This is a genomic window from Streptomyces sp. NPDC101151 (genome assembly GCF_044768335.1).
Taxonomy (GTDB): Bacteria; Actinomycetota; Actinomycetes; order Streptomycetales; family Streptomycetaceae; genus Streptomyces.
Map to the genome: position 1 here is coordinate 57,102 of NZ_JBIWPP010000011.1, position 56,506 is coordinate 113,607.

The following is a 56,506-nucleotide window of genomic DNA, read 5'->3' on the forward strand; positions in this document are numbered from 1 at the left end:
CCGGTGACATCGCGGAGGTGGGTGAGCACGGGGCCCGCCGTGGCGAGCAGGCGGTCCTCGCCGGCCGCCGCGGCCAGTTCCGAGAGGCGCGGGCCGAGAATGAACCGGCCCTGCATGTCGCGTGCCACCATGCGGTGGTGTTCCAGGGCCACGGCCAGGCGGTGGGCCGTGGGTCGTGCCAGTCCGGTGGCCCCGACCAGACCCGCGAGGGTGGCCGGACCGGACTCCAGAGCGCTCAGGACGAGGGCCGCCTTGTCCAGAACGCCGACGCCGCTACTGTTGTCCATGCAACGATACTCACGTCTCACTCTGTGAAACGCAAGTTCAATTTTCCGTGGAACGCGCCACCCTGGAATCACACAGCGGCCCGTGGACCAAAGGGCCTGGTGGCGGAGGCCCGGAACAGGGGCACGGGCGCTGCCTGCTGAAGATCTCTAGTTGAGCCGGTGGACACTTGCCGGCCGGAGGGAAAGCGATGGGTAGGACACTCGCGGAGAAGGTCTGGGACGACCACGTCGTCCGGCGCGCCGAGGGCGAGCCCGACCTCCTCTACATCGATCTGCACCTGCTGCACGAGGTGACCAGCCCGCAGGCCTTCGACGGCCTCCGGCAGAACGGTCGCCCGGTGCGCCGCCTCGACCTCACCATCGCGACCGAGGACCACAACACCCCGACCCTCGACATCGACAAGCCCATCGCCGACCCGGTCTCCCGCGCCCAGCTGGAGACGCTGCGCAAGAACTGCGCCGAGTTCGGGGTGCGCCTGCACCCGCTGGGCGACATCGAGCAGGGCGTCGTGCACGTCGTGGGCCCGCAGCTGGGCCTGACCCAGCCCGGCACCACCGTCGTCTGCGGCGACTCGCACACCTCCACGCACGGCGCCTTCGGTGCGCTGGCGTTCGGCATCGGCACCTCCCAGGTGGAGCACGTGCTGGCCACCCAGACGCTGCCGCTGGCCCGCCCCAGGACCATGGCCATCACCGTCGAGGGCGAGCTGCCCGACGGCGTCACCGCCAAGGACCTGATCCTGGCGATCATCGCCAGGATCGGTACGGGCGGCGGCCAGGGCTACATCCTGGAGTACCGCGGCTCCGCCATCGAGAAGCTCTCGATGGAGGCCCGGATGACCATCTGCAACATGTCGATCGAGGCTGGTGCCCGCGCGGGCATGATCGCCCCCGACGAGACGACCTTCGAGTACCTCAAGGGCCGCCCGCACGCCCCCGAGGGCGCCGACTGGGACGCCGCGGTCGAGTACTGGAAGACCCTGCGCACCGACGAGGACGCCGTCTTCGACGCCGAGGTCGTCATCAACGCCGCCGAGCTGTCGCCGTTCGTCACCTGGGGCACCAACCCCGGGCAGGGCGCGCCGCTTTCGGCCGCCGTCCCCGACCCGGCTTCGTACGAAGACGCTTCGGAGCGCCTGGCCGCCGAAAAGGCCCTGGAATACATGGGGTTGGAGGCCGGCCGGCCGCTGCGCTCCATCAACGTGGACACCGTCTTCGTAGGCTCCTGCACCAACGGCCGCATCGAGGACCTGCGTGCCGCCGCCGCGATCCTCCAGGACCGCAAAGTCGCCGACGGCGTACGGATGCTGGTGGTCCCGGGCTCCGCGCGGGTCGGTCTGCAGGCCGTCTCCGAGGGCCTGGACGTGGTCTTCAAGGAGGCCGGCGCCGAATGGCGGCACGCGGGCTGCTCGATGTGCCTCGGCATGAACCCCGACCAGCTGGCGCCGGGTGAGCGCTCCGCGTCCACCTCGAACCGCAACTTCGAGGGCCGGCAGGGCAAGGGCGGCCGTACGCACCTGGTGTCGCCGCAGGTCGCGGCCGCGACCGCGGTCCTGGGCCACCTGGCCTCGCCCGCCGACCTGTCCGACGCCCCTGCGCCCGCTGGAGTCTGAGAATCATGGAAGCCTTCACCACCCACACCGGCCGGGCCGTCCCGCTGCGCCGCAGCAACGTCGACACCGACCAGATCATCCCTGCTCACTGGCTCAAGAAGGTCACCCGGGACGGGTTCGAGGACGGGCTGTTCGAGGCCTGGCGCAAGGACGGGTCCTTCATCCTCAACCGGCCCGAGCGGCAGGGCGCCACCGTCCTGGTCGCGGGTCCCGACTTCGGCACCGGCTCCTCCCGTGAGCACGCCGTCTGGGCGCTGCAGAACTACGGCTTCAAGGCCGTGATCTCCTCCCGCTTCGCGGACATTTTCCGGGGTAACTCGCTGAAGAACGGCCTGCTCACGGTGGTTCTCGACCAGAAGGTCGTGGACGCGCTGTGCGAGCTGACCGAGCAGGACCCGCAGGCCGAGATCACCGTCGACCTCGAGGCCCGCGAGGTGCGCGCCGAGGGCATCACCGCCTCCTTCGAGCTGGACGAGAACTCCCGCTGGCGGCTGCTGAACGGCCTGGACGACATCTCCATCACCCTCCAGAACGAGGGCGACATCGCCACCTACGAGGGCAAGCGGCCCGCGTACAAGCCGCGCACGCTCCAGAGCTGATCCGGAGCGGCCGAACCAGCCGGATTTCGGCCACCGCAGCACCCCTTCTGTACCCCCGATCGCCACGATTGGGGGTACAGCCATGTCTGGACCCGAACGGCCCCGAGCGTTCCCGCACGTCGGCCCAACTGCCCACGTTACAACGGCTGTTGGCAGGGTACGTGAGTGCCGGGGCCGCGACCTTGGCAAGTGCCTGGAAAGCCAATTGAGGCGGCAGTTGCACCCTGGGCAGGCGACAACTCGCCCCAGATGGCACAATCTGTGCATGGGACACGACGGCCAACTCGAGCTCTATGCGGCGGTCGCGGACCGACTGAAGGAAGCGCACACAAGAGTGCGCGCACTGCAAGTCCCGGAGGGCGTACGGATGGCGCTGACCCGGAAACTGCTGGTCATTACGGCCGCGGCCAAGCACGATCTCGCCGGAGCGGCAAGGCGGCTCGAGCGGTTCACCAAGGACCTCGACGAGGGGCGGATCCCCGAAGAGGACGGCTGAACAGCCCGGGGCAACCGAGTCCGTTGCGGCACAAGGGTGATAAGCCCGTTTCGTGTTTGATTTGCGGTATATATCTGCCTAACGTGCGAAAAAGCTTGAACACTTTCGTTCTGGCGATGTCTCCGAAGGGGAAGACGTGAACAAGGCGCAGCTCGTTGAAGCGATTGCCGACAAGATGGGTGGCCGCCAGCAGGCCGCCGAAGCTGTCGATCATGTCCTGGACGCCATCGTCCGCGCGGTCGTCGCGGGCGAGCGGGTCTCGGTCACCGGCTTCGGGTCCTTCGAGAAGGTGGACCGCCCCGCCCGTTACGCCCGCAACCCGCAGACGGGCGAGCGGGTTCGGGTCAAGAAGACCTCCGTGCCGCGCTTCCGCGCCGGTCAGGGCTTCAAGGACCTGGTCAGCGGCTCGAAGAAGCTCCCCCGGGGCGGCGAGGTCGCCGTCAAGAAGGCGCCCAAGGGCAGCCTGACCGGTGGCGCTGCCGCGACGGTCAAGAAGGCCGCGGCCAAGAAGACCACCAAGGCCGCCGCGAAGAAGGTCACGGCCAAGAAGGCAGCGCCGGCGAAGAAGACCACGGCCGCCGCGAAGAAGGTCACGGCGAAGAAGACCACGGCCAAGAAGACCACGGCCGCCGCGAAGAAGGTCACCGCGAAGAAGGTCACCGCCAAGAAGGCGGCGGCCAAGAAGGCCCCGGCGAAGAAGGTCACCGCCAAGAAGGCCCCGGCCAAGAAGTCGACGGCTCGCAAGACCACTGCCAAGAAGGTCACCGCCCGCAAGGCGTCGTAGGGCCGACAGGGCACTCACGCGCCGGGCCGGACTCCCCTGGGGAGCCCGGCCCGCGGCGTTTTTCCGGGGTAACTCAGAGCGTCTGCAGGGTCACCAGCGTGATCCGCAGGCCGTCCCCGGCACCCTCCGTCTCGATCCGCACCCGCTGCCCGGGCCGCAGCAGCCGCAGCCCGCCCGCGTCGAACGCCGCCGTGCCGAAGGGCACCGGGGTGCCGTCGTCGAGCAGCACCTGCCCGCTGCGGGTCTCGGAGTCGTACGTGTATGCGGTCGCCTGCATGACGGCAGCCTACTGCTCCGCCGGTGACCCCACCGCCCGACTACTGTCCGGGAATCAGCAGCCGCGCGCTCACCGCCGCCGTGTGCGGGCCGACGCCCAGCGCCAGCGCCGTCCGCAGGTCCTCGCCGGTGTCCACGTCCTGCCGTACCGAATCGACGTCGGTGAGTCCGAGTTCCGCCGCGCCCGAGGTGCGGTGCCTGGCCCGGGAATCGGTACCGAAAGCCGGACGCAATTCCCGGCCGGGGGCCGCGGCCAGCAGGGTGGTGCCGAGCGCGGCCGCGTCCGCGAGAAAGGCACGCGGGAATTCGGCCGCCGCATCCAGCACCCGGGACAATTCCAGCGGGCGCAGGGCCGGGAGATCCGCGTTCAGGGCCGCGACCGCACCACGGGGGCGCATTTCCCGTACGGCGGCGACACCGTGCGTGAGAGCGGCGTTCAGGCCGCTTCCCGGGGTGTCCGGGACGATCCGGGCGCCCAGCGCCGCCAGTTCCCGGCCGGCCAGCGTGTCGTTCGTGACGACCGCCACATCCGCGACCGCCGGACAGGCCAGCACGGCGGCCACCGTGTCCTGCGCGAACGCGAGGGCCAGCCCCGGGCGCACTCCGTCGGCGGCGGTGTCCGAGAGCCTGCTCTTGGCCCGCGCCAGAGGCTTCAGGGGGATGACCAAGGTCCACTGCACCGGCGTACCGTCCCTCTCTTGTCCCGCTCATTGTCACCCGGGGCATCCGGCACACCGGGGGAGGGGAGGGGCGCGAAGCCCCGTCCGAGGGCGGTGGCCGGTGACGGGCGGGCGTACGGTGTTCTCGACAGACCGGCGGCCTGGGGCGACACTTGTGCGGCCCCCGGGCCCGGAGCAAGTCCTAGAGGAAGGTGTCCGCGTGTCCCGCCGCAGAATCGGGTTCTGGTACCGCTTCGCAGCGGTCCTCTGCAAACCGCCGCTGGTGGTTCTGATCAAGCGGGACTGGCGTGGAATGGAGCACATTCCGGCCGACGGTGGATTTATCACCGCGGTGAACCATAATTCCCACGTGGATCCCTTCGCGTACGCGCACTATCAGTACAACACCGGACGGGTTCCGCGATTCCTGGCGAAGAGCGGACTTTTCAAGAAGGGATTCGTCGGCGCCGCGATGCGGGGCACCGGCCAGATCCCCGTCTACCGCGAGAGCACGGACGCGCTCAGCGCCTTCCGGGCCGCGATCGACGCCGTGGACCGCGGTGAGTGCGTCGCGTTCTACCCCGAGGGCACCCTCACCCGCGACCCGGACGGCTGGCCGATGACCGCCAAGACCGGCGCCGCGCGGGTGGCCCTGCAGACCAAGTGCCCGGTGATCCCGGTCGCCCAGTGGGGCTGCAACGAACTGCTGCCGCCCTACGCCAAGAAGCCCCACCTCTTCCCGCGCAAGACCCACCGCGTCCTCGCGGGCCCGCCCGTGGACCTCTCCCGCTTCTACGACAAGGAGATGACCGCCGACCTCCTGAGGGAGGCCACCGAGGTCATCATGGCGGCCGTCACCCGCCAGCTGGAGGAGATCCGCGGCGAGAAGGCGCCCGAGACGCCCTACGACCCGCGCCGCGAGCGGATCGAGCAGCGGCGCAAGACCCGCGCACAGACCGGCCGGGGGGCCTCGCAGACGGACGGGGAGCCCGTGCCGGCGGGCGGCGCCGGGGCACCGGCCGGCCCGGAGGCCGGACAGACCGGCACGGAAGTCTCCCGGAGCGGCACGGAAGAGGAGAGCGGCAAGTGAGCAAGCCTGTCCGGGCGGCCGTCATGGGCACCGGCTCGTGGGGCACGGCCTTCGGCATGGTCCTGGCCGACGCGGGCTGCGAGGTGACCCTGTGGGCCCGCCGCCCCGAGCTGGCCGAGGCGGTCAACTCCACGCGGACCAACCCCGACTACCTGCCCGGTGTCGAACTCCCGGAGAACCTGCGCGCCACCGCGGACGCCGCCGAGGCCCTGCGCGACGCGGACTTCACCGTCCTCGCCATCCCCTCCCAGACCCTGCGCGCCAACCTCGCCGAGTGGACCCCGCTGCTCGCGCCCGGCACCGTGCTCGTCTCCCTGATGAAGGGCGTCGAACTCGGCTCCACCATGCGCATGAGCGAGGTCGTCGACGACGTCGCCAAGGTCGGCGCCGACCGCATCGCCGTCGTCACCGGGCCCAACCTGGCCCGCGAGATCGCCGCCCGCATGCCGGCCGCGGCCGTGGTCGCCTGCACCGACGAGACGGTCGCCCAGCGGCTCCAGGCCGCCTGCCACACGCCGTACTTCCGGCCGTACACCAACACCGACGTGGTCGGCTGCGAACTCGGCGGCGCGGTCAAGAACGTCATCGGCCTCGCGGTCGGCATCGCCGACGGCATGGGTCTCGGCGACAACGCCAAGGGCTCGCTCATCACCCGGGGCCTCGCCGAGACCACCCGGCTCGGCATGGCGCTCGGCGCCGACCCGCTGACCTTCTCCGGACTCGCGGGCCTCGGCGACCTGGTGGCCACCTGCTCCTCGCCGCTGTCCCGCAACCACACCTTCGGCACCAACCTCGGCAAGGGCATGACCCTGGAGGAGACCATCGCGGTCACCCGGCAGACCGCCGAGGGTGTCAAGTCCTGCGAGTCCGTGGCCGATCTGGCCCGACGGCACGGCGTGGAGATGCCGATCACCGAGACGGTCGTCGACATCGTGCACGAGGGCAAGCCGCCGGTGGTCGCCCTCAAGGAGCTGATGTCGCGCAGCGCGAAGCCCGAGCGACGCTGAGCCAACCCCCTGCGTCGACGCTGTATCGGGGCTCTACCAACGGGTACTCTCAACGCGATATGAGCAGCGAGAACCTCCCCCAGAGCCCTGAGCAGCCGTCCCGCAAGCCGCGCGTGGCCGTCGTGTTCGGCGGGCGCAGCTCCGAACACGGGATCTCCGTGGTCACCGCCGGCGCCGTCCTCAAGGCCATCGACCGGACGAAGTACGACGTCCTGCCGATCGGCATCACCGCGGAGGGCCGCTGGGCCCTGACGGCGGACGAGCCGGAGCGCATGGCCATCACCGACCGCCGTACCCCGACCGTGGAGGCGCTCGCGGAGTCCACCGAGGGCGGCGTGGTGCTCCCGGTCGACCCCGCCGACCGCGAGGTCGTCTACAGCGAGCCCGGCTCGGTGCCCAAGGCCCTCGGCGAGGTCGACGTGGTCTTCCCGGTGCTGCACGGCCCCTACGGGGAGGACGGCACCCTCCAGGGCCTCCTGGAGCTGTCCGGGGTGCCGTACGTGGGCGCGGGCGTGCTCGCCTCGGCCGTCGGCCAGGACAAGGAGTACATGAAGCGGGTGTTCACCTCCTTCGGGCTCAAGGTCGGCCCGTACGTGGTGATCCGCCCGCGCGAGTGGGCGCAGGACGAGTCCGCGGCCCGCAAGAAGATCGTCGACTTCGCCGGCGAGCACGGCTGGCCGCTGTTCGTGAAGCCCGCGCGCGCGGGTTCGTCGATCGGCATCACCAAGGTCGAGGACCTCTCCGGCCTGGACGAGGCGATCGCCGAGGCCCAGCGCCACGACCCGAAGATCCTGGTGGAGGCCGCGCTGCGCGGCCGCGAGATCGAGTGCGGCGTCCTGGAGTTCGAGGACGGGCCGCGCGCCTCCGTGCCGGCCGAGATCCCGCCGCCGGACGCGCACGCGTACTACGACTTCGAGGCCAAGTACATCGACTCCACGCCCGGCATCGTCCCGGCCCCGCTCACCGACGAGGAGACCGCCGAGGTGCGGCGGCTCGCGGTGGAGGCGTTCGACGCGGCCTCCTGCGAGGGACTGGTCCGCGCGGACTTCTTCCTCACCGAGGACGGCGAGTTCGTGATCAACGAGATCAACACCATGCCCGGTTTCACGCCCATCTCGATGTACCCGCAGATGTGGCAGGCCACCGGCATCGGCTACCCGGAGCTGGTGGACCGCCTGGTGCAGGCCGCGCTGCGCCGCTCGACCGGGCTGCGCTAGCGCTCCGCCGGGAGGCCGGTGCCGAGCTGCGGGTCCGTTGTGGCTGGTCGCGCCCGCGCGACGGAGCCGCACATCTGTACAGCTCGCGCCCCCTTAGCGGCACTGCCGGACCATCGTCCGGCTCCCACCGTCACCGCATGGAGGCGATCCCCTTCGGGATCGCCTTCTTGACGACGCCCGCCAGTTCCGTGAGCACCGGGGTGCCGTCCTGTCCGGACATCCCCTCGGGCAGGCTCACCTGCACATAGGCCACGCGGCTCGCCGTGGTGAACCGCCAGGTGCCGTCGCTCTCCTTCTCCATCAGCCAGTCGACGCCGTCGACCCCGCCCGCGATGGCGTCGGCGTCCCGGCCCTCGGCCACCTCGGGGTCGACCATCTTCGGCGGCCGTGCGACACCGCAGCGCAGTATGATCGCCGGGCTTCCCCAGCCCGCCGTGTAGGCGGACCGGGGCTCGGGGTCGTCACGGCCCCGTCCGTCCAGTTTCTCGGGCAGCACCCGGTGCAGATCCCGGCACACCGTCGCCGTTTTCGCGTCAGGTCTGGGAACCGCCACCGTGCCGCTGTCGTCTGCTGTGGAGCAGCCTGCTACCGCAATCAGCAGCACGGGCGCGAGCAGGCCGAGGGGCCGGTGACGGAAGATGTTCACCGGCCAAGGGTAGACGGGGGCTACAGATGCACGACCGGACAGGTCAGGGTGCGGGTGATGCCGTCCACTTGCTGGACCTTCGCAACCACCATCCGGCCGAGGTCGTCGACCGTGTCGGCCTGGGCGCGCACGATGACGTCGTACGGTCCGGTCACGTCCTCGGCCTGGATCACTCCAGGAATCTTGCTGATCGTTTCGGCGACGGTCGACGCTTTGCCGACTTCCGTCTGGATCAGGATGTACGCCTGTACCACGGAACCTCCAGGGCGGCCACGAGGATCATGTGGGGAAAAGGAACGCCACGGTATCGCGTCGCCGCTCCCCGCGGGGAGACCTGCGGGAACCGGGCTTGCGCGCCAGGGTGCAGGCACGACAGAAGTTGACGGTCACCTCGACCGTATCGGGGACACTGATGACGCGCGACCGGGCACAGCAAGGGACAGAAGGGGAGCAAGGGTCATGAAGGGCACTGTTGGTGAGCTGGGGGAGTTCGGGCTCATCAGGGAGCTCACCTCCCGTCTCACCACCACCCCGGCGGTCCGGATCGGCCCCGGCGACGACGCCGCGGTGGTCGCCGCGCCCGACCGGCGGGTGGTGGCGAGCACCGACATCCTGCTGGAGGGGCGGCACTTCCGCCGCGACTGGTCCACGGCCTACGACGTCGGGCGCAAGGCGGCCGCGCAGAACCTCGCGGACATCGCCGCGATGGGCGCCGTACCGACCGCGCTGCTGCTCGGCCTGGTCGTCCCGGCCGAACTCCCGGTCACCTGGCCGAGCGAGCTGATGGACGGACTGCGTGACGAGTGCCAGGTGGCGGGCGCCTCGGTGGTGGGCGGGGACGTCGTACGCGGGGACACGATCATGGTGTCGATCACCGCGCTCGGCGATCTGCGCAACCAGGAGCCGGTGACCCGGGGAGGCGCCCAGCCCGGCGATCTCGTGGCCGTCACCGGCTGGCTGGGCTGGTCCGCGGCCGGCTACGCGGTGCTCTCCCGCGGCTTCCGCTCCCCGCGCGCCTTCGTCGAGGCCCACCGGCGCCCCGAGCCGCCCTACCACGCCGGCCCGGCCGCCGCCGCGCTCGGCGCCACCGCGATGTGCGACGTGAGCGACGGGCTGATCGCCGACCTCGGGCACATCGCCGAGGCCAGCAAGGTGCGCATCGACATCCGCTCCGGCGCGATCGACATCCCCACGCAGATGAACGACATCGGGCAGGCCGTCGGCGTCGACCCCCTGCAGTGGGTGCTGACCGGGGGAGAGGACCACGCGATCGTGGCGACCTTCCCGCCGGACGCCAAGCTGCCGGCCCGCTGGAAGGTCATCGGCGAGGTCCTCAACCCCTCGGCGCTGCCCCAGGTGACGGTCGACGGGGCGCCCTGGACCAGCAAGGGTGGCTGGGACCACTTCGGGGACATCGAGTCATGAGCGCCTCCCGTGTGCCACCACGCGTGCTCACGGTGGCGGGCTCGGACTCCGGCGGAGGCGCGGGCATCCAGGCCGACCTGAAGACGATGCTGGCGCTCGGTGTGCACGGGATGAGCGTGATCACGGCCGTGACCGCGCAGAACTCCCTGGGCGTGCAGGGGGCCTGGGAACTGCCCGTGGAGGCGGTGCGGGCGCAGTACCGCAGTGTCGTGGACGACATCGGCGTCCAGGCCGTGAAGACCGGGATGCTGGCCTCGGCCGAACTGGTCGAGGCGGTCGCCGAGTTGATCTCCGGCACGGACGCGCCGGCCGTGGTGGACCCGGTGGGCGTCTCCAAGCACGGCGACCCGCTGCTGGCCGCCTCCGCGCTGGGCTCGGTCCGTACGAGGCTGCTGCCGGCGGCGACCGTGGCGACCCCGAACCTGGACGAGGTGGCGCAGCTCACGGGAGTGCGGGTCGAGTCCGAGGACGATCTGCGGCGGGCCGCGCAGGCCGTGCTGGAGTACGGTCCGCGCTGGGTGCTGATCAAGGGCGGGCATCTGCCCGGGGACGCAGGGCGGGCGGGCGGGAACCAGGCCGTGGACCTGCTCACGGACGGCCACGACGAGTACTTCCTGCGCGCGCCACGCCACGACAACCGGCACACCCACGGCACGGGCTGCACGCTGGCCTCGGCGATCGCGTCGGGGCTGGCGAAGGGGCTGACCGTGCCGGAGGCGGTCACGGAGGCCAAGGCGTACGTCACCGGGGCGATCGCGGCCGGGTTCGCGCTGGGCGGGGGGATCGGGCCGGTGGACCACGGGTGGCGGTTCAGGAACTGACCCGGTGGGTCAGGAACCGAACCGGCGGGTCAAGAACCGAACCGTCGCGGGACGGGACGGCAAAAAGCCGGTCCACCCTCAGGTGGACCGGCTCTGTGCAGCGAACCAGACAGCGGCCGCGCGCTCAGCTGTAGCGTCAGCGCGAGACCTTGCCGGCCTTGATGCACGAGGTGCAAGCGTTCACGCGCTTCGGCGTCCCGCCGACCACGGTACGCACACGCTGGATGTTCGGGTTCCAGCGACGGGACGTACGGCGGTGCGAAAACGAGATGTTGTTGCCGAAGCCCGGCCCCTTGCCGCAGACGTCGCAGTTGGCAGCCACGGGTCACTCCAAAGACTTCAGATGCACTTACGGGATAATCCCGGCTTGCCGGGATCGAGATCGCAGGATCAGAGATCTGAGTGGCGTTGCCAGGGGAACGGCCCGATCTGCATCGGGCAACCGGAGCAGCATACAACGACTGCGCCAGCACAACGAAACTACCATGGCAGCTCAGGGGCCCGCTCCCGGCCCTCTTCCGGAGCACACCACTCCGGGGTCTACGCTGCGTCCACGTCCAGCCAGTCAGGGAGGCGCAGGTGGCGCAGGTGCCGCAGACATTCTTCGATGCTCTCGCGGTGCGCACCTGGTGCGGTCTGGCGCTGGGTGCGCTCGGACGGGCGCGCGAGGAGATCGACGCGATCAACGTCTATCCCGTGGCCGACGGCGACACCGGGACGAATCTCTACCTGACCCTGGAATCGGCGGCGACCGCCGTGGAGGCCGTCTTCGCCGGCCATGACACGGGTGCGCGGGAACCCTCTCTCGCGGACGCCCTGCGCGCGATGGCCCACGGGGCGCTCATCGGGGCCCGGGGCAACTCCGGGACGATCCTCGCCCAGCTGCTGCGGGGTATGGCCCAGGTGCTCGCCGACGGAGAGGCGGGGGCGGCGTCGCACGTCGACGGCGCGGGGCTGCGGCTGGCCCTGCGGCACGCCGCCGACTCCGCCCGCGAGGCCGTGGCCCACCCGGTGGAGGGCACCGTGCTGACGGTCGCCTCGGCCGCGGCGGACGCCGCCGAGGGAGCCGAGGGCGACTGCGGGACGGTCGCGCGGGCCGCCTACGAGGGCGCCAGGACGGCCCTGGCGGCGACTCCGCGGCAGCTGGCCGCGCTGGAGCGGGCCGGAGTGGTGGACGCGGGCGGCAGGGGACTCGTGGCGGTCCTCGGGGCGCTGGTGGAGGCGTTCACGGGGGAGGCGGTGCGCGAGGCTCCGAAGGCGCCGGAAGCCGTCCCCCGGGCGGACCTGTGCGCCGAGGGCACGGACCTGTGCGCCGACGGTGCCGAGGCCGGCGCTCCCGCCTACGAGGTGATCTATCTGCTGGAAGCCGGTGACGAGGCCGTGGCCCGGCTGCGGGAGCGGCTCGACGCCCTCGGGGACTCCCTCGTCGTGGTCGGCGGCGACGGGCTGTGGAACGTCCACGTGCACGTGGACGACGCGGGGGCCGCCGTGGAGGCGGGCGTCGAGGCCGGGCGGCCGTACCGGATCCGGATCACGCACTTCGGGCTCGGCGACGTGCACACCGGCGGCGAGCGGCCGCCGCGCGAGCGCGCCCAGCGGGCCGTCGTCGCCGTCGTGCCCGGCGAGGGCCTGGCCGGGCTGTACACCGAGGCCGGCGCGACCGCCGTCCTCGCGCGCCCCGGGGAGCCGCCCGCCAGCGGGGAGCTGGTCCAGGCCGTACGGCGCGCCCACGCACGCGAGGTCGTGCTGCTGCCCAACGACGCCGAACTGCGCCACACGGCCGCCGCGGCCGCCGAGCAGGCCCGCACCGAGGGCATCCGGGTGGCCCTGATCCCCACCCGCTCGGCGGTCCAGGGCATCGCCGCGCTCGCCGTGCACGAGCCGGAGCGCCGGTTCGACGAGGACGTCGTCCAGATGACCTCGGCGGCGGGCGCCACCCGCTACGCCGAGGTCCTCGTCGCCGAGCACCAGTCCTGGACGACGGCCGGCATCTGCCAGGCCGGGGACGTCCTCGGCCTGATCGACGGCGACGTGGCGGTGATCGGCGCGGACGTCACCGCCATCGCCGTGACCGTTCTGGACCGCATGCTCCAGGCCGGCGGCGAGCTGGTCACCCTCGTCGTCGGCGACGAGGCGCCCGGGAGCGTCGCCGACCGCCTGGAGACGCGTGTGCGCGAGTCCTACCTCGCGGTGGACACGGTGGTGTACCGGGGCGGCCGGCAGGGGGCCTTGCTGCTCATCGGCGTGGAGTGAACCGGCGCCGGGTCACTCCCGGCCCGGTCCGCTCATTCCGCTCGTCCCCTCATGGCCCGGCCTGGTCCAGCCCGAGCATCTGGCCCGCCTCCGCCCGCCGTGCCCGGACGGTCTCGTCCGTCTCGCCGGCGTCCTCGTAGGCCGCGAGCACGGCACGCGCGCGTGCCGCCGCCTCGACGGGGCGGCCGAGGTCGGCCGCCAGCCAGCCCGCCGCGAGTTCGGCGCCGGTACGGCTGTGCAGCTCCTCCCCGCCGAGCGTGCCGAACAGCTCGGCCGCGCGGTCCATCTGGGTCAGCGCGGCTTCGAACGCGCCCCTGATCAGCCGATCCTCGTCCTCGGCCCGCTCGTCCCCGGCCTCCTCGGCCGCCGAGCGGGCCAGCAGATCGCCGAACTGGCGGTGTGTGCCCGCGAGTTCGGAGGTGAGCTGTTCCCGGGCCACCGGGTCCCCGGCGCTCTCCAGCGCGCGCTCGCACTCCCGCACCGCGTCCGCCATCAGCTCCCGCCCGTCCTCGGCTCCGCCCTCCGCGCGCAGCGCCAGCCAGGCGCGGGCGCGCAGCGAGCGGACCAGGAAGTGCGGGTTGCCGAGCGAGCGCCACAGCTCGCCCGCGCGCGCATAGGCCTGGTCGGCCTCCTCCAGCAGCCCGGCGCTGCTCAGGGACTCGGCCGCGAGGTGGGCGAGGGTGGCATGGTCCTGCTGCTCGGGCCAGTGCCGGGCGGTCTCGGCCGCCTGCAGCCGTCGTTCGGCGGCCGCCCGGTGCTCGCCCAGCTCGCTCAGACAGTCCCCGAGCCACCACTGCGCCTGTACGACGGCCCCGTCGCCGTGCGTCTCGGCGGACAGGTCGGGCAGCGCGGACTCCAGTACCTCGGCGGCCTCCGCGCACCGGCCCTCACGCAGCAGGAAGCCGCCCAGCTGGTGCCGTGCCCAGGCACCCAGGGTGGCGCTCTCGCCCGCCTCGTCGGCCCAGTGCGCGGCCTCCAGAGCGTGCTCCGCCGCCTCCCCGGCCTCACCCCGGCCGCCGATCACCTCGGCGAGCTGGAGGTGCAGCTGGGCCCGTCCGGCCGGCTCCACGTACGGCCCGCCGTGCTCCAGGGCGGCCCGCAGCGCCCGCTCGGCCTCGGCCAGGTCGCCGAGCCGATGCGCCAGTCCCGCGACCTGCACCTCGTACTCCACCACGTACCACGGCAGCCCGGCGGCCACATACTCCGCCGCCGCCCGCCGGAACAGCTCCGCCGCGCGCTGCACCTCCCCGGCCAGCTCGGCCAGCTCGGCCAGCATCGCCCGCGCCTCGGCGGCCCGCGCCGCAAGCCGCACGCCGTCCCCGGCCCGCCCGCCGACGAGCGCCAGCACCTCACGCACCGCGTGCTCGGCCTCCGCCCGCGCTTCCCGGCCCGCCGCGCCCTCGGCGCCCTCGTGCACCCGCCGCATCAGGATCCGGGCCCGGCTCATCACCACCGAAGCCGTCTGCCGCACTCCCGTGGCCTCCTCGGCGTACAGCGCGAGTGCCTCGTCGTACAGCCCGGTGACCGTCGTGAGTGCCGTGTCCACCTCGCCCGTCAGCGCGCGTATGTACGCCCCCCGCGCGCGTGCCGCCAGCGCCTCCCCGGGGTCGCCCGCCTCCGCGTACAGCGCGGCGGCCCGCTCGAACAGGGCGCTGCCCTCGGGGCCGCGGGCCATCGCCTCGTGGTCGGCGATCTCCGCGCGGTCGCGCGCGTCCAGTTCCTCGCCCTCGGCGGCCCGCGCGACCGCCGCCCACGCCTCCAGGGCGTGCGGCTGCAGGGTGTCGGACAGCCGGCGCGCCTCTATGAGCAGGGCGGACAGGTCCGGCTGCCCGGGAGCCTCGGGGGCGGGGGGCACGGGGGGCGCGGCCACGGGCGCCGGCGCCGGTCGCACCGTACGGACGCCCAGCGGCAGCCGGTCCACCAGCGGGCGCTGCGCCATCCGCGCGCGGACGCGGTCGCCCACGTACGACGTGCCGTTGCGCCCGTCGAACCGCTCGGCCAGTTCCAGGGCCTCCGCGCGCGCGTGGGCGGCCAGTTCCCGGGCGGTCCACGACCGCCCGGCGGGCCCCGGCACCCGCCGCTCGCCGAGGCCCAGCTCGGTCAGCCGGTCCATCAGCAGCGTCACCACGGCCATGAAGTCCAGCCGGCTGCGCGGATGCCCGGTGTCCGTGAAGTACGCCGGGCGCTCGGCGAGCAGCTCCAGACCGCGCGCCTCGTTGCCGGTGAGCACGCAGAACTCCACGTGGTCCGCGTAGGCGCCCCGCATGCTCTCCATGGGGCGTACGAGGCGGAAGCCGCGCAGATGGTGGGCGCGGGCCTCGTCCGGACGGCCCAGGCGCAGCAGGGGAGCCAGCGAGGAGGCGAGGACCGTGTGCGGCTCGTGGGCGCAGCTGTACTCGCCCTCCAGCACCGGCCGCCACAGCTGCAGCGCCTCCGCGTCGCTGCCGCGCCTGACCTGCCAGCTGCCCTGCCCGTGCAGCTCACAGGCGTGGCAGTCGGCCATCCGGTCCCGGTCCGCGGCCAGCCAGGCGGTGTACGCCCGCTCCGCGCGCCCCAGGTCCCCCATGTGCGCGGCCACGCTGAACTCGGCGCTGCGCACGGCCCGTTCGGAGTGTCCGGCGAGCCGGTAGCGGTGCTCCATCTCGCCGAGCCACTTCTCGATCGAGGCGAGCGGGATGTGCGGCTGGTCCAGCATGCCCGCCGACACCCACTTGAAGACCCAGTGCAGCGAGTGCGCCTCGTACTCGTCGAAGTCCTCCGGCCGTTCGTCCCACAGGCGCAACAGCCGCGCGAACGGGACGAACATCCGGTCCTTCTCGGAGCTGTAGTTGTAGACCTTCAGCTGGTGCCCGAGCGCCTCGATCACGGCGAGCGGGACGTTCAGCTTCTCGGCCTCGGCGAGCAGCTGCTCCGCGCGCGCGTTGCGTGCGGGACCCTCCGGCCGATCGGAGTTGTCCGCCATCGCCCGGCGCAGCGCGTCGAAGTCCGTGATCCCGCCGATCCCGCCGACTTCGCCGATCCCGTCGATACCGTCCATCAGCGATCGTTCTCCCCGTGTGTGGCCCACTCCAGGAGGCCGATGAACGCCCGGTTGAGCAGCGCCGAATCGGCCGGCCGGAGCGGGCGCTGCGCCATCAGCAGGGCCTGCCCGTACAGCGACTCGGTGGCGGTGCCGATCAGCTCCGGATCCCGCAGCGAACTGATCCTGCGGATCATCGGGTTGAGATGGTTGAGCACCAGACGCGCGCGCGGGGCGCTGCCGCGCAGCGAGCCCAGGATGCCCGCCCACAGGTCGTCGGCCCGCTCCTCGGCCTCGGCCCGTGCCTGCTCGTGCCGGGCGGCCCGGTCGTCCAGGTGCAGCGCGGGCACGGACAGGGGGTGGTAGGCGCGCAGTACGACGTCACAGCCCAGCGGGTCGAGCTTCGCGCGCGCGGCCGCCAGGAAGCCGGACAGCGCCAGCTCCTCGGCCGGGTCCACCGCGTCCAGGTGCGCGGTCACGGTGTCCGCGTCCAGCTCGGCGACGACCGTCCCCGGCCGCACCGACGGCAGCGCCTCGACCAGCTCGCTGTCGTACGTGTAACCGCCGTTGACCACCCCGACGCCCTGCGCCGAGGCGATCGGTGCCACCTGCCGGTACTCCTCGACCGTCCGCGTGAAGTGCACCACCGGGTGCCGCTGTGCGAACTCCTCCAGGGACAGCTGCCCGTCGGTCGTCTCGAACGGCAGCCACGGCAGCATCGTGCGCAGCATGTCGCCGTCGTGCCGGGCCAGCGACTTCACACCCAGGTGGTGCACGGCGAGGAACGCGGCAAGCCGCTCCGGATCGCCGGCCGCGAGACCCGTCAGCCAGGACCGGATCCGCTCGCCGAGCGCCTCTCGTACCGCCGCCAGGGTCTCGTCCTCGTACAGCGACTCGCGCGAGGCCGTGGGCCGCAGACTGTCGGTGTCCAGGACGCAGCGCACGAAGAACGCCCAGTCGGGCAGCAGCTGTTCGGCCCGCTCGGTCAGCAGCATGCCCTTCAGGTGCACCCGGTGCGTCGCCCGCTGCGCCGGGCTGACCGACGCCGGCAGCACATACGCCACCCCGCGGATCCCGGCCAGCGGCACGGCCAGGTCGATCGAGTCCAGCGGGGTGAAACCGAAGAGGTCGCGGCAGTGCCGGGCCAGCGCCACCCTGCGTGTGGCGGGGCTCGGATAGGAGCGGTCCCAGGGCGCCGGGAGGTCGGTGACCGCCTCCGCGCCCACCCGGACGTCGTACGGCAGCAGCGAGCCGAAGTCCCGGGCCAGGGCGAGGACCCGCTCGGGCGACAGCCACTCGGCCGCACCGGCCCGCGCCTGAAGGTGCACGGTGGTGCCCGGCTCGGGCCGCTCGGCGTCCGGCAGCGTCCGCACGGTGTACGAGCCGTCGTCGCGGGCCGTCCACTCCACCGGCGGCGCCTCGGGCGTCCGGGCGCTGCGGCTGACCACCCGGATCCGCTCGGCGACCACGAAACAGGCCAGCAGGCCGATGCCGAACTGGCCCAGGAAGTCGGAGCGGACCTCCTGCAGGCCGTCCGCCCGCTTGGAACTGCGGCCGATGGTCGCCAGCAGACTGTGCACGTCCGACTCGGTGAGCCCGACGCCGCTGTCCTCCACCCGCAGGGCACCGTCCGCGGCATGCAGCCGCACCCGAGCCGGGGCACCGGGCTCCTCGGCCCGGCGGGCGGTGATGGCGTCCACCGCGTTCTGCAGCAGCTCGCGCAGATAGACCTTCGGGCTCGAGTAGAGGTGATGGGAGAGCAGGTCCACCAATCCACGCAGGTCGACCTGGAACGTATGAGGTGACTGGGATGCCTGGGATGACTGTGAGGTCTGGGAGTCCATCGTCGCAGCGCCGGTGGGGGGAGCTCGCGTTCGGCGCGGGGTCGGGCGGTCCCGGATGGGGCGGTGACCGCGGGGGATGGCCGGAGCGCGCCATCCTAGAGCCGGAACGGGCCACCTGACCAGCACTTTCCCAGACCTGTACGGCACGCGGGGGCGAATCCGCAGCGCAGCGTCTACGGCATTGTCAGTGTGGTGGTGTGCAATGGATCTCGTGCCCGCACTGGAAGAACCACTGAAACAACCACTGAAGACAGTGCTCGGCCCCGCCACCGCGAAGGTGATGGCCGAGCATCTCGGCCTGCACTCCGTCGGCGACCTCCTGCACCACTACCCGCGCAGATACGAGGAGCGCGGGCAGCTCACCCACCTCGCCGACCTCCCCATGGACGAGCACGTCACGGTGGTCGCCCAGGTCGCCGACGCCCGGCTGCACACCTTCGCCTCCACCAAGGCCCCGCGCGGCAAGGGCCAGCGGCTGGAGGTGACCATCACGGACGGCAGCGGCCGGCTCCAACTGGTCTTCTTCGGCAACGGCGTGCACAAGCCCCACAAGGAGCTGCTGCCGGGCACGCGCGCGATGTTCGCGGGCAAGGTCTCCGTCTTCAACCGCCGCCTCCAACTCGCCCACCCTGCCTACGAATTGCTGCGCGGCGACAGCGAGGAAGCCGTCGAGACCTGGGCCGGCGCCCTGATCCCCATCTATCCCGCCACCGCCAAGCTGGAGTCCTGGAAGATCGGCAAGGCCGTCCAGACGGTGCTGCCCAGCGCCCAGGAGGCCCTCGACCCGCTGCCGCCCTCCCTCCGTGAGGGCCGGGGCCTGGTGCCCCTGCCCGAGGCCCTGCTCAAGATCCACCGCCCGCACACCAAGGCCGACATCGCCGACGCCCGCGCCCGGCTCAAGTGGGACGAGGCCTTCGTCCTCCAGGTCGCCCTGGCCCGCCGCCGGCACGCCGACGCCCAACTCCCGGCCGTGGCCCGCGAACCGAAGGCCGACGGACTCCTGGCGGCCTTCGACGACCGCCTGCCCTTCACCCTCACCGAGGGCCAGCAGAAGGTCTCCAAGGAGATCTTCGACGACCTCGCCACCGAGCACCCCATGCACCGCCTGCTGCAGGGCGAAGTGGGGTCGGGCAAGACCATGGTGGCGCTCCGCGCCATGCTCGCCGTGGTCGACGCCGGTGGCCAGGCCGCCATGCTCGCGCCCACCGAGGTCCTCGCCCAGCAGCACCACCGGTCGGTCACCGAGATGATGGGCGAGCTGGCCGAGGGCGGCATGCTGGGCGGTGCCGAGCACGCCACCAAGGTGGTCGTGCTCACCGGCTCGATGGGCGCGGCCGCCCGCCGCCACGCCCTGCTGGACCTGGCCACCGGAGAGGCCGGCATCGTCATCGGCACCCACGCCCTGATCGAGGACAAGGTGCAGTTCCACGACCTCGGCCTGGTGGTCGTGGACGAACAGCACCGCTTCGGCGTCGAGCAGCGCGACGCGCTGCGCGGCAAGGGAAAGCAGCCCCCGCACCTGCTGGTCATGACGGCGACCCCCATCCCGCGCACGGTCGCGATGACGGTCTTCGGCGACCTGGAGACCTCCGTTCTGGACCAGCTCCCGGCCGGCCGCTCGCCGATCACCAGCCATGTCGTCCCCGCCGCCGACAAGCCGCACTTCCTGGCCCGCGCCTGGGAGCGGGTGCGCGAGGAGGTGGCGAACGGCCACCAGGCGTACGTCGTCTGCCCCCGCATCGGCGACGACATCGACGAGGCGGCCGATCCGAAGAAGGCCGGCAAGCAGAAGTCGCCCGAGGACGAGGCCGAGAAGCGCCCCCCGCTGGCCGTCCTCGACATGGCCGACCAGCTGGGCCGCGGCCCGCTCCAGGGCCTCGGAGTGGAGGTCCTCCACGGTCGTATGCACCCCGACGACAAGGACGCCGTCATGCGCCGCTTCGCGGCAGGCGAAACGGACGTCCTGGTGGCCACCACGGTCATCGAGGTCGGCGTCAACGTCCCCAACGCCACCGCCATGGTGATCATGGACGCGGACCGCTTCGGCGTCTCCCAGCTCCACCAGCTCCGCGGCCGTGTGGGCCGGGGCTCGGCCCCCGGCCTCTGCCTCCTGGTCACCGAGATGCCCGAGGCCAGCGCCGCCCGCCAGCGACTGAACTCGGTCGCCTCCACCCTCGACGGCTTCGAACTCTCCCGCATCGACCTCGAACAGCGCCGCGAGGGCGACGTCCTCGGCCAGGCCCAGTCAGGCGCCCGCTCCAGCCTGCGCGTCCTCGCCGTCATCGAGGACGAGGAGGTCATCGCCGAGGCGAGGGAGGAGGCGGCGGCGGTGGTGGCAGGGGACCCGGACCTCGAACACCTCCCAGGCCTGCGCACGGCCCTGGACGCTCTTTTGGACGAGGAAAGGGAGCAGTACCTGGAAAAGGGCTAGAGGTGAGGGCTCCAAGGGGCGTGGGGAACTGCGCGATCGGCCCCCGCGGACCGCGGCGGCCCAAGGCGGCCAGGCACCCACTCCGGTCCGCCTGCCAGACTGAACCGCAAAGAAGCCCACAGAGAAGGACCCCCGATGACCCGCGTGATCGCCGGCCGAGCTGGCGGACGGCGCCTGTCGGTACCGCCCGGCACTGGAACCCGGCCCACGTCCGACCGTGCACGCGAGGGCCTCTTCTCCACGTGGCAGTCCCTCCTCGGCGGCCCCCTGGACGGCGAACGAGTCCTCGACCTCTACGCCGGCTCCGGCGCCGTGGGCCTCGAGGCCCTGTCAAGAGGCGCGGGCCACGCCCTGCTGGTGGAGGCCGACGCCCGCGCAGCGAAGATCGTCCGGGAGAACGTGAAAAACCTGGGCCTACCGGGTGCCGAGGTGAGAGCGGGCAAAGCGGAACAGATCATCAGGACACCGCCCCCGGCGCAGCCGTACGACCTCGTCTTCCTGGACCCCCCGTACGCCGTCGGAGACGACGATCTTCGGGAGATTCTGCTCACACTCCGCTCGGAGGGCTGGCTTGCCGCAGAAGCCCTCGTCACCGTGGAGCGCAGCACCAGAGGCGGCGAATTCCACTGGCCGGGCGGGTTCGAGGCCCTCCGGTCCCGTCGTTACGGCGAGGGAACGTTTTGGTACGGTCGCGCCGCCTCTACGTGCGAAGACGCACGATGACCGGACCGGAGAGCGAGGGATCACAAGTGCGCCGCGCCGTCTGTCCCGGGTCGTTCGACCCGATCACCAACGGACATCTCGACATCATTGCCCGCGCCTCCCGTCTGTACGACGAGGTATACGTCGCGGTGATGATCAACAAGTCCAAGAAGGGCCTGTTCGACATCGAGGAGCGGATCGAGCTGATCCGCGAGGTCACCGCCGACTACGCCAACGTCCGGGTCGAGGCCTTCCACGGTCTCCTCGTCGACTTCTGCAAGCAGCGCGACATCCCCGCCATCGTCAAGGGCCTGCGTGCGGTCAGCGACTTCGACTACGAACTCCAGATGGCCCAGATGAACATCGGCCTCACCGGCGTCGAGACGCTGTTCGTGCCCACCAACCCCACCTACAGCTTCCTCTCCTCCTCCCTGGTCAAGGAGGTCGCGGCCTGGGGCGGCGACGTCTCCCACCTGGTGCCGCCCGCGGTCCTGACCGTCCTCACCGACCGCCTGAAGCAGGGCTGAGCAGGCCGCCGCGGCCGCACCGACAGGTGACCGGCCGTCATCCGGTGTCGTACGGCCACCCCATGGCCGTACAGTCGTCCCGTCCGTCTCCAACACAGCTGTAGAGAGTGGCGAGCACAGGTGGACGTCCAGAACAAGCTCGACGAGATCGTCTCCGCGGTGTCCGGTGCCCGGTCCATGCCCATGTCGGCCTCGTGCGTGGTCAACCGCGCCGAGCTGCTGGCGATGCTCGAAGAGGTGCGCCAGGCCCTGCCCGGCTCCCTCGCGCAGGCGCAGGAGCTGATCGGCGACCGCGAGCACATGGTCGAGCAGGCCAGGCTGGAGGCCGAGCGGATCATCGGCAACGCGCACGCCCAGCGGGGTTCGCTGATCTCCGACACCGAGATCGCCCGCCGCTCCCAGGCCGAGGCCGACCGGATCCTCGCCGAGGCCCGCAAGGAGGCCGAGGAGGTCCGCGCCGAGGCCGACGACTACGTCGACTCCAAGCTCGCCAACTTCGAGGTCGTCCTCACCAAGACCCTCGGCTCGGTCGGCCGCGGCCGCGAGAAGCTGCTCGGCACCGGGCCCGGCCTGGACGAGAACGGCTACGAGGACGAGGACGCCCCCGAGCGCAGCCAGGACCCGGAGACCCTGCGCCACAACGCCGACGCCTACGTCGACACCAAGCTGGGCGCCTTCGAGGCGGTCCTCGCCAAGACCCTGGAGGCCGTCGGCCGTGGCCGGCAGAAGCTGCACGGCCGGATCGCCACCGACGACCTGGGCGCGCTCGCCGACGACACCACGACCTTCCAGCACTCCAGCGACGCCGACTACCTCGCCGACCTCGCGGCCCTCGCCGAGACCCCGGCCGAGCGCCCGGCGCAGCCGCAGCAGACCGAGCCCCAGCCGCCGCCGCAGCCGTCGTATGAGCCGCAGCCCGCGTACGGCTACCAGCAGCAACCCGACCCGTACGCCGGCTTCCCGCAGCAGGCCGACTACGCCCAGCAGGACCCGTACGGCTACCAGCAGGCCGATCCCTACTCCTCCGGCTCCGGCTACACCCCGGCGGGCGGTGCACCCTTCCAGGGCTATGACCCCCAGCAGGCCGCCTACGAGCCTCAGCAGCCCCAGCAGCAGCCACAGCCCCAGCAGGGCTACGCACTCGACGAGACCAGCCTCTTCGACACGGGCATGATCAGCGCGGAGCAGCTGCGGGCGTACGAGCAGGGCCGGGGCCTGTAGCGGGGCACCGGATTGGGCCCTGAGCGAAAGGTCCAGTATCCTGGCTGTTCGGTCGCGTACACGTCCGCGATCAACGCTGCCCGCGAACACCGATGGGCGGCGTCCCCTCTGAGTTCAGAAGATCGAAAGCAGGAATGGCTCCCAACGCTCGCCTCGACCACCGCAACCCCCTCGTGTTCGACACACACGAGCTGGGTCGGCGTCCGGGCGCGCTCCAGCGCCTGACCCGCACGATCGACGCCCCCAGGGACCTCGGTATCCAGGGAGTCATCGGAGTGCCGGAAGGCGCCCCGGTGGAAATCGAACTCCGGCTTGAGTCGGTCATGGAAGGGGTGCTCGTCACAGGCACCGCCCGTGCACAGGCCGAGGGGGAGTGCGTAAGGTGTCTGGAGCCGGTCGAGCTGGAGCTCGAAGCGGACTTCCAGGAGCTGTTCACGTACCCTGACGCCGACGACCGGGGCCGCGTGATCGCGGAACCGGGCGACGACGCCGAGGACGACGAGGACAGGTTCTTTCTCGAGGACGGACTTTTCGACCTCGAACCTCTGCTGCGCGATGCGGTGGTGCTCGCACTGCCGATGCAGCCGGTGTGCCAGGACGACTGTGCGGGCCTGTGCTCCGAGTGCGGAGCGCGTCTCACGGACAACCCGGACCACCACCACGACGCCGTCGACATCCGTTGGGCGGCACTGCAGGGACTCGCCGGTTCGCTCGAACCCGGTGAGAAGGACGAGATGAGCGGCGGCGCGCTTCCATCAGCGCACGCCGACGAGAAGCAGGAGAAGTAGCCGTGGCTGTTCCGAAGCGGAAGATGTCGCGCAGCAACACGCGCCACCGCCGGTCGCAGTGGAAGGCTGCGGTCCCCACCCTGGTTGCGTGCGAGCGCTGCCACGAGCCCAAGCAGCAGCACATCGCGTGCCCGTCTTGCGGCACCTACAACAAGCGCCAGGTCCTCGAGGTCTGAGCGGCTGGTGAGAGGCACCGTGTCCACTGCCAAGAAGGCGGATGACGCCAAGGCGGACCCAACCGCCAGGAAAAAGTCGGACAGCATGGCCTCGTCCCACACGCTTCTGGAAGGGCGGCTCGGCTATCAGCTCGAGTCCGCCCTTCTGGTGCGCGCGCTGACCCACCGTTCGTACGCATACGAGAACGGCGGTCTGCCGACGAACGAGCGGCTGGAGTTCCTCGGGGACTCCGTGCTCGGCCTCGTCGTCACGGACACGCTGTACCGCATCCACCCCGACCTGCCCGAAGGCCAGCTGGCCAAGCTGCGGGCCGCGGTGGTCAACTCGCGTGCGTTGGCGGAGGTCGGTCGCGGACTCGACCTGGGCTCCTTCATCCGGCTGGGCCGCGGTGAAGAGGGCACGGGCGGCCGGGACAAGGCGTCCATTCTCGCCGACACCCTTGAAGCGGTGATCGGCGCGGTCTATCTCGATCAGGGCCTCGACGCGGCGTCCGAGCTGGTGCACCGGCTCTTCGACCCGCTGATCGAGAAGTCCTCGAACCTCGGAGCCGGCCTGGACTGGAAGACCAGTCTCCAGGAGCTGACCGCGATCGAGGGGCTCGGCGTGCCCGAGTACCTGGTCACGGAGACCGGCCCCGACCACGAGAAGACCTTTACTGCTGCCGCCCGCGTCGGAGGCGTCTCGTACGGCACCGGCACCGGCCGCAGCAAGAAGGAGGCGGAGCAACAGGCCGCCGAGTCCGCCTGGCGGTCCATCCGGGCCGCCGCGGACGAGCGAGCCAAGGCGGCCAAGGAGACCGCCAAGGACGACACGTCGTCCACGCCCGCCTGACCGGACAACACCCGAGCGCCCGCCCCGCCGTCACAGGGGGCGGGCGCTCGGCCGTTCCCCTCCGGCTCGAGCGGCTCCGCGAGGAAGGGGATCGCGTCGTCGTCGCCGACGGACGGGTCGTGCCCACCGGCCCGGCGGACCGAGCGGACCCCCGGGATACGCTGCCCACAGCGCGTCCGCAGCCGCCCGAACCCGCAGCCGCCCGAAGGAGAACCGTGCCCGAGTTGCCCGAGGTCGAGGTCGTCCGGCGCGGTCTTGCGCGGTGGGTCGCCCGTCGCACCGTCGCCGACGTCGAGGTGCTGCACCCGCGCGCCGTGCGCCGGCACATCGCGGGCGCCGACGACTTCGCGCACCGCCTCAAGGGCCACCACATCGGTACGCCCAGCCGGCGCGGCAAGTACCTGTGGCTGCCGCTGGAGGAGACCAACCAGTCCGTGCTCGCCCACCTCGGCATGAGCGGTCAGCTGCTGGTGCAGCCGCACGAGACGCCGGACGAGAAGCATCTGCGCATCCGCGTCCGGTTCGCCGACGGCCTGGGCACCGAGCTGCGCTTCGTGGACCAGCGCACTTTCGGCGGTCTGTCGCTGCACGACAACACCCCCGACGGCTTGCCCGACGTCATCGCGCACATCGCCCGCGACCCCCTCGACCCGCTGTTCGACGACGAGGCCTTCCACCTGGCCCTGCGCCGCAAGCGGACCACCATCAAGCGGGCCCTGCTGGACCAGTCGCTGATCAGCGGGGTCGGCAACATCTACGCGGACGAGGCCCTGTGGCGCTCCCGCATCCACTACGAGCGCCCGACGGCCAACGTCACCCGCCCGCTCACGGCGGGGCTCCTCGCCGATGTCCGCGAGGTGATGAACGCGGCCCTCGCCGTCGGCGGCACCAGCTTCGACAGCCTGTACGTCAACGTCAACGGTGAGTCGGGCTACTTCGACCGGTCACTGGACGCGTACGGCCGTGAGGGCCTGCCCTGCAAACGGTGCGGCACACCCATGCGCCGCCGCCCCTGGATGAACCGGTCCAGCTACTTCTGCCCCAAGTGCCAGAGGCCGCCGAGAACGGCACGCTGAGGTGACTTCGCGCGTCCTGGGCACGGGCTTCGGCGCCGACACGGCCCGGGACGCGGTGACGAGTTCTCGACCGCTGTCCACTCCTCGGCCGCTGTCCACGTGAGCGATCCCCGTCCGGTCCGCGGACACGGCGGGCGCCGCGGACCGGACGGGCGCCGCGGCTGAGGTCTCAGGAAGACTCCCGGGCGTCGTACTCCTCGCGGGCCGCGAGGACGTCGTCCATCGAGCCCTCCACGCAGTGGATGAGGGCGAGCAGCCGCTCGGCGACCTGGTGGCCCAGAGGAGTCAGTTCGTAGTCCACGCGGGGCGGGTTGGTCGGCTGGGCCTCGCGGTGCACCAGGCCGTCGCGCTCCAGCGCGTGCAGGGTCTGGGACAGCATCTTCTCGCTCACGCCGTCGACGCGGCGGCGCAGCTCGTTGAAGCGCAGCGAGCCCTCGTGCAGCGCGCCGAGCGTCAGTCCGCCCCAGCGGCCCGTGACGTGCTCCAGCGTGCCGCGCGACGGACATGCCTTGGCGAACACGTTGTAGGCGAGGTCGTCCTGTTCCTGCTCCTGGGTCATGCCGGTCATGGCGCAAGCGTACGCGAGTGCAGCGCTAGCGGGCAGGTTGCGCTAACCATAAGTTAGTGCTTTCCTGTGGTCACTGCCTTCGAGCTGCCCGTTCGGGCTATTCGAGTGCCCAAGAGGAGCAATCATCGTGACCACCCCTGTTGTGTCCATCGCCTACCACTCCGGCTACGGCCACACCGCCGTGCTCGCGGAGGCCGTCCGCGCCGGTGCCGCCGAAGCCGGTGCCGAGGTGCACCTGATCAAGGTGGACGAGATCACCGACGAGCAGTGGGAGACGCTGGACCGCTCGGACGTGATCGTCTTCGGCTCTCCCACCTACATGGGCACCGCGTCCGGCGCCTTCCACGTCTTCGCCGAGAAGTCCTCCCAGCGCTGGTTCGGGCAGGACTGGAAGGACAAGCTGGCGGCCGGCTTCACCAACTCCGGCTCCAAGAGCGGTGACAAGCTGCACACCCTGCAGTTCTTCCAGATCCTCGCCGGCCAGCACGGCATGCACTGGGTCAACCTCGGTCTGCACCCCGGCTGGAACAACAGCGAGGGCTCCGAGCACGACCTCAACCGCCTCGGCGTCTTCGCGGGCGCGGCCGCCCAGACCAACGTGGACCAGGGCCCGGAGGGCGTGCACAAGGCCGACGTGGCCACGGCCGAGCACCTGGGCCGCCGGGTGACGGAGACGGCGAAGGTGTTCGCGCGGGGGCGGGTCGCCGCGTAACGGGCTCGGTGCCCGACGAGCCCTGCCCATGGCCCCGAGCCGCCCAGGGCGACGATCAGGCCTCTGACCTGCGGTTCTCCTAGAAACCGAAGTCCTGTGTCCACCAAGGGCCACCGGACCCGAGGTGCACGCCGACGCCGAGGGTCTTGAAGTCGCAGTTCAGGATGTTGGCGCGGTGGCCGGGGCTTTTCATCCAGGCCTCCATCACGGCCGCCGCGTCCGCCTGGCCGCGGGCTATGTTCTCGCCGCCGAGACCGACTATGCCCGCCTTCGCGGCCCGGTCCCACGGGCCGGCCCCGTCCGGGTCGGTGTGGTCGAAGAAGTCACGCCCGGCCATGTCGCCGCTGAGGGCTTCGGCCAGCTTGGTCAGGGAGGAGTTCGCCGAGAGCGCGCTGCAGCCGACCTTCGCCCGCTCCTCGTTGACCAGCTTCAGCACCTCGGCCTCGGCGGCGGCCTCCGTCGACACCGTCACCGGCGGGGAGGACGCCGCCGGCGCCTTGGTCGCCTTGTGGGGCGGGGTGCCCTTCGACTTGGAGGGCGGGACGGCCGGCTCGGGCTTCTTCGACGGAGCCTTCGTCGGGGCGGCGGTGGAGGCAGACGCGGACGCGGAGGCCGAGGCGGACGGGGCGCTCGGCGAGGCCGAGCCCCCGGCGCCGCCGGCGGCGGGCGTGCCACCGCCCGGGCTGCTCACGCTGCCCGAGGTGCCGCCCTGCTCGCCGGCCGTGTTGCTCGGGGAGTCGACGGCCTGCACCCGGTCGCCGCCGGTGGTGCTCGTACCGCCGCCGAGCCGGTAGTTCTCCAGCCCGGGCACCACACCCGTGGCCACCGCGACCGTGCCGAGGGCGACGGCGGCGGAGACCCCGAGCAGACCCGTTCGCACCGGCTTCGCGGCCTTCTTCCTGCGCCGGTGCCGGGACGAGCCGCCGTCCGGAGTGAAGTCGCCCCCGCCGAAACCGGCCGGCGACGACATGTCCTCCATGGCGAACAGGTAGGCCGTGCTTCTGGCGTCGGCCTCGGCGTACGCCTCCGGGTTCAGATAGGGCGCGATGCCCATGGGGGAGCGGCCACCCGTGTACGAGTCCTGCGGGGTCCCGCCGTCCATGACGGAGCGGTGCGTGTGTGTGACCCCCGTGGCGCGGCCCGTGGCGGCGCGGCCGGCGGCTGAGCGTCGGTGGCGTCCCATGTCCTTGCCCTCTTCCTCGTCTCGCGGTCGACCGGTGCCTCGGTGTCGCGGTGCTGAGTGACTCCCTCTGGGCAAACCGGCTCACTCGATCGAGTGAGTTTCATATGAGAATCATTGCGTCGGGACGGTACCGCATGGCGCAGAGGGGGGACGTGTCCCGAGCGATATTGGGCAGTTAGGTTGCAGCCATGAGCGAGGATGTACGACTGGTCGCCTGGGTTCGCGGACGTGTCCAAGGTGTGGGTTTCCGCTGGTTCACGCGGGCGAAGGCGCTGGAGATCGGCGGCCTGAGTGGTTTTGCTCTCAATCTGGGCGACGGCCGCGTCCAGGTGGTGGCGGAGGGAGCGCGCGCGGGCTGCGAGGGGCTGCTGGACTGGCTCCAGGCCGGCGACACGCCCGGGCGGGTGGACGGTGTCACCGAGATCTGGGACACACCCCGGGGTGGCTACGACGGCTTCGCCATCCGCTGAACCGATTCTCTGGAGCCCCGCAGGTCGGCCCGCTCATTTCCGCCCCTGGCACCTGTCCGACAGCGGAAATGGGCTGGTGGTTGCCAACAAGAGTCCGGCATGGGAGGCTCCGCTGATACAGCTGATCGTCACGCCCTGAGGGCCCCCGCAGGAATCGCAGCGCCGCCGTCCACCGGCCGCGTGCGCCGGGTTTGCCCGCCATTGCAGGGCGTGATCGTGTTGACCGTCAAACTTTTTGGTGAGACGCTGAAAGCCCCGCGCACCTTAGCTGTTTGGCATGTAGGAACGGCAGAGCAACACTCGAATATGCCAGGCACCGCGGGTGCGAATCCCTCACGACCCACACCGCATCGGTCGGTCACTCAGTGTGGAGGACCATCCATCATGGCAAAGGCGCTTCTCGGTTACGTCGGCGGCTCCGACCCTCGACTCCTCGCCGAGATGCGACGGCTGCAGCAGCGCGTCCAGGACCTGGAGTCCGAGCTCGTACGGATCCAGGCCGAAAACGACGAGCTGACGGCTGCCGCCTCTCAGGACAGGATCATGGAGAGCATCGACGCACACCAGGCGGAGCCTGCGCTCACCTGATCGCTGCATCGCTCCACGACAGCAGTCGCAGCGGTTGGGCTGCCGGTATCAACCGCATCGTTGTCAGACAGATTGAAACTCAGTTGTCAGAGTTGCAAGGGACGCTTCGGCGTCCCTTCTTTCTTTCTCCGTGCATCCTTTCACCCTCTTTAACGTCTGGTGTGCCCTGCATGTTCAATGGCGAAACCGTGGGGTTGCGAGTGTTCGTGGAGTGAGATAGCGGCGCCGGGTAGAGTCCAGCGGCGTGCACCTCAAGGCCCTGACCCTCCGCGGGTTCAAGTCGTTCGCCTCGGCGACCACGCTCCGGTTCGAACCGGGGATCACGTGTGTCGTCGGCCCGAACGGCTCGGGCAAGTCCAACGTCGTGGACGCGCTCAGCTGGGTCATGGGCGAGCAGGGCGCCAAGTCGCTGCGCGGCGGCAAGATGGAGGACGTCATCTTCGCCGGCACCACCGGCCGCCCTCCGCTGGGCCGCGCCGAGGTGTCCCTGACCATCGACAACTCCGACGGGGCGCTGCCCATCGAGTACGCCGAGGTCACCATCACGCGGATCATGTTCCGCAACGGCGGCAGCGAGTACCAGATCAACGGCGACACCTGCCGCCTCCTGGACATCCAGGAACTCCTGTCCGACTCCGGCATCGGCCGCGAGATGCACGTCATCGTCGGCCAGGGCCAGCTCGACTCCGTCCTGCACGCGGATCCGATGGGCCGCCGGGCCTTCATCGAAGAGGCCGCGGGAGTCCTGAAGCACCGCAAGCGCAAGGAGAAGGCGCTGCGGAAACTGGACGCGATGCAGGCCAACCTCGCGCGCGTGCAGGACCTCACCGACGAGCTGCGCCGCCAGCTGAAGCCGCTCGGCCGCCAGGCGGCGGTCGCCCGCAGGGCCGCCGTCATCCAGGCCGATCTCCGCGATGCGCGCCTCAGGCTGCTCGCCGACGACCTCGTACGACTGCGCGAGGCCCTGAAGACAGAGATCGCCGACGAGGCGGCCCTGAAGGAGCGGAAGGATGCCGCCGAGCAGGAACTGAAGAAGGCGCTCCAGCGGGAGGCCCTGCTGGAGGACGAGGTACGGCAGCTCACACCACGCCTCCAGCGCGCCCAGCAGACCTGGTACGAGCTGTCCCAGCTGGCCGAACGCGTGCGCGGCACCGTCTCGCTTGCCGACGCCCGGGTGAAGAGCGCCACCTCCGCACCCCCCGAGGAGCGGCGCGGCCGTGACCCCGAGGACATGGAGCGCGAGGCCGCCCGCATCCGCGAGCAGGAGGCCGAGCTGGAGGCGGCCCTGGAGGCGGCCCAGCGCGCCCTCGACGACACCGTCGCCCACCGCGCCGAACTGGAGCGCGCCCTCACCGTCGAGGAACGCCGCCTCAAGGACGTCGCCCGCGCCATCGCCGACCGCCGCGAAGGGCTGGCCCGCCTCTCCGGGCAGGTGAACGCGGCCCGCTCGCGCGCCGCTTCCGCCCAGGCCGAGATCGACCGGCTGGCCGCCGCCCGTGACGAGGCCCAGGAGCGCGCCGTCCGGGCCCAGGAGGAGTACGAGGCCCTGCAGACCGAGGTCGACGGCCTGGACGCGGACGACGCCGACCTCGCCGAACAGCACGAGGCGGCGAAACGGCAGCTCGCCGAGGCCGAGTCCGCGCTGAGCGCGGCCCGCGAGGCGGCCACCGCGGCCGAGCGCAGGCGCGCCGCGACCCAGGCCCGCCACGAGGCACTGGCGCTGGGCCTGCGCCGCAAGGACGGCACCGGAATACTGCTGGCGGCCCGGGACCGGCTCACCGGAGTACTGGGTCCGGCGGCGGAGCTGCTGACGGTGGCCCCCGGTCACGAGGTCGCGCTCGCCGCCGCCTTCGGTGCCGCCGCCGACGCCGTCGCCGTGTCCAGCCCGTCCTCCGCCGCCGAGGCGATCCGGCTGCTGCGCAAGCAGGACGGAGGCCGCGCCACCCTGCTGCTCAGCGGGGCGCCCGACGGCCAACCGCAGCAGCCGCGCCCCGACGGGCCCCCGTTCGCCGCCGACCTGGTCCGCGGCCCCGCCGAACTCATGACTGCCGTGCGCCGCCTGCTGCGCGGGATCGTCGTCGTCGGAACCCTGGAGGACGCCGAGGACCTCGTCTACGCGCACCCCGAGCTGACCGCCGTCACCGCCGAGGGCGACCTGCTCGGCGCGCACTTCGCGCACGGTGGGTCGGCCGGGGCGCCCAGTCTGCTGGAGGTGCAGGCCTCCGTGGACGAGGCGGCCGCGGAGCTGGAGGAGCTGGCCGTGCGCTGCGCGGAGCTGTCCGAGGCGCAGCACGCGGCGGCCGGGCTGCGCACCGGGGCCGCCGCGCTGGTGGAGGAGCTGGGGGAGCGGCGGCGGGCCGCCGACCGGGAGAAGTCGTCCGTGGCCCAGCAGCTCGGCCGGCTCGCCGGGCAGGCGCGCGGCGCCGCCGGGGAGGCCGAGCGGTCGGCCGCGGCCGCCGCACGCGCGCAGGAGGCGCTGGAGAAGGCCGTGCAGGAGGCCGAGGAGCTGGCGGAACGGCTGGCGGTCGCCGAGGAGATGCCGGTCGAGGAGGAGCCCGACACCTCGGTGCGGGACCGGCTCTCCGCCGACGGCGCCAACGCCCGGCAGACCGAGATGGAGGCCCGGCTTCAGGTCCGTACGCACGAGGAACGCGTCAAGGGACTCGCGGGGCGGGCCGACTCGCTGGACCGGGCCGCCCGCGCGGAACGCGAGGCACGCGCGCGTGCCGAGCAGCGGCGGGCCCGGCTGCGGCACGAGGCGGCCGTGGCCGAGGCCGTCGCCTCCGGTGCCCGGCAGCTGCTCGCGCACGTCGAGGTGTCCCTGGCCCGCGCCGAGCGGGAGCGGGCCGTCGCCGAGGCCGCCAAGGCCGCGCGGGAGCAGGAGCTGACCGCGGCGCGTACCGCCGGGCGCGATCTCAAGGGTGAACTCGACAAGCTGACGGATTCGGTGCACCGGGGCGAGGTGCTCGGGGCCGAGAAGCGGCTGCGGATCGAGCAGCTGGAGACCAAGGCGCTGGAGGAGCTGGGCGTCGAGCCGGCGGGGCTGATGACGGAGTACGGCCCGCACCAGCTGGTGCCGCCCTCGCCCCCCGCCGAGGGCGAGGAGCTGCCCGAGGACCCCGAGCATCCGCGCAACCGGCCCAGGCCCTTCGTGCGGGCCGAGCAGGAGAAGCGGCTCAAGGCTGCCGAGCGGGCCTACCAGCAGCTGGGCAAGGTCAATCCGCTGGCGCTGGAGGAGTTCTCGGCGCTGGAGGAGCGGCACAAGTTCCTCAGCGAGCAGCTGGAGGACCTGAAGAAGACCCGGGCCGACCTTCTCCAGGTGGTGAAGGAGGTGGACGAGCGCGTCGAGCAGGTCTTCACCGAGGCCTACCGGGACACCGCACGCGAGTTCGAGGGCGTGTTCAGCCGCCTCTTTCCGGGCGGCGAGGGACGTCTGGTGCTGACCGACCCCGACAACATGCTCACCACGGGCGTGGACGTCGAGGCCCGGCCGCCGGGCAAGAAGGTCAAGCGGCTCTCGCTGCTGTCGGGCGGCGAGCGGTCGCTGACGGCGGTGGCGCTGCTGGTGTCGATCTTCAAGGCCCGGCCGAGCCCGTTCTATGTCATGGACGAGGTCGAGGCCGCCCTGGACGACACCAACCTCCAGCGGCTGATCCGGATCATGCAGGAGCTGCAGGAGGCCTCGCAGCTGATCGTGATCACGCACCAGAAGCGCACGATGGAGGTCGCCGACGCGCTCTACGGCGTCTCCATGCAGGGCGACGGTGTGTCGAAGGTCATCTCCCAGCGCCTTCGCTAGACCCGTGCCTCTTGCACCTATCCTCACCTGCGCTTCCCGTCAGCTTCACTTCTTGAACTCAAAGGTCGATTCGTGCGCTAAAAAGTCACATCACTTGAACTATTGACTTCGAAACTTGAAGACATAGTCTCTGCAACGTTGCTTTTACCTTCAGGTTGAAGGGCTCACCCCCACCCGGCAGCGTTGCCGTGGCCCCAGGAGTTTTTCGTGACCAGCACAGCGCAGGCACCTCAGTCAGGAGCCAGGACGGCTCACCCCGAGCATCTCGGGCACGTCATCTTCATCGCGGCGGCCGCCGCCATGGGCGGTTTCCTGTTCGGCTACGACAGCTCCGTGATCAACGGCGCCGTCGAGGCCATCCGGGACCGCTATGACATCGGCTCCGCGGCGCTGGCCCAGGTCATCGCCATCGCCCTGATCGGCTGCGCCATCGGTGCCGCGACCGCCGGCCGGATGGCCGACCGCATCGGCCGCATCCGGGTCATGCAGATCGCCGCCCTGCTGTTCACGGTCAGCGCCGTCGGTTCGGCACTGCCCTTCTCGCTGTGGGACTTCGCCCTCTGGCGCGTCGTCGGCGGCTTCGCCATCGGCATGGCCTCGGTGATCGGCCCCGCCTACATAGCCGAGGTCGCCCCGCCGGCCTACCGCGGCCGCCTCGGCTCCTTCCAGCAGGCCGCGATCGTCATCGGCATCGCCATCTCCCAGCTGGTCAACTGGGGTCTGCTCAACGCCTCCGGCGGCGACCAGCGCGGCAAGCTGATGGGCCTCGAGGCCTGGCAGGTCATGCTCGGAGTGATGGTCGTCCCGGCCGTCCTGTACGGCCTGCTCTCCTTCGCGATCCCCGAGTCCCCGCGCTTCCTCATCTCCGTCGGCAGGCGTGAGCGCGCCCGCGAGATCCTCGCCGAGGTCGAGGGCGACATCGACCTGGACGCCCGCGTCGCCGAGATCGAGCACGCGATGACCAGCGAGCACAGGTCCACGTTCAAGGACCTGCTCGGTGGCGGCTTCTTCTTCAAGCCGATCGTCTGGGTCGGCATCGGCCTGTCGGTCTTCCAGCAGTTCGTCGGCATCAACGTCGCGTTCTACTACTCCTCGACGCTGTGGCAGTCGGTCGGTGTCGACCCGACGGACTCGTTCTTCTACTCCTTCACGACGTCGATCATCAACATCGTCGGCACCGTGATCGCGATGATCTTCGTGGACCGCGTCGGCCGCCGTCCGCTCGCGCTCATCGGCTCGGTCGGCATGGCCGTCGGCCTCGCGCTGGAGGCCTGGGCCTTCTCGTACCACCTGGTGGACGGCAAGCTGCCCGCCACCCAGGGCTGGATCGCCCTGGTCGCCGCCCACGTGTTCGTCCTCTTCTTCGCCCTGTCCTGGGGCGTGGTCGTCTGGGTCATGCTCGGCGAGATGTTCCCGAACAGGATCCGCGCCGCCGCCCTGGGCGTGGCCGCCGCCGCGCAGTGGCTCGCCAACTGGGCCATCACCGCGAGCTTCCCGTCGCTGGCCGACTGGAACCTGTCCGGCACCTACGTGATCTACACGGTCTTCGCCGCGCTCTCCGTCCCGTTCGTCCTGAAGTTCGTCAAGGAGACGAAGGGCAAGGCGCTGGAGGAGATGGGGTAACTCCCGCAGTCCCGAGGAGACGGGCCAAGTCCCCGCTGCCCTTCTCCTCGTACCGTCCGCCGCCCCCGGCCCGGCCACTGCCCGGACCGGGGGCGGCGGTGTCGTCTGCGCAGGCTCACCGGACGACGCCGTGGGACCCGGGCCGCCGGGCGCTTGTCCGGCACGGGGAGGATCCGGGCACCCGGCGAGCGCACCGGGTCCGCTCCCTCCACTTCGCGGCGTTGTCGCCGCAGGTCAGCCGCTCAGCCCCGGAAGCACCCGCTCCGCGAACAGCCGCAGGCTCCGCCACCCCTCCTCCACCGGCATCCCGCCCGCCAGCGGATGCAGGACGAGACTGTCCAGCCCCTGGGCCACGCACTGCTCCGGGGTGACGATCCGGTAGACGCCCTCGGCGCGCAGCTCCTCGACGGTCGTGGCCGCCGACCGCACCGCCGAGCGGATGTCGCGGGACTGCCAGGAGGCGTACGTCCGGGCCTCGTGCAGGAAGTGCTCGCCGTACTCGGCCCACGACCGGTCCGGGTCCTCGGAGAGATGCAGCAGCGGTGTCTCGGCGGCGGGCATCATCGTCCAGCCCTCGGTGCCGTGCACGGTGAGCTGCTCCTTGTAGTACGACTCCAGCTCCGGCAGATGCGCGCTCGGGAAGAACGGCAGGCCGAGCCGGGCGGCCCGGCGGGCGGCGGCCTTCGAGGAACCGCCGACCAGCAGCAGGGGATGCGGATCGGTGTACGGGCGCGGGGTGAGCCGTACCGTACGGCCCCGGTACTCGAACTCCTCGCCGGTCCACGCCTTCAGCAGGGTCTCCAGCAGCTCGTCCTGGAGCCGGCCCCGCCGCTTCCAGTCCACGTCGAACAGGGCGTACTCCTCGGGCCGGTAGCCGATACCGGCCACCGTCACCAGCCGCCCGCCGCTCAGCAGATCCAGCACCGCGATCTCCTCGGCCAGCCGCAGCGGATCGTGCAGCGGGCCGATCACCGCGGACACCGTCACCGCGATCCTGCGGGTCGCCCCGAACACCGCACCCGCGAAGGCGAAGGGCGAAGGGAGCCAGTTGTTGTCGGCGCCGTGGTGCTCCTCGGTCTGCACGGTGCTGATCCCGTGCTCGTCCGCGTACGCGGCCATCTCCAGGGCGGCCCGGTAGCGGGCGGCGAGCGCGGCGGGGGTGGCGCCGGGAGCAACGAGGTTGAACCGTACGACCGTGACGGGCATGGGAAGTCCCCCTCCGGTGCGACTTGTCGGAGGGGGACGGTAGCTGACGGCACGTCAGATGGCCATGGATGCGGCACGGGACGGCCGTAGGCTCACCCCATGACCGATCCCGAACCCACGGATGCGCAGGCAGAGGCGGCGCGGGGGCATATCGCCCTCTGGCTCGACCCGGAGGACGCGCGATGGCTCGCCCGCCACTGCTGCTGCCCGGACGACGCGGCGGAGGAGACGCATGACCGCTGTCTCCGCCTCCGCTTCCGGGCGAGCGTGGCCCTGCACCGGAGCGGACTGCACGGCTGAGACCGCTCAGACGCCGGCGGCCGCGGGCTCCTCGACGGGCTCGGCGGCCTTCTCGGGGGTCACCACCGCCGGCTTCGGCAGCGCCAGGTAGAGCAGGCCGGAGATCACGATCGTGGCGACCCAGCCGAGGCCGTACTCGCCGACGACGTTGTTCTTCGCCAGCGGGCCGGTGAACCAGTCCGAGGTGGTGAACATCAGGCCGCCCACCAGGCCGATCGCCCAGGCGGCCACCGCGGCGGGGGAGAAGCCGCCCCGGTACCAGTAGGCACTGGTGCGCGTGGTGTCGGTCATGGCCCGGCCGTCGTACTCGGTCCGGCGGAGCATGTCCGCGCCGAACACACCGACCCAGGCGGAGAAGGCCACCGCGAGCAGGGAGAGGAAGGCGATGAAGGAGCCCATGAAGCTCGTCGCCACCAGCATCAGCACCCCGCCGAAGATCAGCGAGATCACGGCGTTGACCGAGACCGCCCAGTGCCGCGGCACCCTGAAGCCGAGGGTCTGCGCGGTGAAGCCGGCGGAGTACATCGACATCGAGTTGATCAGCAGCATGCCGATCAGCGCGATCAGCAGATACGGCACCGCGATCCAGGTCGGCAGGATCTCGCCGAGGAAGGACACCGGGTCGGAGGCCGAGGCCAGGTCCGGCGTGGACACGGCCATCACCACGCCCATCAGCACCATCGGCAGGACGACGATCCCGGCGCCGCCCACCGCCGTGCCCACGATCGCCTTCGACGACGCCGTGCGCGGCAGATAGCGGGTGAAGTCCGGTGCCGACGGGATCCAGCTGACGCCGCCCGCCGCGATCATGCCGATACCGGTGATCACCGCGGCCGTGGAACCGGCTCCGTGGTCCATCACCTTCGACCAGTCCGTGTTCACCGCCAGGTACACCAGGACCAGGACCGAGAAGACACCGAAGAAGTAGGTCGCGTACTTGTTGCACCTCTGGACGGCGTTGATGCCCAGCCCGGAGATCGCGAAGGTCGCGACCACGAAGACCAGCAGCATCACCATGTCCAGCACGCTGTTGGCCTTGATCCCGAGCACGATGTCCAGGATGGTGAGCATCGCGTAGGCGCCGGTCACCGCGTTGATCGTCTCCCAGCCCCAGCGGGCGACCCAGATCAGCGAACCGGGCAGCAGATTGCCGCGCTGCCCGAACACCGCCCGCGACAACGCCATGCCGGGCGCCCCGCCGCGCTTGCCCGCGATGCCGATCAGCCCGACCAGGCCGTACGACACGATCGGCGCGGCGACCGCGACGACGAGCGCCTGCCAGATGTTCAGGTGGTATGCCACCACCAGGCTCGCGCCCATGGTGAGCAGCAGCACGCTGATGTTGGCGCCGACCCAGGTCGGAAACAGCTCCCGGGTTCTCGCGGTGCGCTCGTGGTCGGGTACCTGCTCGATGCCACGGGTCTCGAGAGCGCCTTCGGTCTCGGCTGTCTTGCTCATGAAGAAGGATGCCTAGGGGTGGGGGAACTGGGGACGTGGGGACTCTACGCGCGTCGACAGAGTCGCTGCCATCGTACTTTGGTCCGACTCCTCGCTGTACGGGTCGTTTGTCTCTCGGAGGAAGACACAAGCCGGGCTCTGCCGTAACCCATGGCTGATACTGGACGGGTTATGGAAACCGTCATCCTTGCTGTAGTCATCGCCGTGGTCGTGCTCGGCGCGCTCGGCGGGCTCATCATCGGCAGCCGGCGCCGGAAGCCGCTGCCCCCGCCGCCGCCCGCCGCGCCCGACATCACCGCGCCACCGGCCGAGCCGCATGTCGGCGAAGAGGCCGAGACGCCGCGCGACGAACCGCGCCGGACGATCGAGGAGGTGGATCTCCCCGGCGGCTCGGCACCGGTCGCCGTGGAGGAGCCCCCCACTGTCGAGGCTCCCGAGATCGAGATCCCGGAGCCCACCGCCGGGCGGCTGGTCCGCCTGCGCACCCGCCTGTCCCGCTCGCAGAACGCCCTGGGCAAGGGCCTGCTCACGCTGCTGTCCCGCGAGCACCTCGACGAGGACACCTGGGAGGAGATCGAGGACACGCTGCTCACCGCGGACGTCGGCGTCCAGCCGACCCAGGAGCTGGTCGAGGGCCTGCGCGAGCGCGTCAAGGTGCTCGGCACCCGCACGCCGGAGGAGCTGCGTGGCCTGCTGCGCGCGGAGCTGCTCAAGCTGGTCGGCACCGACGCCGACCGCACGGTGAAGACCGAGCCCGAGGACCGCAAGCCCGGCATCGTGATGGTCGTAGGCGTCAACGGCACCGGCAAGACCACCACCACCGGCAAGCTCGCCCGCGTCCTGGTCGCCGACGGCCGCACGGTCGTCCTCGGCGCCGCCGACACCTTCCGGGCCGCCGCCGCCGACCAGCTGCAGACCTGGGGCGAGCGCGTCGGCGCCTACACCGTGCGCGGGCCGGAGGGCGGCGACCCCGCCTCCGTCGCCTTCGACGCGGTCAAGGAGGGCAAGGAGATGGGGGTCGACGTCGTCCTCATCGACACCGCCGGCCGCCTGCACACCAAGACCGGTCTCATGGACGAGCTGGGCAAGGTCAAGCGCGTGGTCGAGAAGCACGCGCCGCTGGACGAGGTGCTGCTCGTCCTCGACGCCACCACCGGCCAGAACGGTCTGGTGCAGGCCCGTGTGTTCGCCGAGGTCGTGGACATCACCGGCATCGTGCTGACCAAGCTGGACGGCACGGCGAAGGGCGGCATCGTGGTCGCGGTCCAGCGCGAGCTGGGGGTGCCGGTCAAGCTGGTCGGCCTCGGCGAGGGCTCGGACGACCTGGCGCCCTTCGAGCCCGAGGCGTTCGTGGATGCCCTTATCGGCGACTGAGCACCGGGTGCGTCCACCCGCCGCTTCGAGGAAGCGCCCGCTCCCAAGGTGCAGTTGGGGGCGGGCGCTTCGCCCTGTGCGGCGCCTCTACGGTGTGCTCACGCCCGCGCCCGCGACCGGTGTGCCACATACGCCAGCGTGCCCAGCAGCAGCCGGGCCGCCGGCGGCCGGGTCGCCGCGTCCAGCGCCGGCGGCCGCAGCCAGCGCACCGGACCGAGGCCGCCCCGGTCGGAGGGCGGGGCGGTGACGTACGCGCCCGGGCCGAGCCCGCGCAGATCCAGGGCGGACGGGTCGTCCCAGCCCATGCGGTAGAGCAGCTCGGGGAGCTCGGCGGCGGCGCCCGGGGCGACGAAGAAGTGGGCGCGGCCGTCCGGGGTCGCGGTGACCGGGCCGAGCGGGAGGCCCATGCGCTCCAGACGGACCAGGGCGCGGCGCCCGGCGGGCTCGGCGACCTCGATCACGTCGAACGCGCGCCCGACGGGCAGCATTGCCGACGCGCCCGGGAACTCGCCCCAGGCCTTGCTCACCTCGTCGAGCGTGGCCCCGGCCGGCACCTGGGGCGCGAAGTCGAGAGGATGTGCACCCGGCGCCCGGCACTCTCCGTGTCCGCAGGAGCAGGCGCCCGCCGCGGCCCGTGCGCCCGGCACCACGTCCCAGCCCCACAGCCCGGTGAACTCGGCGACGGCGGTGCACTCCGACGAGCGGCCGCGCCGACGCGTGCCGGAGCGGATCTCGCGAATGCCGCCGATCGTGAAGCCCATGCCCCCTCCAACGGGTCCGGCGCGCCGGTGGTTACGAAACGGAACGAGACGAAAGCGGAACGTGACGCTACGGCTCCGACTTCCCTCATTCCCGTGAGGCCAAGACGGCGCATTGCAGCACCACGGGTGGTGCACCGGGGTTCGCGCGCCCTGGCGTGCGTCACTCCGCCTACTTCCGGTCGTCCTGTGTCAAGTGAATCGCGTGCGGGCGACCGTGAGTTCATTCGAAGGGGTGGCGAATGGTGGCGTTTCAGGGATCGCCATGGCTGGGTCGGTGATCGTAGGATTACTGTGAGTGTGCGAGGCCTGGGGGCACATGCACCTGTGGGTATGCCGGAGGCAAGTCGTCACCTAGTTCGAAGGGTGAGAACCGGCGGACAGGAAGCCGTATTTACCGGCATTCTGATAGGGCTTGGCGCATTCGGGCGACAAGTGGTCTCAGGGATGGGGGCGTTCCAGTGGGCGGCAACGGCGGTAGCGGGACGAACGCTGACAAGCGCCCCAACGAGCTGCTCGGCTCGTGGTTCGTGCGCAGTGGCTGGTCCAAGGGCGAGCTGGCCCGCCAAGTGAACCGCAGGGCCCGTCAGTTGGGTGCCAACCACATCTCCACGGACACCTCGCGGGTGCGCCGCTGGCTGGACGGGGAGAACCCGCGCGAGCCGATCCCGCGGATCCTCTCCGAGCTGTTCTCCGAGCGCTTCGGCTGTGTCGTCTCCATCGAGGACCTCGGTCTGCGCGCCGCCCGCCAGGCACCCTCCGCGTCCGGTGTCGACCTGCCCTGGACGGGCCCGCAGACGGTGGCCCTGCTCAGCGAGTTCTCGCGCAGCGACCTGATGCTGGCGCGGCGCGGCTTCCTCGGGACCTCGCTGGCCCTGTCCGCGGGCCCGTCCCTCATCGAGCCCATGCAGCGCTGGCTCGTGCCGACCCCCTCCTCGCCGGTCCCGCCCGAGCCGGAACCCGCCTTCGAGTCCCGCAGGCCCGGCCGGCTGTCCAAGCCCGAGCTGGACCTGCTGGAGTCCACCACCCGGATGTTCCGCCAGTGGGACGCCCAGTGCGGCGGCGGTCTGCGCCGCAAGGCGGTCGTCGGCCAGCTGCACGAGGTCACCGACCTCCTCCAGGAACCGCAGCCCGAGGCCACCACCCGCAAGCTCTTCAAGGTCGCCGCAGAACTCGCCGAACTCGCCGGCTGGATGTCGTACGACGTCGGGCTCCAGCCCACCGCGCAGAAGTACTTCGTCCTCGCCCTGCACGCCGCCAAGGAGGCCGGCGACAAGCCGCTCGGCTCCTACGTCCTCTCCAGCATGAGCCGCCAGATGATCCATCTGGGCCGGCCCGACGACGCCCTGGAGCTGATCCACCTCGCCCAGTACGGCAGCCGCGACTGCGCGAGCCCGCGCACCCAGTCCATGCTGTATGCGATGGAGGCCCGCGCCTACGCCAACATGGGCCAGCCCGGCAAATGCAAGAGGGCGGTCCGGATGGCCGAGGACACCTTCGGCGAGGCCGACGAGTGGGACGAGCCGGACCCCGACTGGATCCGCTTCTTCTCCGAGGCCGAGCTGTACGGGGAGAACTCCCACTCCTTCCGCGACCTCGCCTACGTCGCCGGACGCAGCCCCACCTACGCCTCGCTGGCCGAGCCGCTGATGCAGCGCGCGGTGGAGCTGTTCGCCAAGGACGGCGAGCACCAGCGGTCGTATGCGCTGAACCTGATCGGGATGGCCACCGTGCACCTGCTCGAGCGCGAGCCCGAGCGCAGCACGGAGTACGCCTCGCAGGCCATGCAGATCGCGAAGAAGGTCCGCTCCGAGCGTGTGAACACTCGTATCCGAAAGACGGTCGACACGGCCGTGCGCGACTTCGGTGATCTCGCCGCCGTGGTCGACCTCACCGATCAGCTCGCCGTCGACCTGCCGGAGACCGCCGAAGCGGTCTGACCACCGCAGGACACGCATGCCCCGGCCGCGGCCGGTCCTCCCGAACTGCCCGACTCGGCTCCCCCATGCCAGGTCATCGAGAGGCCGCCGCGGCCGGCCTCTTTTGTGCGCCCGAGCCGGGGCCCTCCCGTTGACGCGGCTGCTCGCCGTCGTGGTTCATCCGCGCGTGGTTGCGGTGCCACTCGCGATGGTTGCGTCACGATAACGATCGGCGCGCCGGACATCCGGCAGTTCATGCACGCGTAACACGCCAGGTGCCTTCGTCACCCCTGCGAAACAACGAGGGGCGTCCACCGAAACCGCGCTGCGCCAATCTCATGGCGCATAACCGGCCCACCCCTCACTGACCGGACCGCTCAGGCACCGCCCGCACGGGGCCGTACAACCGACGAGGAGACGCCGATGGCACCAGCCATCACGCTTGCCGCGGAGGCACCCAAACTGTCATCCGCAAACACAGGCTTCATGCTCATCTGTTCCGCCCTGGTGCTGCTCATGACCCCGGGTCTGGCCTTCTTCTACGGGGGCATGGTCCGGGTCAAGAGCACCCTCAACATGCTGATGATGAGCTTCATCAGCATGGGCATCGTCACCATTCTGTGGGTGCTCTACGGCTTCTCCCTCGCCTTCGGCACGAACAACAGCCTCATCGGCTGGAACTCCGACTGGCTCGGGCTCAGCAACATCGGCCTGACGGAGCTGTGGGACGGCTACACCATCCCGATCTTCGTCTTCATGGTCTTCCAGCTGATGTTCGCGATCATCACCCCGGCCCTGATAAGCGGCGCCCTCGCGGACCGCGTCAAGTTCTCGGCGTGGTCGCTGTTCATCGCCCTGTGGGTCACCGTCGTCTACGTCCCGGTCGCCCACTGGGTCTGGGGTGCCGACGGCTGGGCCTACAAGCTCGGTGTGATCGACTTCGCCGGTGGTACGGCGGTCCACATCAACGCGGGTGCCGCGGCGCTCGGCGTGATCCTGGTCATCGGCAAGCGCGTCGGCTTCAAGAAGGACCCGATGCGCCCGCACAGCCTCCCGCTGGTCATGCTCGGCGCAGGGCTCCTGTGGTTCGGCTGGTTCGGCTTCAACGCGGGCTCGTGGCTCGGCAACGACGACGGCGTCGGCGCGCTGATGTTCGTCAACACGCAGGTCGCCACCGCCGCCGCCATGCTGGCCTGGCTCGCCTACGAGAAGATCCGGCACGGCGCGTTCACCACGCTGGGCGCCGCCTCCGGCGCGGTCGCCGGTCTGGTCGCCATCACCCCCTCCGGTGGCGCGGTCTCCCCGCTGGGCGCGATCGCCGTCGGCGCCATCGCCGGTGTCGCCTGCGCCGCGGCCGTCGGCCTGAAGTTCCGGTTCGGCTACGACGACTCGCTCGACGTCGTCGGCGTCCACATGGTCGGCGGCATCATCGGCTCCCTGCTCATCGGCTTCTTCGCCACCGGCAAGGGCCAGTCCACCGCGACGGGCGTCTTCTACGGCGACCACTCCTTCAGTCAGCTGTGGAAGCAGTGCGCCGGTGTCGGCGCGGTCCTCGCCTACTCCCTGATCGCCTCCGCGGTCCTGGCCTTCCTGATCGACAAGACCATCGGGATGCGGGTTTCCGAGGACGAGGAGATCTCGGGCATCGACCAGGCGGAGCACGCCGAGACCGCATACGACTTCAGCGGCACCGGCGGCGGTGTCATCGGCTCCGTCGCGGGCTCCTCGGCCGCGGCCGCCGCGCAGAACAAGAAGGTGGACGCATGAAGCTCATCACCGCCGTCGTCAAGCCCCACCGGCTTGACGAGATCAAGGAGGCGCTGCAGGCCTTCGGCGTCCACGGGCTGACGGTCACCGAAGCGAGCGGTTACGGTCGTCAGCGGGGCCACACCGAGGTCTACCGTGGTGCCGAGTACACCGTCGACCTGGTCCCCAAGATCCGCATCGAGGTGCTGGCCGAGGACGGCGACGCCGAGCAGCTGATCGAGGTCATCGTCAAGGCGGCCCGCACCGGCAAGATCGGTGACGGCAAGGTGTGGTCCCTGCCGGTCGAGACGGCTGTCCGGGTCCGCACCGGCGAGCGCGGCCCGGACGCGCTCTGACACGACAGAAGGACAGGAGTCGCTGGGTGACGCGTACGGATGTGCCGAAAGAAGCGGATGGCCCGGGACCCAGTGGCTACGCGGCGGCCCGGCTGCGCCTCCTCACCGAGGGGGCGCGGTCCGGGCCGCCGCGCCGTACCGCCCTCGCCGAGCTGACCGACGACTGGCTCGCCGGACTCTTCACCGCGGCGGCCGGGCAGCTCAGGGGCGTCTCCCTCGTCGCCGTCGGCGGCTACGGCCGCGGCGAGCTGTCCCCGCGCAGCGACCTCGACCTCCTGCTGCTGCACGACGGCAGCGACCTCGGTACGGTCGCCGCCGTGGCCGACCGCCTCTGGTATCCCGTCTGGGACCTCGGCCTCGCCCTCGACCACTCCGTACGCACCCAGGCGGAGGCCCGCAAGACGGCCGGCGAGGATCTGAAAGTCCAGCTCGGCCTTCTGGACGCGCGCCACCTCGCCGGCGACCTGGCCCTCACCGCAGGTCTGCGCACGGCCGTCCTGGCCGACTGGCGCAACCAGGCCCCCAAACGCCTCCCCGAACTCCAGGAACTGTGCGGCGAGCGCGCCGAACGCCAGGGCGAGCTGCAGTACCTCCTGGAACCCGACCTCAAGGAGGCCCGCGGCGGCCTCAGGGACGCCACCGCCCTGCGCGCCGTGGCCGCATCCTGGCTGGCCGACGCCCCCCGCGAGGGCCTCGCGGACGCGCGCCGGCGCCTGCTCGACGTCCGGGACGCCCTGCACCTGGCCACCGGCCGGGCCACCGACCGGCTCGCGCTGCAGGAACAGGACCAGGTGGCGGCCGAGCTGGGCCTGCTGGACGCCGACACCCTGCTGCGGCAGGTGTACGAAGCCGCGCGCGTGATCTCGTACGCCAGTGATGTCACCTGGCGCGAGGTGGGGCGCGTGCTGCGCTCGCGGGCCGTCCGTCCGCGGCTGCGCGCCATGCTGGGCGGCGGCAAGCCCGTCCCCGAGCGCTCCCCGCTGGCCGAGGGTGTGGTGGAACAGGACGGCGAGGTGGTGCTCGCCCGCGCCGCGCGCCCTGACCGCGACCCCGTGCTCCCGCTGCGTGCCGCGGCCGCCGCCGCACAGGCCGGACTCCCGCTCTCTCTGCACGCCGTACGGCGCATGGCCGCCGCCGCACGCCCCCTGCCCACACCCTGGCCCGCGGAGGCACGTGAACAGCTGGTCACCCTGCTCGGCTCCGGCCGCCCGACCATCGATGTCTGGGAGGCCCTGGAAGCGGAGGGCCTGATCAGCCACCTGCTGCCGGACTGGGAACGGGTCCGCTGCCGCCCGCAGCGCAACGCCGTCCACCTCTGGACCGTGGACCGGCACCTGATCGAGACCGCGGTCCGTGCCTCCGAGCTGACCCGCCGCGTCAGCCGCCCCGACCTTCTCCTCGTCTCCGCGCTGCTGCACGACATCGGCAAGGGCTGGCCCGGCGACCACTCCGTGGCCGGTGAGATCATCGCCAAGGACGTGGCCGCGCGGATCGGCTTCGACCGCGCGGACGTGGCGGTGCTGTCCACCCTCGTACGGCACCATCTGCTGCTGATCGAGACGGCCACCCGGCGCGACCTGGAGGACCCCGCGACCGTCCGCTCCGTCGCCGAGGCCGTCGGCACCCAGAGCACCCTGGAACTGCTGCACGCCCTCACCGAGGCGGACGCCCTCGCCACCGGCCCCGCCGCCTGGTCGTCCTGGCGCGGTTCCCTCGTCACCGACCTGGTGCGACGCGTCGGCGCCGTCCTCGCCGGTGCCGCACCCGACGAACCCGAACCGGTCGCGCCCACCGCCGAGCAGGAACGCCTCGCCATCGAGGCCTTCCGCACCCGCAGCCCGGTCCTCGCCCTGCGCGCACAGACGGAACCGGTCTCGGGGGATGAACCCTCCGCGGAGGCCGAGCCGCTCGGCGTGGAGCTGCTCATCGCCGTACCGGACCAGCCCGCCGTACTGCCCGCGGTCGCCGGCGTCCTCGCCGTGCACCGCCTGACCGTCCGTACGGCCGGGCTGCGGGCCCTGCGCCTGCCCGACGACGTCGATGACGGCTCGGTCCTGCTGCTGAACTGGCGGGTCGCCGCCGAGTACGGCTCCCTGCCGCAGGCCACCCGGCTGCGAGCCGACCTCGTCCGCGCCCTCGACGGCTCCCTGGACATCGCGGGCCGCCTCGCCGAGCGGGACGCGGCCTACCCGCGCCGCCGCGGCTGGGTGGCCCCGCCGCCACGTGTGACGGTGGCCCCGGCGGCCTCCCACCACGCCACGGTGATCGAGGTGCGGACGCAGGACGCTCCAGGGCTGCTGTTCCGGATCGGGTTGGCTCTGGAGAAGGCCGGGGTGCGGGTGCGCAGCATGCACGTCAGCACCCTGGGGGCCAACGCGGTCGACGCCTTCTACGTCACCACCGGCACCGGCGCGCCCCTGCCGGCCCAGGACGCGAATTCGCTGGCCCGGGCACTGGAGGAGACCCTGCGGGGATGACCCTTCCCCGATGAGTTCACCGCCGGGATACCCTGGAGGGCGATTCCCAGCAGCCATCACCGACCCCGAGGACCGCGAGCGCCGTGTTCGACACTCTCTCCGATCGCCTGTCAGCGACTTTCAAGAACCTGCGCGGCAAGGGACGGCTCTCCGAGGCGGACATCGACGCCACCGCGCGTGAGATCCGTATCGCGCTCCTCGAGGCGGACGTGGCTCTGCCCGTGGTGCGCACGTTCATCAAGAACGTCAAGGAGCGCGCGCTCGGCGCGGAGGTCTCCAAGGCGCTGAACCCGGCCCAGCAGGTCCTGAAGATCGTCAACGACGAACTGGTCACCATCCTCGGTGGCGAGACCCGGCGCCTGCGCTTCGCCAAGCAGCCCCCCACCGTGATCATGCTGGCGGGTCTGCAGGGTGCCGGTAAGACCACCCTCGCGGGCAAGCTCGGCCGGTGGCTGAAGGAACAGGGCCACTCGCCGCTGCTCGTGGCCGCCGACCTCCAGCGCCCGAACGCCGTGAACCAGCTGAGCGTCGTCGCCGAGCGCGCCGGTGTCGCCGTCTACGCCCCGGAGCCGGGCAACGGCGTCGGCGACCCGGTCAAGGTCGCCAGGGACTCCATCGAGTTCGCGAAGTCCAAGGTCCACGACATCGTCATCGTGGACACCGCGGGCCGCCTCGGTATCGACCAGGAGATGATGCAGCAGGCCGCGGACATCCGCGATGCCGTCTCCCCGGACGAGATCCTGTTCGTCGTCGACTCGATGATCGGTCAGGACGCGGTCAACACCGCCGAGGCCTTCCGCGACGGCGTCGGCTTCGACGGTGTGGTGCTCTCCAAGCTCGACGGTGACGCCCGCGGTGGCGCGGCCCTGTCGATCCGCCAGATCACCGGCAAGCCGATCATGTTCGCGTCGAACGGCGAGAAGCTGGACGAATTCGACGCGTTCCACCCTGACCGGATGGCCTCCCGCATCCTCGACATGGGTGACCTGCTCACCCTGATCGAGCAGGCGGAGAAGACGTTCAGCCAGGAAGAGGCCCAGAAGATGGCCTCGAAGCTGGCGTCCAAGAAGGGCCAGGACTTCACCCTGGACGACTTCCTGGCCCAGATGGAGCAGGTCAGGAAGATGGGCTCCATCTCCAAGCTGCTCGGCATGCTCCCCGGCATGGGCCAGATCAAGGACCAGATCAACAACCTGGACGAGCGGGAAGTCGACCGCATCGGCGCGATCATCAAGTCGATGACCCCGGGCGAGCGCCAGGAACCGACGATCATCAACGGTTCCCGCCGCGCCCGTATCGCCAAGGGCTCCGGTGTCGAGGTCAGCGCGGTCAAGAACCTGGTCGAGCGGTTCTTCGAGGCCCGCAAGATGATGTCCCGCATGGCCCAGGGCGGCGGCATGCCGGGAATGCCCGGGATGCCGGGCATGGGCGGCGGTCCCGGCCGGACGAAGAAGCAGCCGAAGAAGGCCAAGGGCAAGCAGCGCTCCGGCAACCCGATGAAGCGCAAGCAGCAGGAGCTGGAGGACGCCCAGCGCCGCGAGGCCGCGGCCCAGAGCGGCGCCCTCGGGCTGCCGCAGCAGGGCGGTCAGGACTTCGAGCTGCCGGACGAGTTCAAGAAGTTCATGGGCTGAGTCCCGCTTGTACGTCCCTGGGGGCGCTCCCTCGCGGAGGGGGCGCCCCCAGCGCATGCCGTCGTCCGTTGTGTGTCGTAACGTCCAGATATGAGCAATGCGGCGCCCCCACGCAAGGCCCCTGACCAGCCGTGGCGCGCCGAGGGCACACCGGACGAGTCGCCCCGGCGGCCCGGCGGCGGACTGCGGGGCGGCAAATGGTGGGGCCTGCTCGTCACCGCGGTGATCGTCTTCCTGCTGGCCTACGTCGGACTGAACTACCTCGGCCAGGGCAACGAGCCGACGATCTCGTACACGGAGTTCAGCAAGGAGGTCGGCGACGGCAACGTCGCCAAGATCTACTCCAAGGGCGACGCGATCCAGGGCCAGCTCAAGAGCCCCCGCGCCAATCCCGACGGCGGCGGCGACTACACCAAGTTCAGGACGCAGCGGCCGGCCTTCGCCGACGACAGGCTGTGGCAGAACCTGAGCAGCCACGGTGTCACGGTGACGGCACGGCCGGTCGTCCAGGAGCGCAGCTTCCTGTCCAACCTGCTGATCTCGCTGATCCCGATCGTGATCCTGGTCGCGGTGTGGATCTTCTTCAGCCGGCGGATCCGCGCCGGCCTGGGCGGCGCGGGCGGCATGTTCGGCCGCAAGGCACCCCCCAAACCGGTCGAGCTGCGCCCGGGCACCGGGCGGACGACCTTCGCGGACGTGGCCGGCATCGACGAGGTCAAGGGCGAGCTGGACGACGTCGTCGACTTTCTGAAGCACCCCGACACCTACCGCAGGATGGGCGCGAAGCTGCCGCGCGGTGTGCTGCTCGCGGGTTCGCCCGGTACCGGCAAGACCCTGCTGGCACGAGCGGTCGCGGGGGAGGCCGGCGTGCCCTTCTTCTCCGCGTCGGCATCCGAGTTCATCGAGATGATCGTCGGAGTCGGTGCGTCCCGCGTCCGCGAGCTGTTCGCCGAGGCCCGCAAGGTGGCACCGTCGATCATCTTCATCGACGAGATCGACACCATCGGACGGGTGCGCGCCGGCGGCGCCTCGATGAGCGGCCACGACGAGCGCGAGCAGACGCTGAACCAGATCCTCACGGAGATGGACGGCTTCTCGGGCTCTGAGGGCGTGATCGTGATCGCGGCGACGAACCGCGCGGACATCCTGGACCCGGCGCTGACCAGGCCCGGCCGCTTCGACCGGGTGGTCAGCGTGGCCCCGCCGGACCGCGGCGGCCGCGAGTCGATCCTGCGGATCCACACCAGGGAGATTCCGCTCGCCACCGACGTGGACCTGACCCAGCTGGCACGGGTGACCCCGGGCATGACAGGGGCGGATCTGGCCAATCTCGCCAACGAGGCCGCTCTGCTCGCGGTCAAGCGCAAGCAGGAGCAGGTGACCCGGGCGGATCTGTCCGAGGCCCTGGAGAAGGTCCAGCTGGGCGCCGAACGCACCCTCGTGATGCCCGAGGAGGACCGCCGTCGCACCGCGTACCACGAGAGCGGCCACGCCCTCCTCGGCATGCTGCAGCCCGGCGCCGACCCCGTCCGCAAGATCACCATCGTTCCGCGCGGCCGGGCGCTCGGCGTGACGATGTCCACGCCCGAGGTGGAGCGGTACGCGCACTCGGAGGAGTACCTGCGCGGTCGCATCATCGGCGCCCTGGGCGGCATGGCGGCGGAGGAGGTCGTCTACGGCGTCGTCACCACGGGCGCGGAGAACGACCTCGAACAGGTCACCAACATCGCCCGCGGGATGGTGGCCCGCTGGGGCATGAGCGAGCGCGTCGGCCGCCTGTCCGCCCTTCCGAGCGACGCCCAGCAGGCCTACGGGCTGTCGGCCGCTCCGCAGACCCTCGACGTGATCGACAGCGAGATGCGCCGGATCGTCGACGCCTGTTACGAGGAGGCCTGCCGCAAACTCCGCGATCACCGCGGCCAGCTGGACGCGCTGGCGCAGGCGCTCCTGGACAACGAGACGCTGGAGGAGGCGGAGGCCTACCGCATCGCCGGGATCACCCGTCTCGCCAAGGACTCCGAGGCCTGAGGCGTGTCCGACGGATCGGGTGACCGACCCGCAGGGTGACTCAGACCAGCTCGGGTTGCGGTTCCGGTTGGCGCGCCGGTGGGATCTGCGGCTCCCACAGTCTGGTGGTCCGAACGTAGCCTTGGATCACCGAGGCCATCGCCAGAACGAGAAGCGGTCCGAACACCCACGGATGTTCGGCCATCTCCATCGGCAGACAGCGATAGGACACCAAGAACGCGGCGAAGACCGCTGTGCCGTGGGCGACCAGCTGGATTCCCGACCGGTCCCAGCCGCGTGCGTGCGAGCGCAGAGCCGCCTCGACCGTGAGCGCGAACACGACGCCGGCGATGATGTCCGCGCCGTAGTGGTAGCCGAAGCCCAGCGTTGCACCGAGCGTGGCAATCAGCCAGAAGGCGCCCAGGAATCGCAGAATCCGTGGGCCCCTGCGGGAATGGACGAAGATCGTGGTGGCCCACGCCGTGTGCAGGCTGGGCATGCAGTTGCGTGGGGTGGTCCCGTTGAAGGGCATCTGGTGCGGCGCACCGGCCGGTGGCGTGTTCGGCCACAGGTTGGCCACCGCCCAGTGCCCGCCGTCCGCGCCGTAGGCGAAGACCGGCCCGACCACGGGGAAGAGCATGTAGATGCCGGGCCCGAGGAGGCCGATCACCAGAAAGGTGCGCACCAGATGATGGCGCGGGAATCGGCGCTCGACCGCCACGTTGCGCAGCTGGTACAGCGCGACGACGACCGCGGCCACCGCAAGCTGAATGTAGACCCAGTCAAGGACATGGGCGCCGATCGGACCGGTGGCCTCGACGATCCGGCCCGCCACCCACGACGGGTCGCCGAGCGCGTGATCAGCGGTCGCCACGTACTGGTCGAGCACCGTCGGGCGCGTCTTCGACGTGATGAGCAGCCAGGTGTCGCCGGTCTTCCGGCCGGTCACCAGCAGCAGGCCGAGGCCGACGCCCTTCAGCAGCAGGGCACGTTCCTGGCCGGTGCGGCGGGTGACAGCGATGACCGCGCAGCCCAGAATCACCCACAACGCGCCGTTGCCGAAGGGGTGACCGTAGCCGGGGGTCGTCCTGGCGTCGACCACCCAGCGCACCAGAAAGAAGACGACGTCGATACCGATCGCGGCACCAGCCGCGATGAACCGTTGCCGCCAGGTGAGCACCACCATCATCAACGCCATGCTGGCGTACAACAGCGGCCCCGATTTGGGGGCGAATACCACCTCTTGGGCCTGGGTGGTGATCGGCCCCGGGAGGCCGTAGTGACGTGCGGCGATCTCCAATGTGATGAGGAATCCGAGGGCCACCACACCCGCCGTGGCCCACAGGATCGCCCGTGGTCGGCACCACGTGGCGAATACAGATCTGCCTTTTATGTGCGAAAACATCCGCGAAGATTTAGATATCAATTGTTTAGTTGATTTGTTAGGTTTTAGGCGGCTGGGTCACGTTCCGTGCCGGATAGCGTGGTTTTTCGGTGAAGTACGGGTGACGGGCGATGAAACGATCGTCGTGAGTTCGTGCATGCTATCGGAGCGTTGCGGCGGGTTCGCTGGTCATGATGCGAAGCCGGCCGATCCCGCGCTCGCCGGTGCGGCGTCCCGGGGACGGCCATGAAAGTCTCGACGCCCGGCGGACAGCGAGGGCGTCACGGGTTGTCCCGTGGGCACGGGGACGGTCCGGGAGGTCCTCACCGGAGCCATGGCGGCATCGCGCCCGGGGGCGTCCTGGAAGATTCGACGCGGGTCTCGGCGGGCCCCGCCACGGATTACCGCTCGGGCCGGGCCCACTCCCGATCCGACGGATCGCTTCGCCTCATGCCGGCCGGTCGTCTGCGTCGGCGCGACACCGGCGCGGCCCGGTCACGCGGTCTCGATCCGTCGGGCACGCCTCAGGGCACGCGGGCGATCAGATAGCGGAACACGTTCGGCATCCACACCGTCCCGTCCGGGCGCCGGTGCAGATGCAGCGCCTCTGTCAGCTCCTTGTCCACCTGCTTGCGGTCGGTCGCCGCGATCGCCGCGTCGAAAAGCCCCGTGGACAGCAGACCACGCACGGCGCTGTCGAGATCGGCGTACCCGAACGGGCAGGCCACCCGACCCGAGCCGTCCGGCTTCAGCCCGGCCCGCTGCGCGACCTCCTCCAGGTCGTCACGCCGGGCGGGGCGCCAACTGCCGGCGCTGCGCAGGGGGTCGGCCAGTTTCGTCGCCACCCGCAGCACCGAGGACGTGGCGCAGCGCTCCGGCGGGCCCCAGCCGGTCAGTATCACGGCCGCCCCGCGCCCGGCCGTCGGCAGCGCGGCCGCCAGCAGTTCGCCGATCCCCTCGGAGTCGCCCGCCAGGCAGCCGATCGGCTCGAAGACGGTCACCAGGGTGTACGCGGGCGACTCCGGGCCGGCCGCGTCCCCGGGGGATCCGTCGACGAGCTTCGCGCCCTTACGCGCGCGCGTGCCGCGCGGAACGTCCGGCAGCAGCCGCTCGCGCGCGAGGGCGAGCCGTTCGGGAGAGGTGTCGACACCGGTGACCGCGGCCCCTCTGGAGGCCGCCATCAGCAGGGCGAGCCCGGAACCGCAGCGCAGGCCCAGCAGTCTTGTGGCAGGGCCCACTTCAAGTCGCTCGTAGACGGTCTCGTGGAGCGGGACCAGCATCCGCTCCTGGATCTCGGACCAGTCACGCGCGCGTGCGCACAGGTCCACACGGGGTGGTACGGAACCCGCGTGAGACAGGTGTTCCCGCACGAGCGTAGGTGTCATAGGTAAGCGCCCCATTCCGCCGACAGTTCGCCGCAGTGCCCGATTGCGTGGCCCCCGTGCCGTGCGCTCGCACTATCCACGTATGCCAGGTAACTCCCGGCTCGCGGTGCCGTCCAGGGGTCGTGGGGCCCCGCTTGGGCACCCGAGCCGACTGTGGCGAGATTTCACATCCACGCAATCTGGGTGACCGTACGGTGTCCGCTCAGGTGTGACGGGCCGTTGACCGGGGGCGCCGGCCAGCCCGGTAACGCCACGGCCGTCGCAGACGCTGACTGAGGTGACGGCCTCACGCGAGAGCGACCGAAACGCCTCTTGTGCATCCGCCGACCGCAGTCGTGCCGGCGCTACACGCCGGGTCGTACGTCAGGCTACGCACCGGCTTGTTACGAGCTGTGAGCCTTCTCCGCAGATCAGCGCACCCGCCCTCGTCCGGACGCATCAGCGGCAACTGACGGGTACGTGCAAATTATTTGGGATGCCCCGGAATAGGAACACAGCGGCACCCCCGCTCGTTGTCATTACGTGAGCACGACACAGACACCACCTGTTCTCGCCGCAGAGCTGGCGCAGGCGTGGGCCGACATTCAGCGGTACCACCCCGAGCTGCCGGACCTTGCCGCGCCAGAGTCCCTGATCGGGGAGTCGTCGTCCGCGTGCGGTCACGAACTCTCCTTCGAGCGACTGCTCCATGAAGCAGTCCACGGCATCGCCGCCGCCCGCGGGGTCCGCGACACCTCCCGCGCCGGCCGCTACCACAACCGACGTTTCCTCGCCATCGCCGAGGAGCTGGGCCTGGACCACCCCGAGGAGCCGCACCCGAGCAGCGGCTTCTCCCTGGTCACGCTCAACCCCGAGGCGAAGCGGCGCTACCGCCCGACCATCGAGCGGCTGCAGCGCGCGCTGAAGGCCCATACGGCGGCCACCTCCTCCGACACCTCCCGCACCTTCCGCGGTCCGGCCGCCCGGCACGGCTCGTCGGGCGGCGGCGTCCGGGTGAAGGCGGTCTGCGACTGCGGGCGCAATGTCCGGGTGGTCCCCTCGGTCCTGGCCCAGGCCCCCATCGTGTGCGGCGGCTGCGGCAAGCCGTTCCGCATCCCGGAGGTCGTGGGAGCGGCGGCGAGCTAGGGGTACGGCTGCTCGTGGCAGCCGTACCCGGCCTCCCCGCCGGGCCTCACGCACCCGACGTACCTCACCTCCGCGCCGGGTGCATCTCCGGCATGCCCGAGCGCAGCTCCTGCCCCTCGGCCACGAGCGCCCGTGAGCATGTGGCACAATGTCTAGCTGTACTCGACAGCCGCATAGGACCCCTCTCTCCTCCGGCTGACGCGTCCATCGGGCACTCGGGTACCGCAACCCCACGCGGCAGTCTCGCCGTGCCCAACCACGTCAAATCCAGGAGAATCCACTCCCGTGGCAGTCAAGATCAAGCTGAAGCGTCTGGGCAAGATCCGTTCGCCTCACTACCGCATCGTCGTCGCCGACTCCCGTACCCGCCGTGACGGCCGGGCCATCGAGGAGATCGGCAAGTACCACCCGACCTACAACCCGTCGGTCATCGAGGTGGACGCCGACCGCGTGGCGTACTGGCTGGGTGTCGGCGCGCAGCCGACCGAGCCCGTCCTCGCCATCCTGAAGAAGACCGGCGACTGGCAGAAGTTCAAGGGCGAGCCCGCCCCGGCGCCGCTGCTCGTCGCCGAGCCGAAGGCCACGCGTCCGTCGTTCGAGGCGCTCGGCGGTGACGACGAGGGCAAGGGTGAGGCGATCACCCAGAAGAAGAAGGCTGAGAAGAAGGACGAGGCTGCGGCTGAGTCCGAGTCGACCGAGGCCTGAGCAGCATGCTCGAAGAGGCGCTTGAGCACCTCGTGAAGGGCATCGTCGACAACCCTGACGATGTGCAGGTCGCCTCGCGCGACCTGCGCCGCGGGCGCGTGCTGGAGGTCCGGGTCCACCCCGACGACCTCGGCAAGGTGATCGGCCGAAACGGCCGTACCGCGCGTGCCCTGCGTACCGTCGTGGGCGCCATCGGCGGCCGCGGTGTCCGCGTCGACCTCGTCGACGTGGACCACGTCCGCTGACGCTTCATCGCAACCGGCTCGGGCCGGGGAGGGCCACTGGGCCGTCCCCGGCCCGCAGTCGTATGACAGGAGATTTGGACACGTGCAGCTGGTAGTCGCACGGATCGGCCGTGCCCATGGCATCAAGGGCGAGGTCACCGTCGAGGTACGTACCGACGAGCCCGAGCTGCGGCTCGCCCCGGGCGCCGTCCTGGCCACCGACCCGGCCTCCGCCGGGCCGCTCACCATCGCCACCGGCCGCGTCCACAGCGGCCGCCTGCTCCTGCGCTTCGAGGGCGTCGGCGAACGCAACGCCGCCGAGGCCCTGCGCAACACCCTGCTGATCGCCGAGATCGACCCCGAGGAACTGCCCGAGGGCGAGGACGAGTACTACGACCATCAGCTCATCGACCTCGACGTGGTGACCGAGGACGGCACTGAGGTCGGCCGGATCACCGAGATCTCGCACCTGCCCTCCCAGGACCTCTTCATCGTGGAGCGGCCGGACGGCAGCGAGGTGATGATCCCCTTCGTGGAGGAGATCGTCACCGAGATCGACCTGGAGGAGCAGAAGGCGGTCGTCGCGCCCCCGCCGGGCCTGATCGACGACCGTGCCGAGATCGCGTCCTCCCGGGACTCGTCGGAGGAAGAGTCGTAATGCGCCTCGACGTCGTCACGATCTTCCCCGAGTACCTGGAACCCCTGAACGTCTCGCTCGTCGGCAAGGCACGCGCGCGCGGCCGGCTGAACGTGCAGGTCCACGATCTGCGGTCGTGGACGTACGACCGGCACAACACGGTCGACGACACGCCGTACGGCGGCGGTCCCGGCATGGTCATGAAGACCGACCCCTGGGGCGATGCCCTGGACACGGTCCTCGCCGACGGCTACGAGAGCGGCGCCCGGACCCCCGCGCTGATCGTGCCCACCCCGAGCGGCCGCCCCTTCACCCAGGAACTGGCGGTCGAACTCTCCGAGCGCCCCTGGCTGATCTTCACCCCGGCCCGCTACGAGGGCATCGACCGGCGTGTCATGGACGAGTACGCCACCCGGATGCCCGTCTACGAGGTCTCCATCGGGGACTATGTGCTCGCCGGCGGCGAGGCGGCCGTCCTGGTCGTCACCGAGGCCGTCGCCCGGCTGCTGCCCGGCGTCCTCGGCAACGCCGAGTCGCACCGGGACGACTCCTTCGCGCCCGGCGCGATGGCCGGCCTCCTGGAAGGCCCCGTCTACACCAAGCCGCCCGTCTGGCGCGGCCGGGACATCCCGGACGTGCTGCTCAGCGGGCACCACGGGAAGATCGCCCGCTGGCGCCGCGACGAGGCCCTGAGGCGTACGACGCGCAACCGGCCCGACCTGATCGAGCGCTGCGATCCCAAGGCCTTCGACAAGAAGGACCGCGAGATGCTCTCCATCCTGGGCTGGGCCCCTGACCCGCAGGGGGAGCCGTACGGCCGATTTTGGCGCAGGACCGAGACCGTGGAAGAATAGGCCGCTGCTGTGTGCCCGTCCGGCAAGCGCCCCTGCCACAGGGGGACACGACGCCCGCCCCGACCCGCACGGCAGACCTCTTGTACACCTAGTTTCCGTTGATGACCTGTGGCATCAGCGAGGAAAGCAGACGAAATGTCTCACGTGCTCGACTCCGTCGACGCCTCGTCGCTGCGCAGCGACATCCCGGCCTTCCGCCCGGGTGACACCGTCAACGTCCACGTCCGC

The 56,506-nt window shown here is 71.1% G+C and carries 52 protein-coding genes (2 of these 52 only partly in view); 37 read left to right on the top strand and 15 right to left on the bottom strand.

The features are described from left to right. Positions 1-287: the beginning of an IclR family transcriptional regulator NdgR gene (ndgR, locus tag ACIRU3_RS21805; protein WP_053762813.1), read on the bottom strand. The gene continues 430 nt to the left of window position 1, outside the view; the window shows 287 of its 717 coding nt (coding positions 1-287); it begins with the start codon at positions 285-287; its stop codon lies beyond the left edge, outside the window. A gap of 188 nt (positions 288-475) precedes the next feature. Between ndgR and leuC the strand changes: the two genes are divergently transcribed. The 4 genes from leuC (at position 476) to ACIRU3_RS21825 (ending at position 3,779) form a co-directional block, all read left to right on the top strand. Next, positions 476-1,900: a 3-isopropylmalate dehydratase large subunit gene (gene leuC, locus ACIRU3_RS21810; RefSeq protein ID WP_404058571.1), complete on the top strand. Its 1,425-nt coding sequence runs from the start codon at positions 476-478 to the stop codon at positions 1,898-1,900. A 5-nt stretch (positions 1,901-1,905) separates the two neighbouring features. Continuing rightward, positions 1,906-2,499, top strand: coding sequence for a 3-isopropylmalate dehydratase small subunit (leuD, locus tag ACIRU3_RS21815; RefSeq protein ID WP_404058573.1), 594 nt, complete (start codon positions 1,906-1,908; stop codon positions 2,497-2,499). 265 nt (positions 2,500-2,764) lie between these two features. Continuing rightward, the gene (locus ACIRU3_RS21820) at positions 2,765-2,995 is read left to right on the top strand and encodes a hypothetical protein (protein WP_404058575.1); all 231 of its coding nucleotides are present in this window, start codon (positions 2,765-2,767) and stop codon (positions 2,993-2,995) included. A gap of 136 nt (positions 2,996-3,131) precedes the next feature. Further along, the gene (locus tag ACIRU3_RS21825) at positions 3,132-3,779 is read left to right on the top strand and encodes an HU family DNA-binding protein (protein ID WP_404058577.1); all 648 of its coding nucleotides are present in this window, start codon (positions 3,132-3,134) and stop codon (positions 3,777-3,779) included. Between the two features lie 73 nt (positions 3,780-3,852). On the opposite strand, the gene ACIRU3_RS21830 is transcribed toward ACIRU3_RS21825, so the two are convergent. After that, positions 3,853-4,056: a hypothetical protein gene (locus tag ACIRU3_RS21830; protein WP_404058579.1), complete on the bottom strand. Its 204-nt coding sequence runs from the start codon at positions 4,054-4,056 to the stop codon at positions 3,853-3,855. Positions 4,057-4,096: 40 nt separating this feature from the next. Further along, on the bottom strand, positions 4,097-4,735 hold the full coding sequence (gene cofC, locus ACIRU3_RS21835) for a 2-phospho-L-lactate guanylyltransferase (protein WP_404058581.1): 639 nt from the start codon (positions 4,733-4,735) through the stop codon (positions 4,097-4,099). 199 nt (positions 4,736-4,934) lie between these two features. Between cofC and ACIRU3_RS21840 the strand changes: the two genes are divergently transcribed. The 3 genes from ACIRU3_RS21840 to ACIRU3_RS21850 are packed head-to-tail and all read left to right on the top strand — an operon-like array spanning position 4,935 to position 8,028. Next, positions 4,935-5,804: a lysophospholipid acyltransferase family protein gene (locus ACIRU3_RS21840; protein WP_404058583.1), complete on the top strand. Its 870-nt coding sequence runs from the start codon at positions 4,935-4,937 to the stop codon at positions 5,802-5,804. Continuing rightward, the gene (locus ACIRU3_RS21845; protein WP_404058585.1) at positions 5,801-6,811 is read left to right on the top strand and encodes an NAD(P)H-dependent glycerol-3-phosphate dehydrogenase; all 1,011 of its coding nucleotides are present in this window, start codon (positions 5,801-5,803) and stop codon (positions 6,809-6,811) included. The genes ACIRU3_RS21840 and ACIRU3_RS21845 overlap by 4 nt, the downstream gene beginning before the upstream one ends. A 59-nt stretch (positions 6,812-6,870) precedes the next feature. Continuing rightward, positions 6,871-8,028, top strand: a complete 1,158-nt coding sequence (locus ACIRU3_RS21850) for a D-alanine--D-alanine ligase family protein (RefSeq protein WP_404058587.1) — start codon at positions 6,871-6,873, stop codon at positions 8,026-8,028. Between the two features lie 130 nt (positions 8,029-8,158). On the opposite strand, the gene ACIRU3_RS21855 is transcribed toward ACIRU3_RS21850, so the two are convergent. Both ACIRU3_RS21855 and ACIRU3_RS21860 read right to left on the bottom strand, forming a co-directional pair. Next, the gene (locus ACIRU3_RS21855) at positions 8,159-8,674 is read right to left on the bottom strand and encodes a DUF3515 domain-containing protein (protein ID WP_404058589.1); all 516 of its coding nucleotides are present in this window, start codon (positions 8,672-8,674) and stop codon (positions 8,159-8,161) included. A gap of 20 nt (positions 8,675-8,694) precedes the next feature. After that, the gene (locus tag ACIRU3_RS21860; RefSeq protein WP_003997603.1) at positions 8,695-8,928 is read right to left on the bottom strand and encodes an Lrp/AsnC family transcriptional regulator; all 234 of its coding nucleotides are present in this window, start codon (positions 8,926-8,928) and stop codon (positions 8,695-8,697) included. Positions 8,929-9,133: 205 nt separating this feature from the next. Between ACIRU3_RS21860 and ACIRU3_RS21865 the strand changes: the two genes are divergently transcribed. Together ACIRU3_RS21865 and thiD are read left to right on the top strand one after the other, a co-directional pair. Then, positions 9,134-10,099 carry a thiamine-phosphate kinase gene (locus ACIRU3_RS21865; protein ID WP_385839748.1) on the top strand — a complete coding sequence of 322 codons (966 nt, stop codon included), beginning with the start codon at positions 9,134-9,136 and terminating at the stop codon, positions 10,097-10,099. Then, the gene (gene thiD / locus ACIRU3_RS21870) at positions 10,096-10,920 is read left to right on the top strand and encodes a bifunctional hydroxymethylpyrimidine kinase/phosphomethylpyrimidine kinase (protein ID WP_404058592.1); all 825 of its coding nucleotides are present in this window, start codon (positions 10,096-10,098) and stop codon (positions 10,918-10,920) included. The genes ACIRU3_RS21865 and thiD overlap by 4 nt, the downstream gene beginning before the upstream one ends. A gap of 136 nt (positions 10,921-11,056) precedes the next feature. Here thiD and rpmB read toward each other — a convergent pair whose 3' ends face one another. Beyond that, positions 11,057-11,242, bottom strand: a complete 186-nt coding sequence (rpmB, locus tag ACIRU3_RS21875) for a 50S ribosomal protein L28 (protein WP_009190838.1) — start codon at positions 11,240-11,242, stop codon at positions 11,057-11,059. A gap of 257 nt (positions 11,243-11,499) precedes the next feature. Between rpmB and ACIRU3_RS21880 the strand changes: the two genes are divergently transcribed. Further along, positions 11,500-13,173, top strand: coding sequence for a DAK2 domain-containing protein (locus tag ACIRU3_RS21880; RefSeq protein WP_404058594.1), 1,674 nt, complete (start codon positions 11,500-11,502; stop codon positions 13,171-13,173). Positions 13,174-13,222: 49 nt separating this feature from the next. On the opposite strand, the gene ACIRU3_RS21885 is transcribed toward ACIRU3_RS21880, so the two are convergent. After that, positions 13,223-16,210 carry a tetratricopeptide repeat protein gene (locus ACIRU3_RS21885; protein WP_404058596.1) on the bottom strand — a complete coding sequence of 996 codons (2,988 nt, stop codon included), beginning with the start codon at positions 16,208-16,210 and terminating at the stop codon, positions 13,223-13,225. Next, entirely contained in the window at positions 16,210-18,036 is a 1,827-nt protein-coding gene (locus tag ACIRU3_RS21890; RefSeq protein ID WP_404058598.1) for an HSP90 family protein, read from the bottom strand. Before ACIRU3_RS21890 ends, ACIRU3_RS21885 begins: the two co-directional genes overlap by 1 nt. A gap of 202 nt (positions 18,037-18,238) precedes the next feature. Between ACIRU3_RS21890 and recG the strand changes: the two genes are divergently transcribed. The 8 genes from recG (at position 18,239) to mutM (ending at position 25,789) form a co-directional block, all read left to right on the top strand. Beyond that, the gene (gene recG, locus ACIRU3_RS21895) at positions 18,239-20,467 is read left to right on the top strand and encodes an ATP-dependent DNA helicase RecG (protein WP_404058599.1); all 2,229 of its coding nucleotides are present in this window, start codon (positions 18,239-18,241) and stop codon (positions 20,465-20,467) included. A 135-nt stretch (positions 20,468-20,602) separates the two neighbouring features. After that, a complete protein-coding gene (rsmD, locus tag ACIRU3_RS21900; protein ID WP_404058601.1) occupies positions 20,603-21,190 on the top strand; it encodes a 16S rRNA (guanine(966)-N(2))-methyltransferase RsmD in 588 nt (195 codons plus the stop codon). A gap of 26 nt (positions 21,191-21,216) precedes the next feature. Further along, positions 21,217-21,696 carry a pantetheine-phosphate adenylyltransferase gene (gene coaD / locus ACIRU3_RS21905; RefSeq protein ID WP_404058937.1) on the top strand — a complete coding sequence of 160 codons (480 nt, stop codon included), beginning with the start codon at positions 21,217-21,219 and terminating at the stop codon, positions 21,694-21,696. Positions 21,697-21,816: 120 nt separating this feature from the next. Then, positions 21,817-22,917: an ATP synthase F0 subunit B gene (locus ACIRU3_RS21910; RefSeq protein WP_404058603.1), complete on the top strand. Its 1,101-nt coding sequence runs from the start codon at positions 21,817-21,819 to the stop codon at positions 22,915-22,917. A gap of 134 nt (positions 22,918-23,051) precedes the next feature. Beyond that, positions 23,052-23,705 (top strand): YceD family protein, encoded by a 654-nt coding sequence (locus tag ACIRU3_RS21915; RefSeq protein WP_404058605.1) that lies wholly within the window; start codon positions 23,052-23,054, stop codon positions 23,703-23,705. A 2-nt stretch (positions 23,706-23,707) separates the two neighbouring features. Next, positions 23,708-23,881, top strand: a complete 174-nt coding sequence (rpmF, locus tag ACIRU3_RS21920; protein WP_003951102.1) for a 50S ribosomal protein L32 — start codon at positions 23,708-23,710, stop codon at positions 23,879-23,881. Positions 23,882-23,888: 7 nt separating this feature from the next. Continuing rightward, positions 23,889-24,713: a ribonuclease III gene (rnc, locus tag ACIRU3_RS21925; protein WP_404058607.1), complete on the top strand. Its 825-nt coding sequence runs from the start codon at positions 23,889-23,891 to the stop codon at positions 24,711-24,713. 215 nt (positions 24,714-24,928) lie between these two features. Further along, positions 24,929-25,789, top strand: a complete 861-nt coding sequence (mutM, locus tag ACIRU3_RS21930; RefSeq protein ID WP_404058609.1) for a bifunctional DNA-formamidopyrimidine glycosylase/DNA-(apurinic or apyrimidinic site) lyase — start codon at positions 24,929-24,931, stop codon at positions 25,787-25,789. 169 nt (positions 25,790-25,958) lie between these two features. Here mutM and ACIRU3_RS21935 read toward each other — a convergent pair whose 3' ends face one another. After that, complete coding sequence (locus ACIRU3_RS21935) at positions 25,959-26,357, bottom strand: winged helix-turn-helix transcriptional regulator (RefSeq protein ID WP_404058611.1); 399 nt, start codon at positions 26,355-26,357, stop codon at positions 25,959-25,961. Positions 26,358-26,484: 127 nt separating this feature from the next. Here ACIRU3_RS21935 and ACIRU3_RS21940 point away from each other — a divergent pair, with 127 nt between their 5' ends. Then, positions 26,485-27,069, top strand: a complete 585-nt coding sequence (locus tag ACIRU3_RS21940) for a flavodoxin family protein (RefSeq protein ID WP_404058613.1) — start codon at positions 26,485-26,487, stop codon at positions 27,067-27,069. A gap of 79 nt (positions 27,070-27,148) precedes the next feature. On the opposite strand, the gene ACIRU3_RS21945 is transcribed toward ACIRU3_RS21940, so the two are convergent. Next, entirely contained in the window at positions 27,149-28,252 is a 1,104-nt protein-coding gene (locus tag ACIRU3_RS21945; protein ID WP_404058615.1) for a CAP domain-containing protein, read from the bottom strand. A 188-nt stretch (positions 28,253-28,440) separates the two neighbouring features. On the opposite strand from ACIRU3_RS21945, the gene ACIRU3_RS21950 reads away from it, so the two are divergent. The 4 genes from ACIRU3_RS21950 (at position 28,441) to ACIRU3_RS21965 (ending at position 34,732) form a co-directional block, all read left to right on the top strand. Continuing rightward, positions 28,441-28,722: an acylphosphatase gene (locus ACIRU3_RS21950; RefSeq protein ID WP_404058617.1), complete on the top strand. Its 282-nt coding sequence runs from the start codon at positions 28,441-28,443 to the stop codon at positions 28,720-28,722. 384 nt (positions 28,723-29,106) lie between these two features. Then, complete coding sequence (locus ACIRU3_RS21955; RefSeq protein ID WP_359061453.1) at positions 29,107-29,310, top strand: hypothetical protein; 204 nt, start codon at positions 29,107-29,109, stop codon at positions 29,308-29,310. Between the two features lie 244 nt (positions 29,311-29,554). Continuing rightward, a complete protein-coding gene (gene smc, locus ACIRU3_RS21960; protein WP_404058619.1) occupies positions 29,555-33,109 on the top strand; it encodes a chromosome segregation protein SMC in 3,555 nt (1,184 codons plus the stop codon). 207 nt (positions 33,110-33,316) lie between these two features. Next, positions 33,317-34,732: a sugar porter family MFS transporter gene (locus ACIRU3_RS21965; RefSeq protein ID WP_404058621.1), complete on the top strand. Its 1,416-nt coding sequence runs from the start codon at positions 33,317-33,319 to the stop codon at positions 34,730-34,732. A gap of 234 nt (positions 34,733-34,966) precedes the next feature. On the opposite strand, the gene ACIRU3_RS21970 is transcribed toward ACIRU3_RS21965, so the two are convergent. After that, a complete protein-coding gene (locus tag ACIRU3_RS21970; RefSeq protein WP_404058623.1) occupies positions 34,967-35,938 on the bottom strand; it encodes an LLM class flavin-dependent oxidoreductase in 972 nt (323 codons plus the stop codon). 99 nt (positions 35,939-36,037) lie between these two features. Between ACIRU3_RS21970 and ACIRU3_RS21975 the strand changes: the two genes are divergently transcribed. Next, complete coding sequence (locus tag ACIRU3_RS21975; RefSeq protein ID WP_404058625.1) at positions 36,038-36,238, top strand: hypothetical protein; 201 nt, start codon at positions 36,038-36,040, stop codon at positions 36,236-36,238. Between the two features lie 6 nt (positions 36,239-36,244). Here ACIRU3_RS21975 and ACIRU3_RS21980 read toward each other — a convergent pair whose 3' ends face one another. Continuing rightward, entirely contained in the window at positions 36,245-37,696 is a 1,452-nt protein-coding gene (locus tag ACIRU3_RS21980) for a cytosine permease (protein WP_404058627.1), read from the bottom strand. Positions 37,697-37,867: 171 nt separating this feature from the next. On the opposite strand from ACIRU3_RS21980, the gene ftsY reads away from it, so the two are divergent. Next, positions 37,868-39,070 carry a signal recognition particle-docking protein FtsY gene (gene ftsY / locus ACIRU3_RS21985; RefSeq protein WP_404058629.1) on the top strand — a complete coding sequence of 401 codons (1,203 nt, stop codon included), beginning with the start codon at positions 37,868-37,870 and terminating at the stop codon, positions 39,068-39,070. Between the two features lie 98 nt (positions 39,071-39,168). On the opposite strand, the gene ACIRU3_RS21990 is transcribed toward ftsY, so the two are convergent. Next, complete coding sequence (locus ACIRU3_RS21990) at positions 39,169-39,831, bottom strand: bifunctional DNA primase/polymerase (protein ID WP_404058631.1); 663 nt, start codon at positions 39,829-39,831, stop codon at positions 39,169-39,171. Between the two features lie 458 nt (positions 39,832-40,289). On the opposite strand from ACIRU3_RS21990, the gene ACIRU3_RS21995 reads away from it, so the two are divergent. The 6 genes from ACIRU3_RS21995 to ftsH all read left to right on the top strand — a co-directional run bounded on the left by ACIRU3_RS21995 (position 40,290) and on the right by ftsH (position 49,985). Continuing rightward, on the top strand, positions 40,290-41,768 hold the full coding sequence (locus ACIRU3_RS21995; RefSeq protein ID WP_404058633.1) for a hypothetical protein: 1,479 nt from the start codon (positions 40,290-40,292) through the stop codon (positions 41,766-41,768). 402 nt (positions 41,769-42,170) lie between these two features. After that, positions 42,171-43,514: an ammonium transporter gene (locus ACIRU3_RS22000; protein WP_404058635.1), complete on the top strand. Its 1,344-nt coding sequence runs from the start codon at positions 42,171-42,173 to the stop codon at positions 43,512-43,514. After that, positions 43,511-43,849 carry a P-II family nitrogen regulator gene (locus tag ACIRU3_RS22005; protein ID WP_404058637.1) on the top strand — a complete coding sequence of 113 codons (339 nt, stop codon included), beginning with the start codon at positions 43,511-43,513 and terminating at the stop codon, positions 43,847-43,849. Before ACIRU3_RS22000 ends, ACIRU3_RS22005 begins: the two co-directional genes overlap by 4 nt. 26 nt (positions 43,850-43,875) lie before the next feature. Then, complete coding sequence (locus ACIRU3_RS22010; protein ID WP_404058639.1) at positions 43,876-46,326, top strand: [protein-PII] uridylyltransferase; 2,451 nt, start codon at positions 43,876-43,878, stop codon at positions 46,324-46,326. Between the two features lie 83 nt (positions 46,327-46,409). Next, the gene (gene ffh / locus ACIRU3_RS22015) at positions 46,410-47,957 is read left to right on the top strand and encodes a signal recognition particle protein (protein ID WP_404058641.1); all 1,548 of its coding nucleotides are present in this window, start codon (positions 46,410-46,412) and stop codon (positions 47,955-47,957) included. A 90-nt stretch (positions 47,958-48,047) separates the two neighbouring features. Then, positions 48,048-49,985, top strand: coding sequence for an ATP-dependent zinc metalloprotease FtsH (gene ftsH, locus ACIRU3_RS22020; RefSeq protein ID WP_404058643.1), 1,938 nt, complete (start codon positions 48,048-48,050; stop codon positions 49,983-49,985). A 40-nt stretch (positions 49,986-50,025) separates the two neighbouring features. On the opposite strand, the gene ACIRU3_RS22025 is transcribed toward ftsH, so the two are convergent. Then, positions 50,026-51,369: a phosphatase PAP2 family protein gene (locus ACIRU3_RS22025; RefSeq protein ID WP_404058645.1), complete on the bottom strand. Its 1,344-nt coding sequence runs from the start codon at positions 51,367-51,369 to the stop codon at positions 50,026-50,028. A 503-nt stretch (positions 51,370-51,872) separates the two neighbouring features. Continuing rightward, entirely contained in the window at positions 51,873-52,733 is an 861-nt protein-coding gene (locus tag ACIRU3_RS22030; protein WP_404058647.1) for an SAM-dependent methyltransferase, read from the bottom strand. Between the two features lie 522 nt (positions 52,734-53,255). Between ACIRU3_RS22030 and ACIRU3_RS22035 the strand changes: the two genes are divergently transcribed. From ACIRU3_RS22035 to rplS, 6 genes are all read left to right on the top strand, one after another. Further along, the gene (locus tag ACIRU3_RS22035; protein ID WP_404058649.1) at positions 53,256-53,858 is read left to right on the top strand and encodes a hypothetical protein; all 603 of its coding nucleotides are present in this window, start codon (positions 53,256-53,258) and stop codon (positions 53,856-53,858) included. Positions 53,859-54,143: 285 nt separating this feature from the next. Further along, the gene (gene rpsP, locus ACIRU3_RS22040) at positions 54,144-54,563 is read left to right on the top strand and encodes a 30S ribosomal protein S16 (protein WP_020942484.1); all 420 of its coding nucleotides are present in this window, start codon (positions 54,144-54,146) and stop codon (positions 54,561-54,563) included. A gap of 5 nt (positions 54,564-54,568) precedes the next feature. Then, positions 54,569-54,808: an RNA-binding protein gene (locus ACIRU3_RS22045; protein WP_005479813.1), complete on the top strand. Its 240-nt coding sequence runs from the start codon at positions 54,569-54,571 to the stop codon at positions 54,806-54,808. A gap of 82 nt (positions 54,809-54,890) precedes the next feature. Beyond that, on the top strand, positions 54,891-55,445 hold the full coding sequence (rimM, locus tag ACIRU3_RS22050; protein WP_404058652.1) for a ribosome maturation factor RimM: 555 nt from the start codon (positions 54,891-54,893) through the stop codon (positions 55,443-55,445). Further along, positions 55,445-56,278: a tRNA (guanosine(37)-N1)-methyltransferase TrmD gene (trmD, locus tag ACIRU3_RS22055; protein WP_404058654.1), complete on the top strand. Its 834-nt coding sequence runs from the start codon at positions 55,445-55,447 to the stop codon at positions 56,276-56,278. Before rimM ends, trmD begins: the two co-directional genes overlap by 1 nt. Before the next feature lie 135 nt (positions 56,279-56,413). Further along, positions 56,414-56,506, top strand: partial view of a 50S ribosomal protein L19 gene (gene rplS / locus ACIRU3_RS22060; RefSeq protein ID WP_404058656.1) — the 5' portion only. Its footprint extends 258 nt past the window's final position; 93 of the gene's 351 nt are visible here — the first part of the coding sequence; it begins with the start codon at positions 56,414-56,416; its stop codon lies off the right edge, out of view.

What these genes read in the sequence shown, in the direction of transcription:
- leuC (WP_404058571.1), top strand. Translation starts at nt 476, where the DNA reads ATGGGTAGGACACTCGCGGAGAAGGTCTGGGACGACCACGTCGTCCGG.
- leuD (WP_404058573.1), top strand. Translation starts at nt 1,906, where the DNA reads ATGGAAGCCTTCACCACCCACACCGGCCGGGCCGTCCCGCTGCGCCGC.
- ACIRU3_RS21820 (WP_404058575.1), top strand. Translation starts at nt 2,765, where the DNA reads ATGGGACACGACGGCCAACTCGAGCTCTATGCGGCGGTCGCGGACCGA.
- ACIRU3_RS21830 (WP_404058579.1), bottom strand. Translation starts at nt 4,056, where the DNA reads ATGCAGGCGACCGCATACACGTACGACTCCGAGACCCGCAGCGGGCAG.
- ACIRU3_RS21850 (WP_404058587.1), top strand. Translation starts at nt 6,871, where the DNA reads ATGAGCAGCGAGAACCTCCCCCAGAGCCCTGAGCAGCCGTCCCGCAAG.
- ACIRU3_RS21865 (WP_385839748.1), top strand. Translation starts at nt 9,134, where the DNA reads ATGAAGGGCACTGTTGGTGAGCTGGGGGAGTTCGGGCTCATCAGGGAG.
- thiD (WP_404058592.1), top strand. Translation starts at nt 10,096, where the DNA reads ATGAGCGCCTCCCGTGTGCCACCACGCGTGCTCACGGTGGCGGGCTCG.
- ACIRU3_RS21885 (WP_404058596.1), bottom strand. Translation starts at nt 16,210, where the DNA reads ATGGACGGTATCGACGGGATCGGCGAAGTCGGCGGGATCGGCGGGATC.
- ACIRU3_RS21890 (WP_404058598.1), bottom strand. Translation starts at nt 18,036, where the DNA reads ATGGACTCCCAGACCTCACAGTCATCCCAGGCATCCCAGTCACCTCAT.
- recG (WP_404058599.1), top strand. Translation starts at nt 18,239, where the DNA reads ATGGATCTCGTGCCCGCACTGGAAGAACCACTGAAACAACCACTGAAG.
- rsmD (WP_404058601.1), top strand. Translation starts at nt 20,603, where the DNA reads ATGACCCGCGTGATCGCCGGCCGAGCTGGCGGACGGCGCCTGTCGGTA.
- ACIRU3_RS21915 (WP_404058605.1), top strand. Translation starts at nt 23,052, where the DNA reads ATGGCTCCCAACGCTCGCCTCGACCACCGCAACCCCCTCGTGTTCGAC.
- ACIRU3_RS21935 (WP_404058611.1), bottom strand. Translation starts at nt 26,357, where the DNA reads ATGACCGGCATGACCCAGGAGCAGGAACAGGACGACCTCGCCTACAAC.
- ACIRU3_RS21945 (WP_404058615.1), bottom strand. Translation starts at nt 28,252, where the DNA reads ATGGGACGCCACCGACGCTCAGCCGCCGGCCGCGCCGCCACGGGCCGC.
- ACIRU3_RS21950 (WP_404058617.1), top strand. Translation starts at nt 28,441, where the DNA reads ATGAGCGAGGATGTACGACTGGTCGCCTGGGTTCGCGGACGTGTCCAA.
- ACIRU3_RS21955 (WP_359061453.1), top strand. Translation starts at nt 29,107, where the DNA reads ATGGCAAAGGCGCTTCTCGGTTACGTCGGCGGCTCCGACCCTCGACTC.
- ACIRU3_RS21970 (WP_404058623.1), bottom strand. Translation starts at nt 35,938, where the DNA reads ATGCCCGTCACGGTCGTACGGTTCAACCTCGTTGCTCCCGGCGCCACC.
- ACIRU3_RS21975 (WP_404058625.1), top strand. Translation starts at nt 36,038, where the DNA reads ATGACCGATCCCGAACCCACGGATGCGCAGGCAGAGGCGGCGCGGGGG.
- ACIRU3_RS21980 (WP_404058627.1), bottom strand. Translation starts at nt 37,696, where the DNA reads ATGAGCAAGACAGCCGAGACCGAAGGCGCTCTCGAGACCCGTGGCATC.
- ftsY (WP_404058629.1), top strand. Translation starts at nt 37,868, where the DNA reads ATGGAAACCGTCATCCTTGCTGTAGTCATCGCCGTGGTCGTGCTCGGC.
- ACIRU3_RS21990 (WP_404058631.1), bottom strand. Translation starts at nt 39,831, where the DNA reads ATGGGCTTCACGATCGGCGGCATTCGCGAGATCCGCTCCGGCACGCGT.
- ACIRU3_RS22000 (WP_404058635.1), top strand. Translation starts at nt 42,171, where the DNA reads ATGGCACCAGCCATCACGCTTGCCGCGGAGGCACCCAAACTGTCATCC.
- ACIRU3_RS22005 (WP_404058637.1), top strand. Translation starts at nt 43,511, where the DNA reads ATGAAGCTCATCACCGCCGTCGTCAAGCCCCACCGGCTTGACGAGATC.
- ftsH (WP_404058643.1), top strand. Translation starts at nt 48,048, where the DNA reads ATGAGCAATGCGGCGCCCCCACGCAAGGCCCCTGACCAGCCGTGGCGC.
- ACIRU3_RS22025 (WP_404058645.1), bottom strand. Translation starts at nt 51,369, where the DNA reads ATGTTTTCGCACATAAAAGGCAGATCTGTATTCGCCACGTGGTGCCGA.
- ACIRU3_RS22030 (WP_404058647.1), bottom strand. Translation starts at nt 52,733, where the DNA reads ATGACACCTACGCTCGTGCGGGAACACCTGTCTCACGCGGGTTCCGTA.
- ACIRU3_RS22045 (WP_005479813.1), top strand. Translation starts at nt 54,569, where the DNA reads ATGCTCGAAGAGGCGCTTGAGCACCTCGTGAAGGGCATCGTCGACAAC.
- trmD (WP_404058654.1), top strand. Translation starts at nt 55,445, where the DNA reads ATGCGCCTCGACGTCGTCACGATCTTCCCCGAGTACCTGGAACCCCTG.